Source organism: Haemophilus sp. HMSC71H05 (genome assembly GCF_001838635.1).
GTDB lineage: Bacteria > Pseudomonadota > Gammaproteobacteria > Enterobacterales > Pasteurellaceae > Haemophilus_D > Haemophilus_D parainfluenzae_R.
Genome location: NZ_KV838036.1, coordinates 1 through 57671, shown reverse-complemented (window position 1 = coordinate 57671; position 57671 = coordinate 1). Strand labels below are relative to the sequence as shown.

Below are 57671 nucleotides of genomic sequence, written 5' to 3'. Positions count from 1 at the left end.
TTGCAATTAAATGTAAACGCGCCTTAAAAGAAACGGGCTACAAACGCTTAGTGATTGCTGGTGGGGTGAGTGCAAACAAAAAATTACGTGAAACCCTTGGCACCATGATGAAAAATCTCGGTGGAGAAGTATTTTATCCGCAACCTCAATTTTGTACTGATAATGGCGCCATGATTGCCTATACGGGCTTTTTACGCTTAAAACAAGGTCAGCATAGCGATCTCGCGATTGATGTAAAACCACGTTGGGCGATGGCCGAACTCCCTGCAATTTAAGGAAAAAATATGGAAAATATAATTAAAGTGAGAGCCATGCGTGCAGCTGGTATTGCTTGTTTTTTAGTGCTTGCGATTATTGGTGCATGGATTTTTACCACGCCAAGCAGTGATATTGTTGATGCTCTTGCTGAAGCAGGAAAAATGGTGGGCGGCGGTGCCACTTACGGGACATTTATGCTCGCAGCCTGTCCACCTGTTGCAGGATTCATTGCCTATTATTTCTGGAAATGGGTGATTAAATAATGGCAAAACTCTATTTTTACTACTCTACGATGAATGCGGGTAAATCAACCACATTGTTACAGTCTTCCTATAACTATCGTGAACGCAATATGAACACCATGGTTTATACGGCAGCGATTGATGATCGTTTTGGCGCAGGCAAAGTCACGTCACGTATTGGTATTCACGAAGACGCGAATTTATTTACATCGACGAGTGACCTTTTTGCCGAAGTGAGTCAACGTTTACAACAAGAAAACATTCATTGTGTTTTGGTTGACGAAGCCCAGTTTTTAACGAAACAACAAGTGTATCAGCTAAGCGATGTCGTAGATAAACTGAAGATTCCAGTGCTTTGTTATGGCTTACGCACCGACTTCCAAGCAGAGCTATTTGAAGGCAGTAAGTATTTACTTGCTTGGGCAGATCAACTAGAAGAATTAAAAACAATCTGTTATTGTGGGCGTAAAGCCAATTTCGTTTTGCGTTTAAATGAACAAGGTGAAGTCATTAAGGAAGGGGAACAAATCCAAATTGGTGGAAATGACTCTTATCTTTCGGTTTGCCGCTATCATTACAAAGAAAAGTGCGGTCAGCTTTAACCTCATTTTTCAATTTTATACTCGGAGGACAATTTTATGCTAAAGAACAAAACATTCGGCAGTGCCTTAATCATTGCAGGCACGACCATCGGAGCCGGGATGCTCGCGATGCCATTAACCTCTGCCGGAATTGGTTTTGGTTATACCGTTTTATTACTAGTCGGCTTATGGGCGCTTTTGGTTTACAGCGGTTTACTTTTTGTTGAAGTGTATCAAACAGCCGATCGCCTGAATGATGGCGTAGCGACTCTCGCTGAAAAATACTTCGGCATCACAGGGCGTGTCTTAGCCACTTTTAGCTTGCTCATTTTACTTTACGCCCTTTCTGCGGCCTACATCACCGGGGGCGGCTCACTATTATCAGGCTTACCAACGGCTTTTGGCTTTGAAAGTCTTTCCTCCGAACTTTCAATCATTTTATTTACTGTCGTACTCGGTGCCTTTGTGGTTGTGGGTACAAAAGGCGTTGATGGCGCCACTCGTATTCTGTTTATCGGCAAATTAATCGCCTTTGCTTTTGTTTTATTTATGATGTTACCAAAAGTGTCTGTCGATAACCTGATGGCCTTGCCTTTAGATTATGCTTTCGTGATCTCTGCGGCACCTATCTTCTTTACCTCTTTTGGCTTCCACATCATCATGGGTAGCGTGAATAGCTATTTAGATGGTAGTGTCACTCAATTCCGTAAAGCCATTTTAATCGGTACAGCCATTCCTCTTGTGGCTTATTTGGTATGGCAATTAGCGACTCACGGTGTATTAAGTCAAAATGAATTTGTGCAATTGCTCCAAGCAGATCCAACACTTAACGGTTTAGTCAATGCCACACGTCAAATCACCAACTCCCACATCATGGGCGAAATCGTGCGTGTGTTCTCTGCACTTGCATTAATCACCTCTTTCCTCGGTGTGATGCTAGGCGTGTTTGAAGGTTTAGGCGATTTATTTAAACGTTACAAATTGCCACACAACCGTTTAACGCTTACCATTGCAGCCTTTACGCCACCACTTGCATTTGCCTTGTATTATCCTGAAGGCTTTATCGCTGCATTAAGCTATGCGGGTTTACTCTGTGCGTTCTACTGCTTGATTTTACCTATTGGACTAGCATGGAAAACACGTCAAGCAAATCCAAATCTGCCTTATCGTGTAATCGGTGGTAATGTGACTTTAGTGATTGCATTAGTTATTGGTGTAGCGATTATGATCGTGCCATTCTTAATTCAAGCAGGCTATTTACCTGCAGTAGCAGGCTAAAGTGCGGTAGATTTCCAAGGCATTTTTCTCATAAAAGTAGGGCTTAAACGCCCTATTTTTTTATTTTCAAAAAATTTTCATTTTTTTACCTCTCTTAATCTTTCCTTAAGATTCTCTTGTTTAAATACACTCATCGAAAGGCAAACAATCCAATCGATAAATAAATCTGAAAAATGTTAATCACTTAAGAAAAGATTAAGATTTGAATGATTTAATACATCTGAAAGCAAAGCTTTCAACTTACTTTATGATTATCTTATTTAGGAGAACAAACTATGAAAAAATTACTTACTGTTGCAGCTATCGCATTATCTTCTGTTGCCGTATATAACACCGCAATAGCACAAGGATTTAATGATGGTCACAAGCACAACACCCAACAAGGTTTTGTCGATGAAAGTGTTATTGTAAAAACCGTTGATGATGCATTAAATGCCAATGATGACACTCCAGTTCGTTTAGACGGACAAATTGTAAAACAAATTGGTAAAAAGGATTTCTTATTTAAAGACGCAAGTGGAAAAGAAATTCAAATTGAAGTCAGCAAAAAAGCATGGAATGGTGAAACGATAGCACCTCAAGATAACATTCAAATTATCGGTAAAGTCGATAAAGAATGGAATAAAACAGAAGTGGATGTAAAACAAATCATCAAAAAATAAGTAACAAAATGACCGCACTTTTCTTAAGTGCGGTTAAAAATCCCAAAGGAGAAGAAAATGGAAAACGTACAAACAATGTCAGATCTTATGCAGCAAATTCAACAACGAATTTATTCAATAAAAGCCTCTGCCATGCAGCAACAAACAGAAATGAAACAGTCATTAAATGAATGTATTGAGCAAAGTGAAGCCATTCAAAATCAATTAGTTCAAAGCCAACAGCAATTAACATCACAATTGGAATACGGCACGGCAGTATTAATTGAACTGGAACAAGGGTTACAGCTAGATTTCAGTACAGAAATCGCCGAATTTGAACAGTTGTGTCAAAATGAAACCGCCGATACGACAGAATTAACGCAACGATTGGAACAGCATGTACAGGAAAAAATCACGTTCCAATTAAACGAATTAAAAGCCAAAACAGGTATAGCCTTACAAGAGATTGGTCAGGTGACACTCCATATTAAGCAGTTATTTGGGGCAGAAAAAAGTGCTAAAGTGAAAGGGTTGGCAAAATTAAAACAACGTTTATATAAACGTTTTGGTAAACAGATTATTGCTTCAAAAGAATGCTTGGCAAAACAACTGGAACGCGGAGCCAGTAAATTAAGAGCTTAAAATGTCCGCTATCGTTTATTAAGAAGAAAAGTTAAACCGCACTTAATCTTGAGATGAGATGAAGTGCGGTCATTTTTTTAGTTTTTTTTTCGATTGAGACGGTTAAATCTGAGCCAAAAATTCTTCTTCCGTTAAAACGGTAACACCTAATTCTTGTGCTTTTGTGAGCTTAGAACCCGCCGCATCACCGGCAATCACAAAATCTGTTTTTGCTGAAACCGAGCCGCTCACTTTCGCGCCCATGTCTTGTAATAAGGCTTTAGCTTCATTACGTCCCATTTGAGTTAAGGTTCCGGTTAATACAACCGTTTTGCCTTTAAAGCGGTTTTCTGTCACTTCTTTGGTTTCCACGGTTTCCCAATGTACGCCTTGAGCGATTAAATCATTCACCACCGCGACATTATGTGGTTCATGCCAAAATGCTAAAATACGATTAGCTACCACTTCGCCCACATCAGGCACTTGCTGTAAGGCTTCTAAATCTGCATTTTGCAAGGCTTCCAGGGTTTTAAAATGATTCGCTAAATTCAATGCCGTTGCTTCACCCACTTCACGAATTCCTAAAGCAAAAATAAAGCGTGCTAACGTCGTATTTTTTGCTTTTTCAAGGCTCGCTAAGGCATTTTCAGCTGATTTTGTACCCATTCTTTCCAAGCGAGTCAGCGTGGTTAAATCTAACTTAAATAAATCAGCTGGCGTATGAATTAATTCACGATCCACCAACTGTTCGATTAATTTACCCCCTACCCCATCAATATCCATAGCTTTACGAGAAACGAAATGTTTAAGCGCTTCTTTACGCTGTGCTGCACAGAACAAACCGCCTGTACAACGTGCTACCGCTTCGCCTTCAATACGAACAATTGCTGAATCACATACAGGACAAGTCTCAGGGAAAACAATCGGTCTCGCATCTGCTGGGCGACGGTCGTGTAATACGCCAATAATTTGTGGGATCACATCTCCCGCACGACGAATCACTACCGTATCGCCAATGGCAATATCCAAGCGTTCAATTTCATCGCCGTTATGTAATGTGGCATTACTCACCGTGACACCTGCCACGAATACAGGTTCTAATTTGGCAACAGGTGTAATCGCCCCCGTTCTGCCTACTTGGAATTCCACGTCATTTAAGCGAGTTAATTCTTCTTGTGCAGGGAATTTATAAGCAATCGCCCAACGTGGTGCTTTTGAGATAAAACCTAATTTCTCTTGTAACGCAATATCATTAATTTTCAGCACGGTGCCATCAATATCGTAGCCAAGAGCACTGCGTTTATTTTGAATATCACGATAAAAATCCAACACCTCATTGGTGCCATTACATAAACGGATTTCTGGATTCACTGGAATGCCAATAGACTTCAACCATTGCAAACGATCATAATGCGTATTCGGCAAATCTACCCCTTCCGCAATACCAATACCATAAGCATTCAATACCAATGGGCGCTTACTCGTAATTTTGGGATCAAGTTGGCGCAACGATCCCGCTGCTGCATTACGTGGGTTAGCAAAGGTTTTCTCGCCTTTCTCTAACGCCTGCTGATTTAAACGCTCAAAGCCTGCGTGTGGCATAAATACTTCACCACGCACTTCTAAACGAGCGGGAGGATTGTCCATTAAAAGCTGCAAGGGAATATTTCGAATCGTACGAATATTGACAGTAATATCTTCCCCTGTCGTCCCATCACCACGGGTCGCGGCTTGAGTCAGCACACCATTCACATACAAAATACTCACGGCTAAACCATCTAATTTGGGTTCACAACAGAAAGTAAGCGGGTCAGGCAAACGAATAAGACGATCTTCAATACGTTTTACGAATGCATAAAATTCCTCGTCTGAAAAGGCATTATCCAAAGAGAGCATAGGAATTTCATGACGAATTTGAGCAAAACCTGAAAGCGGTTTGGCGCCCACACGTTGAGTAGGTGAATCTGCCGTAATGAGTTCCGGATGAGCGGCTTCTAAGGCTTTAAGTTGGTGAAATAAACGGTCATATTCTGCATCAGGAATAGTTGGATTATCCAACACGTGATATTCATATTCATAACGACGAAGATCCTGACGTAATGTATCAATTTGTTGCTGAAGGCTCATAATGTTCTCTAACGGTTTACTCATTGAATTAAAATGGGCGAACCATCGGCTCGCCCAAAGTGCGGTTATTTTTTCGTGCGTTTTATGCGATGCGAGATAAATAATCCTGCTCAGCTACATCATCAAAAATCTCTTGCTGATCAGTCAACACTACGCCACCTAAATCTTCTGCGATGGTTTTCGCTGCGCGAATCATCATACGTAAGTTAGCCAAATTATTACCTGGAGAAGGCAACTGCATAAAGAGCACCACGCCCATGGTTGAAAACTCAGCCATATTGTAATAATCAAACGTACCGGGCTGTTCAATATTGGCTACGCTAAATAACACCGGGCTTGCCACACTTAAATCAAAATGTCGGTGATACATTTGACGCTCACCAAAAATGAATCCCAAGTTTTCTAAAGATTGAGATAACTGCGGACCATAGAATTCACGATTTTGATTTGAAATGACATAAAGTTGAACAAAGCCAGTGGTTTGTTTTGGTTTTTCCACCTCTACCGGTTCGTGATAGTTAAAATGCACGTTCTCATGAGCAGGTTCTTGAGTTGGATTTAATGACATCTCGGCCAACTGCTCACGCAATTCAGGCGAAGAAGAATTCACACCGTCAAAATCATTGCTTTGTGCTTCTAATTCTTCAATTGTCATTTCAGCTACACGCGGTTTTGGTTGTACATTTGTTTCAGGATAAACCACGGGTTCAGGTTGTGGCGCAGGAGCAGGTTGCGCCGTTTTCATCTCATAAACTGGCTGATTTGGTAAGGAGATTTTAATATCATCGACGCTTTTTTCTATTTGACGCGCATCCACTTGAGCACGTTGCTCATCAAAATTAAATTGCTGTTGGCTTGCTGCCTGTGGTGCCACTTTAGGTTGAACACTTTGTTGTACAGGCTGTGCCGCTTGAGCACGATGTGTTAAACGAATATCCGCATTAGGATCAGCAGCTTGCGAAAAAGGATTGACCTCACCGTTTTTAGAAGTGCGGTTAAATGTATTCGCGCTTTTAAAATATTTTGATTTCTCACGGCGATTTGACCATAATCCGTGTACCACTAAGGCAATTAAAGCAATTACCCCTAAAATAATCAAAATGGTATTTAAGTCCATTCTTGTTGCTCCTTAACGCAATGATTTTTTGCTAATCCTACCACATTTCCACAGGTGAAAAAATAGGAAAGCAAACAAGATATTAAAAGGGATGAGATGGAATTTTTCTCAAAAAATATTGTCTTTCTGTGACATTTTGTATTTTTTACTTTTTAATTTAAAGGAACAATGATGATCGATCAAAATGAAATAAAATCTGCTTTCAATCATTTCGTGATGGGTTGGCATTTCATTACGCAAAAAGGCCTCCGCCGTTTTGTGATTATGCCGATTTTACTTAACGTCGTCCTACTCACTGGCTTATTTTGGCTATTTGTTTCACAAATTTCCACGATGATCGATTGGGTGATGAGCTTTATTCCAGATTGGCTAAGCTTTTTAAGTGTGATTTTGCTCGTGCTTTCTATTGGCTCAATTCTCTTATTTTTCTATTTTGCCTTTACAACACTTTCAGGCTTTATTGCCGCACCGTTTAATGGATTGTTAGCAGAAAAAGTCGAAAAAATGCTGACTGGCGAAGCTGTTAATGATGATGGTTTTGCTGAAATCATGAAAGATGTGCCGCGTATGCTAAATCGTGAATGGCAAAAACTATGGTACAGCTTACCGAAATTTGTGGGCTTGTTCTTATTGAGTTTTATCCCCGTTATCGGACAAACCATTATTCCAGTACTAACCTTCCTATTTACTTGTTGGATGATGGCGATTCAGTACTGTGACTACCCGTTTGATAACCATAAAATTTCTTTTGGCATTATGAAAAATGCGTTAGGCGAAAGACGTTCTCAAAGCCTGACATTCGGAGCATTAATTACCCTTTGTACCGCATTGCCAATCGTGAATTTAGTGATTATTCCTGTGGCGGTCTGTGGTGCAACGGTAATGTGGGTCGAAAATTATCGCTCACAATTAAAATTTGATATGAATTTTGACCGCACTTCCGGTTCAACACAAATTGTGACACGTTCTAGTAGTACTGAAATTAAGCCTTCAGGAAATAACATCGTGAATAAATAGCATTTAGTTATAAAATATAGCTATTAACTATTTTTTTTATATAAAAGCCGGTGTTATAACTACTGCATCAACTCATTCCAAAATATAAAAGGACAGTAAAATGACAATTTATGCAGATAACTCATACTCAATCGGTAATACTCCATTAGTTCGTTTAAAACACTTCGGACACAATGGTAACGTTGTCGTAAAAATTGAAGGTCGCAACCCAAGCTTTAGCGTGAAATGCCGTATTGGTGCCAATATGATTTGGCAAGCAGAAAAAGACGGCATTTTAACAGCGGGTAAAGAAATTGTAGATGCAACCAGCGGTAACACCGGTATTGCTTTAGCTTATGTAGCAGCAGCGCGCGGTTACAAAATCACCTTAACCATGCCTGAAACCATGAGTCTTGAACGTAAACGTTTATTACGTGGTTTAGGCGTGAATCTTGTGCTTACTGAAGGCTCAAAAGGGATGAAAGGTGCGATTGCTAAAGCAGAAGAAATTGTGGCGTCTAACCCAAATCATTATGTGATGCTAAAACAATTTGAAAACCCGGCTAACCCGGACATTCACCGTCAAACTACCGGTGAAGAAATTTGGAAAGATACTGAAGGTAAAGTCGATGTTGTGGTTGCTGGTGTGGGTACCGGCGGTACAATTACCGGTATTTCTCGTGCGATCAAATTAGATCACGGTAAAAAAATTACCTCTGTAGCGGTTGAACCAACAGAATCACCTGTTATTAGCCAAACCCTTGCTGGTCAAGAAGTGAAACCAGGTCCACACAAAATTCAAGGTATCGGTGCGGGCTTCATTCCGAAAAACTTAGATTTATCATTAATTGATCGCGTGGAAACTGTAGATAGCGATACAGCAATTGCTACCGCTCGTCGCTTAATGGCTGAAGAAGGTATTCTTGCGGGTATTTCTTCAGGTGCGGCTGTGGCAGCAGCTGACCGCTTAGCAAAACTACCAGAATTCCAAGATAAATTAATCGTTGCAATCCTACCTTCTGCATCAGAACGTTATTTAAGTACAGCGTTATTCGAAGGTATTGAAGCTTAATCTATTGATTGAATTCATTTTATCTAAGGTCTGTTTTTACAGACCTTTTTTGTTTATTAATTAAACAAATTTTATTTGATATAACTAAAGGAAATAATTCATAAATAAATAATACTTTTCTTTTCTTTTTCGCTTCTTATAATTCATTTCACTTTCGTTATTTATCTAAAAAAGGAATACTTATGAAAAAATCATTTTTTAGCACCGCACTTTTAGCGGCAGGATTAGCCCTTTCTACTTTTGCTAACGCCGGGGAAATTGCTGATCGCGTTGAACAAACTAAAACCTTATTAGTCGGTACTGAGGGTACTTACGCACCATTTACTTTCCATGACAAAGATGGCAAGTTAACCGGTTTTGATGTGGAAATTATCGAAAAAGTTGCGCAAAAATTAGGTTGGAAAGTTGAATTTAAAGAAACCGCTTGGGATGGCATGTATGCAGGTTTGAACGCAAAACGCTTTGATGTTATTGCGAACCAAACCAATCCAAGCCCTGAACGTTTAAAAAAATATGATTACAGTGCACCTTATAACTACTCTGCTGGCGTAATCGTGACGAAAGCCGATAACGATAGCATTAAATCATTCCCTGATTTAAAAGGTAAAAAATCTGCACAATCTGCAACTAGTAACTGGAGCAAAGATGCACGTGATAATGGTGCGATTATCGTGACTGTAGATAGCTTGGCGCAAAACCTTGAGGCGGTAAAACAAGGTCGTGTTGATGCAACAGTAAACGATAAGCTTGCAGTATTAGATTACTTTAAAAAACAACCTAACTCAGGCTTAAAAATTGCTGTAGAAAGTGATAAAAAAATCCCAACTGGTTTTGCTTTCTTGAAAGGTGAAGAACCGCTTATTGCAAAAGTGAATCAAGCACTTGAAGAACTACGCAAAGACGGAACTTTAAAACAAATTTCAATCAAATGGTTTGGCGATGACATTACTCAATAATTGGTTAGCCAGCCTTCCATTTATGACCGCAGAACGAGCTGATTATGTAATCAGCTCGTTTTGGCCTATGATGGAAGGGGCAATTTTATATACGATCCCCCTTGCGGTCATTTCCTTCTTTTGCGGTTTATTCATTGCAGTTATCGTGGCTGTGATTTGCACATTGCCACATCCCAATTTAATGACCAAAATTCTGCAGGGCATTTGTCGCACTTATATTTCAATTATTCGCGGCACGCCAATGTTGGTGCAGATCTTCATTATCTTCTACGGTTTACCTGAAGTTGGTATCAAGCTAGAACCTTTTCCAACCGCAATTATTGCGTTCTCCATTAACATTGGTGCTTATGCAGCAGAAACGGTGAGGGCCTCCATTCTTGCGATTCCTAAAGGTCAATGGGAAGCCTCTTATGCGATAGGCATGAATTACACACAAGCTTTCGTGCGTACCATTATGCCGCAAGCTTTACGTATTTCCGTCCCTTCGCTATCAAATACCTTCATTAGCACAGTGAAAGATACATCCCTTGCTTCACTCGTTTGGATTGCAGAATTATTCCGTGTGGCACAAAACATCACAGCCGAAAACTACGAATTTATTTTAATTTATAGTGAAGCGGCTCTCATTTATTGGGTATTCTGTTTTGTGCTGTCGATAGGGCAAACCCGCTTAGAAAAACGCCTTTCTCGCCATTTATAAGGACTGGTTATGTTAAAAGTCACGAATATTCAGAAAAGTTTTAATGTCCACCATGTATTAAAAGGAATTGATTTTGAAATTAATAAAGGTGAAGTGGTTGCCATTCTGGGCCCATCAGGTTCAGGCAAAACGACCTTTTTACGCTGTTTAAATTTGCTCGAACGCCCAGAAAAAGGAGTATTAGCATTTACCGATGGAAGCTTAACCATTGATTTCAGCAAGAAGATCAGCAAATCCGATGAACTAAAATTACGTCGTCGTTCCTCAATGGTGTTCCAACAATACAATCTATTTCCTCACCGCACGGCACTTGAAAATGTGATGGAAGGGATGGTGGTTGTGCAAAAACAACCGAAAGAGATTGCACGTGAAAAAGCCTTAGCATTATTGGAAAAAGTTGGTTTAAAAGCAAAAGCGGATTTATATCCCTCTCAACTTTCTGGTGGTCAACAGCAACGTATAGGAATTGCCCGAGCTTTAGCGGTTAAACCCGATATTATCTTGTTAGATGAGCCCACTTCTGCTCTCGATCCAGAGCTCGTCGGTGAAGTGTTACAGGCGCTCAAAATGCTCGCACAAGAAGGCTGGACAATGATTATCGTCACACATGAATTGAATTTTGCCAAAGATGTGGCAGATCGCGTGATTCTCATGGAAAATGGTCAAGTTGTTGAACAAAATACCGCGGCTGAATTCTTCAGTCATCCACAGCAAGAACGCACCAAACAATTCTTATTGCAAGCTAAAATGCCAATGGAATTCGAAGATTATTGTATTTAATCCATCCTAAATATAAAAAGAGCGGTCAAAACAACATCATGAATTTTGACCGCTCTTTCTATTTGAATAAATTACATAATGGCATTATAGAATACTGCCGCTAAAGCCGCCCCGATAAATGGCCCTACAACCGGCACCCAACTGTATCCCCAGTCAGCTCTAGTTTTTAATGTACCACCAAGGAAAAGACCTAAGGTTAAACGCGGACCAAGATCTCGAGCAGGGTTGATCGCATAACCGGTTGTTCCACCTAAGCTCAAACCAATTGCCCAAACTAAAATCGCTACTGGTAATGCCCCGATAGAGCCTAAACCAATTGGCGTGCTTTCTGCCGTGCCTGGTAAAGTGATGTTTGCCCCTGCAAGATAGAAAATTACGAAGACAAGTACGAAGGTGCCAACGATTTCGTTCACTAAGTTGATTGGATAGTTACGAATTGCTGGTTCAGTACAGAAACAAGCGCGTTTTAAGCCCTCTTCTTCGGTGGCTGCAAAGTGATCTTTATACATAATGTAAACCAACAACGCACCTACCATGCCACCCACTACTTGTGCCGCAATATAGCCAGGTACCAATTCCCAAGCAAACGCACCTTTCATTGCCACGCCAAGTGTTACCGCAGGATTTAAGTGTGCCCCACTGTAAGGACCTGTTACAACGACGGCCACATACACCGCAAATGCCCACGCGGTAGTAATCACAATCCAACCAGAACTTTGCCCTTTCGTTTTATTTAAACATACGTTGGCCACGACACCGTTACCTAACAGGATTAAGAGTGCTGTGCCAAAAAATTCTGCAAAATAGGCATTCATAAGAGAATCTCCAAATAATGATTAACTTAATGATTTCATTGAAGAAATCTTGCTTTGCAATTCCGTTCGTTGTTTGATCAAATATTGAGATACTCAAAGTGAGTGGCTTCATTATCTAGTTTTAACCAATTAATTCAATAGATGAAACCGATCTATTTTCTAAAAATGAGAGAGGGATCACATTATTTTGTGCGTTAACGCAATCGGTTGCATATCTTCAGAGAAAAATCTGTGATGATAATCACAAAACCCAACATTGCTTGTTCCAATTAGATTCGAATTCAATTAAGTTAGGTTCGCAATTTGTTCGTTTAAGCTCAAAATTTCTTCATTCATTTAATGAGAGTGCCGAGCACTCTAAGGAATAGAACCATGACAGACAAAAAATACATCATCGCTTTGGACCAAGGTACCACAAGCTCTCGTGCAGTATTATTAGATCACAATGCGAATGTTGTCGAAATCGCCCAACGTGAATTTACACAAATTTATCCACGTGCAGGCTGGGTGGAACATAATCCAATGGAAATTTGGGCAACACAAAGTTCAACATTAAACGAAGTGGTTGCAAAAGCAGGCATTACCTCAGATGAAATTGCGGCAATTGGTATTACCAACCAACGTGAAACCACCATTGTGTGGGAAAAAGCAACCGGCACACCGGTTTATAACGCAATTGTGTGGCAATGTCGTCGTACCGCAGATATTACTGACAAACTTAAAGCGGATGGTCATGAAGAATATATCCGCAACACCACAGGGTTAGTAGTGGACCCATACTTCTCCGGCACAAAAGTGAAATGGATTTTAGACAATGTAGAAGGTGCTCGTGAAAAAGCGGAACGCGGTGAGCTTCTATTTGGTACCGTGGATACCTGGCTTGTATGGAAATTAACTCAAGGCCGTGTTCACGTAACTGACTATACCAACGCATCCCGTACCATGTTATTTAACATCCATACGAAAAAATGGGATGACAAAATGTTGGAATTATTAAATATTCCACGTTCTATGTTGCCTGAAGTCCGTAATTCTTCCGAAGTGTATGGTAAAACCAATATCGGGGGTAAAGGCGGTGTGCGGATTCCAGTTGCAGGTATCGCGGGTGACCAACAAGCTGCACTTTACGGCCATCTATGCACACGCGCAGGCCAAGCGAAAAATACCTATGGTACAGGCTGCTTTATGTTGCTTCACACCGGTGATAAAGCCATTACCTCTAAAAATGGCCTATTAACCACCATCGCGTGTAACGCCAAAGGTGAACCTGAATACGCACTTGAAGGTTCGGTATTTATCGCAGGCGCGTCAATCCAATGGTTACGTGATGAACTCAAAATCGTTCATGACAGCTATGACTCCGAATACTTCGCACAAAAAGTCCCTGACAGTAACGGTGTGTATGTTGTTCCAGCCTTCACCGGTTTAGGTGCACCTTATTGGGATCCGTATGCACGAGGTGCAATTTTCGGTCTTTCTCGTGGTTCTAACCGTAACCATATTGTACGCGCGACCCTTGAATCTATCGCTTACCAAACCCGTGATGTGTTAGAAGCAATGCAATCTGACTCCGGTCAACGCTTACAATATTTACGTGTTGATGGTGGCGCAACCAACAATAACTTCTTAATGCAATTCCAAGCGGATATTTTAGATGTGAACGTAGAACGTCCAGTGGTGAAAGAAGTGACTGCACTTGGTGCCGCTTACCTTGCTGGTCTTGCAGTTGGTTTCTGGAAAGATTTAGACGAACTTCACGACAAAGCACGTGTTGAACGTACCTTCACCCCAGACAACGATGAAGAAAAACGTGAACGTCGTTATAAAGGTTGGAAAAAAGCCGTTAAACGCTCATTAAAATGGGCGAAAGAAGACGCGGAATAGTCCTTCCTAGCCAATAATAAAGTGCGGTCAAAATCACTTGTGTTTTTGACCGCACTTTTATATTTTTAGGAAATATATTATCAATAAATGCTCATACAATACGTCAGGGCTTATCTTGTAGCTTTTTCTAATTCTTCATCCGAAATACTCTTGTCATATTTAAACTCCAATGCTAGATTGTCAGGAAGTAACATTCCTGAATATCCACCAAGAGAATCCTAATGAAGTGGCACTATAGTTACAAATTAGCATCCTGTTCTAAAAATAAAATTAAGAATTTACTAATTAGAAAAAGAAAAAAATACCTGTTTTAGAATTTAATGCAGTCTTAACCAACCTATGTAATTCACGAAAAAAAACATGGATATGTATGTACCTTGATATTATATTTAATAACCTATTTAATCGGTTATGATCGCAAATGCTTTCATCTTCATAATCATCAATATTTTTGTCTAACTCTCTATTAATCACATCAAAAAAATTAGTGCTCCATATTTCTCTATACACATCATCATCTAACTCTAATTCCTCAAGATCTCCAGGTATACATTGGTTATAATTAAGTCGATGCATAGCCTCTCGAGTAAGTGGAACCGAAATTAACTTCATAATTTACTCCTTAATTTTAAAATGAGTACCTAATTATATTCGCTTTGTGTTCTACCCATTTTCTTTCCATTTTTATATCTTCCTAGCTAATAGGAACAGTCGAATTATGTACTGAAGATGAAACCAAGTGCATCCGACCTGTATGGTTGTGCCAAGTAACATCAGGTATCTTGTATTTTCCCCACAATTTCATCCTATAACATAATAAATTATAAAGTTAAGAGGCTTTTAAATTACTTCATCAATCAACTATACTGCTGCCGATACTTTTCTAAATTATCTTGAAAATGCTGAATATAATATTCGATGTCTTTTTCTCGGTAGCCGAGAATTCGACCAATTTCACGTTCCACTTTTGGATCAAAACCATTCACAGTGCTTGCAGGAAGTAACACTTCCATTTGTTCAGCGAGTGCAAGAGATTGAGGTAAATAGACAATAAAATCAGTTAAGCAGACATCATTAATATGACGTTGCACTGTTTTTGAATGAAGCATTCCTAGTTCAAGATAAGGGAGAAAGGCGTCAGGAATACCGAGCTCCTGATTGAATAATGCCACTTGCTTTTCGCCCCTTAACATTAATTCCAGCTCCTTGCCTTCATGCGGCCCAAGAATACCTTTTTCCATAAGAATATTCCTTTCGTTGAAATAAAAAAGGGGATTGGATGATTGACCAGATCCCCTTCATTGTACGCCTATTTGGCCACAATGTTCATCTAAATGACGAAATTATTTTTTCCAATTTTTCAACGCATCGGCAAAAGCATTCCCCATTGCACTATTTCCTCTAGGATTACGATCTTGACGAGGTGCATTACTTCTTGGTTTTGCGCTTAAAGTGCGGTCAGATTTGCCGTCATTTTTGACCGCACTTTCATCTAATCGCATCGTTAACGCAATACGTTTACGAGGCACATCCACTTCTAAGACTTTCACTTTCACGATATCGCCCGTTTTCACCACTTGATGTGGATCTTCTACGAATTTATCGCTTAGTGATGAAATGTGTACTAAACCGTCTTGGTGAACGCCGATATCCACAAATGCACCGAAGTTGGTCACATTGGTGACGGTACCTTCTAAAATCATACCTGGTTTTAAATCAGTGATTTCTTCCACGCCTTCTGCGAATACGGCTGTTTTAAATTCACCACGCGGATCGCGCCCTGGTTTTTCCAACTCTTTGAAAATATCTTGAACGGTTGGTAAACCAAATTGCTCATCAATGAATTGTTTTGCATCAAGCTGACGTACCACACCCGCATTGCCCATTAAATCTTGGATAGATTGCGCGGTAGCTTGCAAGATTTTTTCCACTACAGGGTAAGCTTCTGGGTGAACCCCTGAAGCATCAAGTGGATTTTTCCCGCCTGCAATACGCATAAAGCCCGCACATTGCTCAAAGGCTTTTGGCCCTAAACGCGGCACTTTTTTCAATTCGCTACGGCTTTCAAAACGACCATTTTCATCACGGTATTCCACAATGTTTTGCGCTAAGGTTTTCGTCATCCCCGCCACGCGAGCAAGCAATGGCGCCGATGCCGTATTCAAATCCACACCCACCGCATTTACACAGTCTTCCACCACCGCATCGAGTTTACGCGCAAGTTGGGTTTGGTTTACATCGTGTTGATATTGCCCTACACCAATGGCTTTCGGTTCGATTTTCACTAATTCTGCCAATGGATCTTGTAAACGACGCGCAATTGATACCGCGCCACGCAAAGATACATCTAAATTCGGGAATTCATTTGCGGCAAATTCAGAAGCGGAATAAACGGACGCGCCAGCTTCACTAACCACAACGGTTTGCGGTTTATTTTCTTTAATTTCTTTAATCACTTCTTTCGCAAAACGTTCTGTTTCACGAGAAGCGGTACCGTTACCAATAGCAATTAACTCTACGTTATGTTTGCGGATTAAGCTGAAAATCGCCACTTGCGCTTCAGCTTCACGGCCCGTGTGTGGATAAATGGTGGTAGTGTCTAATAATTTACCTGTGTTATCCACCACCGCGACTTTAACACCCGTACGTAAGCCCGGGTCCAAGCCCATGGTGCTTTTCGCGCCAGCCGGTGCCGCCATCAAAAGTGCGGTCAGATTTCGAGCGAAAACATCAATGGCCTCTTCTTCCGCTTTTTCACGTAAACTTGCCATTAATTCCGTTTCTAAATGCAACGAAACTTTGATTTTCCATGTCCACGCAATCACTTGCTCACGCCATTTATCCGCAGGCTGACCAGTAAAACGCACATCTAAATAATCACGAATAATCTCTTCACAATAGCTTTGGCGACTTCCCTCTTCCGCATCAGGATCAGCATTTAAGCTTAATTGTAAAATGCCCTCATTACGTCCGCGGAACATCGCTAATGCACGGTGAGAAGGCACATTTTTCAATAATTCTTGATGGTCGAAATAATCTTGGAATTTTGCGCCTTCCGTTTCCTTGCCTTCGATCACTTTGGATACGATAACGGCATTTTTTGCTAAATAATCACGGACTTTCGCTAATAAGCCCGCATCTTCAGCAAAACGCTCCATTAAAATATAGCGTGCGCCATCAAGCGCGACTTTGGTGTCTGTTACGCCTTTATCAGCATTTACAAATTCAGCGGCTGCCGTTTCAGGGTCATTTTTTGGCTCATTCCAAAGTAAATCAGCCAATGGCTCAAGACCGGCTTCAATCGCAATTTGCCCTTTGGTGCGACGTTTTGGTTTGTATGGCAAATACAAATCTTCTAATTCGGTTTTGCTTTGTGTAGCATGGATTTTGTCACGCAATTCATCAGTCAATTTCCCTTGCTCTTCAATAGATTTCAAAATGGTTTGACGACGATCTTCTAATTCACGTAAATAAATTAAACGGGTTTCAAAATGACGAAGTTGAGTGTCATCCAAGCCACCTGTGGCTTCTTTACGATAACGGGCGATAAATGGAATGGTGTTGCCATCATCTAATAATTGAATGGCGGCGAGGATTTGTTGGGGTTGAACGGTTAATTCTGCCGCAATAATTTGGCTAATTTGTTGATTTAACATTGTCATACTTCTTTGTTATTAAAGGATTCGAGAAAAACGGGAATAGAATACTGGTTTTAGACAACAGGCTCAAATATAATTCAAAAAAATTTCTTTTATTTTTATTATGGCAAAATCAAATTACATTACCCGTCAAGGCTGGCTTGCGCTTGACCAAGAACTTAAATTTTTGTGGAAAGAAGAACGTCCAAAAGTTACCCAAGCGGTTTCAGATGCTGCCGCACTTGGTGACCGCAGTGAAAATGCGGAATATATTTACGGCAAACGTCGCTTACGTGAAATTGATCGCCGTGTACGTTTTCTTTCCAAACGCTTAGAAGTGCTACAAATCGTGGATTACCATCCGAAACAAGAAGGCAAAGTATTTTTCGGTGCATGGGTTGAGCTAGAAGATGAAGACGGTGAAGTGAAGCAATACCGTATTGTCGGCTGCGATGAATTCGATCCCGCTAAAAACTGGATCTCCATTGATTCTCCCGTCGCACGTGCCTTAATCGGAAAAGGCGTTGATGATGAAATTCATGTGGAAACACCCTCGGGCAAAGTGGTGCTCTATGTGAACCGAATTTGGTATGAGAAATAGCGAAGTAGAAAAACAAAAGAGCGGTCAAAATTGACCGCTCTTTTTTTATTCTATCAATCAGATAAATTATGCTTTATCACCAATTAATACAGACTCTAACGCAATTTCAATCATATCATTGAAGGTTAATTGACGTTCTTCTGCTGTAGTTTGTTCGTGTGTACGAATATGGTCTGAAACGGTACAGATACAAAGTGCTTTTGCACCATATTCTGCTGCTACGCCATAGATACCCGCTGCTTCCATTTCTACGCCTAAGATACCGTATTTTTCCATCACATCAAACATTTCGAAATCTGGCGTGTAGAATAGGTCTGCAGAGAAAAGATTCCCTACGCGAACTTGCTTACCTTTTTCTTTCGCTGCTTGAACCGCTGCTTGTGCCATATCAAAATCAGCAATTGCAGCAAAATCGTTATCTTTGAAACGGATACGGTTTACTTTTGAATCGGTACATGCACCAAGGCCAATGATAACATCACGTACTTTAACGTCCATACGTACGGCACCACAAGAACCAACACGGATGATTTTTTTCACGCCGTATTCAGTAATTAATTCTTTCGCATAAATTGAGCAAGATGGGATACCCATACCGTGACCCATAACAGAGATACGACGACCTTTATAAGTACCGGTGTAACCCAACATATTGCGAACGTTAGTCACTTCTTTCGCATCTTCTAAGAATGTTTCAGCAATATATTTTGCACGAAGCGGATCGCCTGGCATTAATACAACATCTGCAAATGCGCCTTCAGGAGCGTTAATATGTGGAGTCATTGTTTTTTCCTCTTGTTGATAAATAAAAAGTCATTTAAGCAAACGTTTTCGCTTGCTTTAAAGTACAACACCACGAATGATTCGTGGTGTTGAGAGATAAAGTGCGGTCAAAATTTACCACATTTTAATTACATTGCTACGCCGCTTAGCTCGATGAATAAACCTGCGATAGTCGCACTCATTAAGTTAGCTAATGTACCCGCTACAACTGCTTTTAAACCTAAGCGAGCCACATCACCACGACGATTTGGTGCCATACCACCGATACCACCGATTAAGATTGCGATAGAGCTGAAGTTAGCGAAACCACATAATGCGAAAGTAATGATGGCTTTAGTTTTTTCACTTAATACAACTGCTGTATCTGGTTGTAAGTATTTCGCGAACTCTAAGTAACCCACGAATTCGTTAACAGCTAATTTCATACCAATCATTTGACCCGCGATTGCAGATTCATCCCAAGATACACCAATTAAGTAGGCTAATGGTTTGAAGATCCAACCAAAGATTGATTGTAATGTTAAATCACCGTAACCGAACCAGCCGCCTACACCACCTAAAATACCATTAACTAAAGCAATTAAACCCACGAACGCGATTAACATCGCACCTACGTTTAACGCTAATTGCATACCTGCACTCGCACCACCTGCCATTGCTTCAAGCACGTTGGTTGGTTTTTCGCTATCATCCGTTTCAGGTTGTTTATCGTTAAATTGTTCAGTTTGTGGGAATAAAATTTTCGCAAATAATAAACCTGCTGGTGCAGCCATGAAAGATGCTGCGATTAAGTAAGTCAATGGTACGCCCATTCCTGCATAACCTGCCATTACTGAACCCGCGATAGAAGCTGTACCACCCGCCATAATAGCGAACAATTCAGATTGGGTCATATTTTTAATGTAAGGGCGAACCACTAAAGGTGCTTCAGTTTGACCAACGAAGATATTCGCGGCTGCAGACATTGATTCTGCTTTAGATGTACCTAACGCAGCTTGCAATGCACCACCAATCACTTTGATGACCACTTGCATGATGCCTAAATAGTAAAGCACCGAAATTAAACCAGAGAAAAAGACGATGATTGGTAACACTTTCACCGCAAAGATAAAGCCGGCATTTGAAGGATCTGCTAAGCCACCAAAGACGAAGTTAATCCCTTCATTACCATAAGCGATAACATTTGATACACCATTTGCTGTCGCTTGCAATGCATCACGACCAAACGGCACATACAAAATAAGGGCTGCAAATCCGATTTGGATCGCCAAAGCCCCTAATACAGTACGTAAATTAATCGCCTTACGATTATTTGAAAATAATACGGCAATGATCAGTAATACGACAATGCCTAAAACGCTACCTAAAATACCCATTTTTTTCCCCTAGGTTGGTTAGATAAGTAAGTGAATAAAATTGTCCTATTCTACTTGTTTTTCGGTAAAAAGTCGGAATATTTTTGCTACTTTTCGGTATGTTTGCTTATAAAATGGTCACAATTTTGGTCAGACCACAAGATTTCGCATAGTTTTCAAGCGCTTGAGTCTGCTCAACGGTTGGGACATAAGGGGTGAGTCCTTCGGCATCTCGTGCGCCTTTTGTATGCATTCGAATAATTTTCAACAAAACATTCGGATAATCTTTCAATAAAGACGCTACCTTTTCCACCAACTTTTCTGCATCAAAAAAATTCGCCACATAAACTAACCGCACTTCTTCCACTTTATTTAATGGTAATAATTGCGCCAAGTTCTTTAAATTGCGATCTAAGTTTTCTTGCTTGATATGTTGGTGAGTGGGAATGATGTTTTTCGGGACAATGCCTTGTCGATTTTGTCTATCAAAGCACAAACTTTGTAAGCCAAGCCCTTCTCCTTTCAGGTCAAAGAGAAATTTGTCTGTAACATCAATTAAAGGACGAATTGCGTCAAATTCAAAGAAACCACTGCTATCTAAATAGCAAGTTAGCCCTTCCTCACGTAGTTTTTGAAACAATGGAACGAGCTTTTTATGATGAATGGTGGGTTCACCGCCAGAAACGGTTACACCACGAATGAAAGGTACCGCATCCATCACTTGCTCATACAAATACTGCAGACTGACTTGATGAGCGCCTTCTGCATAACGAGGAATGGTTTCTGGATTATGGCAATAAAGGCAGTTTAACTTACAACCTTGTAAGAAAATACTAGTACGATTCCCCTGCCCTTCTACATTAGAAAAAGGAATAATACGATGCAGGGGAACATAAATATCAGAAAGTGCGGTCACAAAAAACGCTATTTTCTAAAGTAAGTTATCACTTACACAAGCTTCATTTGGAAAATCACTAATTCCGCTTGGCAGCAGAATGTGAAAACCGCTTTAAGTACATACCCTTCTTCAACCTGTTGAATTTCAGATTGAATTTGGCAAGGTTCACTCTCTACATCACGTGCTTTTAATGTGAAATATTCCAATGCGCCTTCTGCATCTTGACGAGTCGCGTAAAACTGTTCGATAGGTAAACTACAATCACTGTTATCAAACAATGATTTCATATCGAAAGTATTACAGCCTACACATTCAATTGGTTTTTCAGTTTGAATGGCCATCTTTTTCTCCTTATCTAAAAAAGCCGTGATATAACACGGCTTATTAAGTTTAAAATTATTTTGCAGCAACAAAGCCGACGGCATCGTACACTTTGGCAAGGGTTTCTTTTGCTCTTGCTCGGGCTTTTTCTGCACCTTGACGTAAAATCTCGTCTAAAAGTGCTTCATCGTTACGATATTGATAGAAACGTTCTTGTAAACCCGCAAGTAAGTTTGACACTTCGTCAGCCACCGCTGTTTTTAAGTGACCGTACATTTTACCTTCAAATTCTTTTTCAAGGTCTGCCACAGATTTATCCGTCACTGCAGAAAGGATATCTAATAAGTTAGACACACCCGCTTTGTTTTTCACATCATAACGTACAACAGGTGGCTCATCAGAGTCTGTTACCGCACGTTTGATTTTTTTCGCCACTGATTTAGGATCTTCAAGCAAGGTCACCACGTTATTACGGTTATCATCAGATTTAGACATTTTTTTATCAGGATCTTGCAAAGACATAATACGCGCACCGGCTTTGCCTAAGAAGATTTCAGGAATCGTGAAAATATCACCATAAAGGGCATTAAAACGAGCCGCAATATCACGGGTGATTTCTAAATGTTGTTTTTGGTCATCCCCTACTGGCACACTTTTCGCTTGGTAAAGTAAGATATCTGCTGCCATTAAAACCGGATAGTCAAATAAACCCACGTTAATATTTTCTGCATAACGTGCTGATTTATCTTTAAATTGAGTCATACGGCTCATCTCACCAAAATAGGTGTAGCAGTTTAATACCCAGCTTAGTTGAGTATGTTCTGGTACATGAGATTGCACGAAGATCGTGCTTTTATTCGGATCAATGCCACAAGCCAAGTAAAGGGCGAGCACATCAAGGGTCGCTTTGCGAAGTGCTACAGGATCTTGACGTACAGTGATGGCGTGTAAATCAACCACACAGAAAATACACTCATAATCTTCTTGCATTTTCACCCAGTTGCGAAGTGCACCTAAATAATTCCCGATAGTTAATTCGCCGGAAGGCTGCACGCCACTGAATACAATTGGTTTTGTCATTGGTTATCCTTTTATTCTATAAACTGAATTGGCGCTATGATAACAAAAGATAGGGCGTTTTTTAATGATTGAGTTCAAAACAATGTGTAAAAATGCTATATTACGCCAAAAATTTCTGTAGCTCACAATTTATAATCCCAATGAAAAATTATAATGATATGGCTCTGGCACTTGCCGGTGTTTGTCAATCAGTCTTATTAATCAGTCAATTAGCACAAAAAGGCGAAGTTGATAACCAAGATGCATTCCAAACGACCATTCATTCTCTTCTCATTACTCAACCTGAAGATACACTAGCCGTATTTGGCAGTGATGTTCAACATCTTAAAGTGGGATTAAACACACTTATCGAGCAACTCACCCAATTAAATGACAAAAATTTATTAAATTATTGGGGTAGCTTATTAGCGTTAGAGAACAAATTAAACAAACAACCTGAAATCAAACAAGAACTTGGCCGCCGTATTGCGCGTTTACCGGAGCAACTTGCTTATCACGACAATCAATTTGATGATGAGATGTTTTCTATCATGGCAAACATTTATGTCGATACGATTAGTCCTTTAGGTAAACGCATTCATATTATTGGTTCGGCATATCATTTACAGCAACAAAGCGTGCAAGACAAAATCCGTGCGTGTTTACTTGCTGGCATTCGTTCTGCCGTTTTGTGGCGTCAAGTCGGCGGTAGCAAATGGCAACTGTTATTTCATCGTAAAAAATTAGTGCAAGCGGCACGACAACTCTACTTAACTTTAAATTAATCCTTGGAGAACTCTTATGCAACTTTCCGCATTAACCGCTCTTTCCCCGATTGACGGTCGTTATCAAGATAAAGCCACCGCATTGCGTGGTATTTTCAGTGAATTTGGCTTACTCAAATTCCGTGTCACCGTGGAAGTACGTTGGTTACAAAAATTGGCGGCGACCGCTGAAATCCAAGAAGTTTCTTCTTTGTCTAAAGAAGCAAACGATTACCTTAATAAAATTGTGGAAGAATTCAGTCTTCAAGATGCTGAACGTATCAAAGAAATTGAACGCACTACAAATCATGACGTAAAAGCGGTTGAGTATTTCTTAAAAGAAAAAAGTGAAGCTTTACCAGAATTAGCCAAAGTCTCTGAATTTATCCACTTTGCTTGTACATCAGAAGACATTAACAACCTTTCTCACGCCTTAATGTTAAAAACAGCACGTGAAGAAGTAATCTTACCAGAATGGCAAAAACTAATTGATGAAATCACCCGTTTAGCGAACGAATACAAAACCATCCCATTACTTTCTCGTACACACGGCCAACCTGCCTCACCAAGTACTGTGGGTAAAGAAATGGCGAACGTGGTTTACCGCTTAAAACGCCAATTCAAACAACTCCAACAAAATGAAATCTTGGGTAAAATCAATGGTGCTGTGGGTAACTACAATGCGCATTTATCAGCTTATCCAAATATTAACTGGCACAAATTTAGCGAAGAATTTGTCACCTCATTAGGTTTAAATTGGAATCCGTATACCACTCAAATCGAACCTCACGATTACATTGCTGAATACTTTGATGCTGTGGTACGTTTTAATACCATCATCATCGACTTCGACCGTGACTTATGGGGCTACATTGCGTTAAATCACTTTAAACAACGCACTATCGCGGGTGAAATTGGTTCATCGACCATGCCACATAAAGTGAATCCTATCGACTTCGAAAACTCAGAAGGTAACTTAGGTTTATCCAATGCGGTGATGACTCACCTTGGTCAAAAATTACCAATTTCTCGCTGGCAGCGTGACTTAACGGACTCTACCGTATTACGTAACTTAGGTGTGGGTTTAGGTTATTGTTTAATTGCCTATGCCGCAACGCGTAAAGGTATCAGCAAATTAGAAGTGAACGAACAACATCTCCGTGATGAACTCAACCAAAACTGGGAAGTTTTAGCTGAACCAATTCAAACCGTGATGCGTCGTTATGGCATTGAAAAACCATACGAAAAATTAAAAGAGCTCACTCGTGGTAAACGCGTTGATGAAAAAGCAATGCGTGAATTCATCGAAAAACTGGATATTCCAGCCGATGAAAAAGCCCGTTTACAACAACTCACCCCTGCAACCTACATCGGTGCGGCTATTGAGTTAGTGGAAAAACTTTAAGAAACAAAAGGGCGTTTTACCACGCCCTAAAAATCAAAGTGCGGTCAAAAACATCTTAGATTTTGACCGCACTTTTTTATTTCTTCTCTTAGCTATTGCATCATTCACGCTTAATAAATAGCAATCGCGCGTGATCATACACCCAATTAAAAATAAAGGTATAAACGGTCACCATCACCGTTAAGCTAAAATCCATCATAAAAGCAGTAATCCAATCCACTTTTAAAAAGTAAGCAATGATCGGCACAGTGAAAATAAGCAAACCGCCTTCAAATGAAATGGCATGTAAAGTACGAAATATGACGCCTCGCTTTTCTCGCGGTCCCGTAAACACTTTATCAAGAAAATAATTAAAGACGAGGTTCCATAGCATGGCGGTTAAGGAAACCAGTACCATGGACCCAAAGAGAATAGAAACACTTTCTTCTGTAAAGAAATACAAAGAGAAAACAGAAAGCAACACAACCGTGGTTTCAAACAAGATTGCGTGAAAAAGTCGCTCAAGAAAACTCATTTGTCATCCTTTACAAAGCAAAAGTGCGGCCAAATTCACCGCACTTTTCATCAATATCTGATTAATTGGTTTTTAATTTATTCCAATATTTTTCGTAAATGTCCACTGCTTCGCCTACATCGCCTTGCATAATGCCTTTTTCAATATGTTCAGCAGATGGGAATAAGGTCGGGTTATTCGCCATTTCAGGTGAAAGTAACGCTTTCACGCCTTCATTTGGCATTGAGAAGCCCATTTTTTCAACGACTAATTTCGCATTTTCAGGGCGAAGTAAGAAGTCGATAAATTTATAAGCGCCCTCTGTATTTTTCGCCCCTTTTGGAATCGCGTAGTTATCCATCCAGAAAATCGCGCCTTCTTTTGGATATACAAATTGGATACTTGGATTTTCTTTGTGTGCTAAATAAGCCGAACCATTCCATAACATACCAATAGAGGCTTCACCCTGAACAAACGGCACTTCTGGCGAGTCAGAGTTAAAGGTCACCACATTTGGTAACAATTTCACTAAGCGCTCGTAAGCCGCTTTAATGTCTTCTTCATTTGTGGTGTTTGGTGATTTTCCATCTAATATTAATGCAATGTGGAACACTTCACGCGCATCACTGGTTAATAATACCTTGCCTTTAAATTCTGGATTCCATAAATCAGCCCAACTCGTAATTTTGCTTGGGTCAATATCATCCGCATTCACGCCGATACCGGTTAAGCCATAAACGTAAGGCAGAGAATATTTGTTATTTGGGTCAAATTCCTTGTTTAATAAATTTGCTGGAATTTGTTTAAAATTACTTAATTTGCTGTGATCAAGCTCTTGTAACATATTTTCTTTCGCCATTTTATTGACGTAATAGCTTGATGGGAAAACTAAATCATAACCACTGCCTGTACTAGAGGTCAGCTTCAATTTAGCATACATTTCTTCATTACTTTCAAATGTCGAATAAATCACTTCAATGCCGGTTTCTTTGGTAAATTCCGCAACCAAATTAGATGGCACATAGTCAGTCCAGTTATAAACATAAAGTTTTTCAGCAGCAAATGCCGCAGAGGTTGCGACGAATGCGACGGCAGACAGACAAAGTGATTTAATGTATTGAACAGCATTTTTTTTCAATTTATTGACCTCCTCAGGACAATCAAAATAAACCTTAAGTAATCGTTTACCTATGTAAACTTGGGGAGTATAGCACCTTTTTTGCAAAAGGTTTGACATATTTTCCCATCAGGGTAAGATTTCTCTCATCTCTATTTTATGTTAATCAGTCATCAACTATGCTCGAATTTGCTCATCAAGAACACGTCAAATCTTATTATCTCGATAGTCGGAATCAAACCTTTGAACTGCCACCGCTCACTCAGCAAGAAGAAGCAGATGTTTGTGTCATCGGTGCGGGCTTCTTTGGCTTATCTGCTGCCCTTGAATTAGCGGAAAAAGGCAAAAAAGTGATTGTTCTAGAAGGTGCGAGAGTCGGATTTGGCGCATCTGGTAGAAGTGGCGGTCAAGCCATCAACGGTTTTGAAGAAGGCATTGATGAATATATTGCTCAAGTAGGCTTTGATAAAGCGAAAAAACTTTGGGATATGTCGCTAGAAGCCATTGATATTATTGATGAACGCATTGCGAAATATGGTATTCAATGTGATTGGAAAAAAGGCTATGCCACATTGGCTTTAAATGAACGTCGTATGGACGATCTCATTGAAATGGAAAAAGCTAGCCATGCGACTTTTGGCTATGACAAGATGCAACTTTGGGATAAAGCCAAACTTAAACAACATTTAGGCAGTGATATTTATGTGGGCGGGTTATACGATAGCAATTCAGGTCACTTACACCCATTAAATTATTGCTTAGGCTTAGCAAAAGCCTGCTTAGATTTAGGCGTGCAGATTTACGAGCAATCCCCAGTTGTGGATTTAGTCGAAAAATCAGGCTGTATTGAAGTCAAAACCGATAAAAGTGCGGTCATTTCTCAAGACGTTATTTTAGCCACCAATGCCTATATCGATGCACTACCAAAATCCATCCATCGCGGCATTAATCGTAAAATTTTGCCAGTAGAAAGCTTTATTATTGCGACCGAACCCTTAGATCAAGCTACAGCGGATTCCGTGATCAACAATGGCATGTCGGTTTGTGATAACAATATCTTGCTCGATTACTATCGTTTGAGTGCGGATAACCGTTTGTTATTTGGTAGTGACTCGAGTTCTGAAAAAGATATGGTACAGATTATGCGCCACAATATGCTGCATGTATTCCCACAATTAGAAAATGTCAAAATTGATTATGGTTGGGCAGGACCGATTGATATGACAATGAACGCTACCCCACATTTCGGGCGTATCTCACCGCACATTTATTTTGCTCAAGGCTATTCTGGTCATGGTGTCGCTCTCACTGGACTTGCTGGACGCATTATTGCAGAAGCAATTTTAGGTAATGACGAACGTTTGAGAATTTTTGAAGGATTGAAAGTGCCTTCGTTTTACGGTGGAAAATCCCTCAAAAACTTAGCCACCAAGATCGGCACACTCTATTACAAATTCCTCGATCGTTATCGTTAATCAAAAAAAAAGCAAAGGCGTGTATCAAACACGCCTCTATTTTTTCGATGACATTTAAGGTTTAATGTCTCGTAAAATAGGATTTTGCATGGAAATCAAGGTTTCCGTTGATTGAATTTCATCAATTAACTGGATCTTAGTCGCCAACACGGAATGTAATTCAGCAATGGTGTGTGTCATTACTTTGATAAAAATAGAATAATTTCCCGTGGTGTAATAGGCTTCCACCACTTCATCGAAGGTGTCGAGCTTTTTAATCACTTTTTCGTAATCTTTTGCGCTTTTCAAAATAATGCCAATAAAGCAGCACACATCATAACCCAGTTTACGCTCATCAATAATCGCTTTTGTGCCTTCAATCAGACCAGACTGACGCATTTTCTCTACGCGAACATGAATCGTACCTGGGCTCACGCCAAAGTTTTTTGCCATCTCTGCATAAGGTGTACGCGCATCTTTAGTCAGCACACGGAGAATTTGGCGATCAAGTGTATCGATATTGTTCATAAAACACTCCTTATTAGATCTTTTTCAAAATATCTTCTTTATTTTTGATAATATTCAACATTTAAAACAATGTAAAGAAATTACTTGAAATAATTTGTCATTTCATTGAATAATGCGCAACAAATCTTACCAGTTATTATAATAAAGAAGGATAAATATGAAAAAGACGTTTATTTTACAACAACAAGAAATTAGCTTTGTGAAGAACACCTTTACTCAAAACTTGATTGAACAACTTGGCATTATCGAAGTACAAGGTCCAATCCTTAGTGAAGTTGGTAACGGTATGCAAGATAACTTATCAGGCATTGAGAAAGCTGTTCAAGTAAACGTGAAATGTATTCCAAATGCGGTTTATGAAGTGGTTCACTCATTGGCTAAATGGAAACGTCATACTCTCGCACGTTTCCACTTCAAAGAAGGTGAAGGTTTATTTGTTCACATGAAAGCATTACGTCCAGACGAAGATTCATTGGATCAAACTCACTCTGTTTATGTGGATCAATGGGACTGGGAAAAAGTGATTCCTGAAGGTCATCGTAACTATGCCTATTTAAAAGAAACGGTACGTTCTATTTATCGCGCAATCCGTTTAACTGAATTAGCCGTAGAAGCGCGCTTTGATATCCCATCAAGCTTGCCAAAAGAAATTACTTTCGTACATAGTGAAGATTTAGTTAAACGATACCCAGATCTTTCAAGCAAAGAGCGCGAAAACGCCATTTGTAAAGAATATGGTGCCGTGTTCTTAGTCGGTATTGGTGGCAAATTATCAGACGGCAAACCACATGATGGCCGTGCACCAGACTACGATGACTGGACAACTGAATCAGAAAACGGCTACAAAGGTTTAAACGGCGATATTTTGGTGTGGAACGCTGAGTTAGGTAAAGCGTTTGAGCTTTCTTCAATGGGTATTCGTGTAGATGAATCTGCATTACGTTTACAAGTTGGTTTAACCGGTGATGAAGATCGCTTAAAAATGGATTGGCACCAAGATTTATTAAACGGAAAATTACCTCTCACCATCGGTGGTGGTATCGGTCAATCACGTATGGCAATGCTTTTACTTCACAAAAAACACATTGGTGAAGTGCAATCAAGCGTATGGCCAAAAGAAATGTTAGAACAATATCAACATATTCTTTAATCGAAAGAGAAAATAAAAAAGTGCGGTGAAATTTCACCGCACTTTTGTTTTTGGAAAGATTAATTAATCTTGCAATGGCCCGCTATTAAACATTGGCAATCCCATGGTTTTTAAGCTGTCACGATAAATACCCAGCAAGTCTTTCTCCGTAATTTTTTGTAACTGATCTAACGGTTTATCTAACGCAGCGACAGTTTCAATTACAAGGCCTTGTGGACCAGATTCTTGCGTCGCAATTTCAAATAATGCCTGTCCACGACGAACATGACTACCTGAGCTAATCAACACCGCATGTTTGATTTTGTGTTTTGCTAAAGAGTAACGAGAGAAAAGCGCATTTTCGACTGTTGAACGTGCATAGTTATCAGAATAAATACGGCTTGCATCAACGCCTTTCTCAATTAACCATTGCTTCATCAAATCCCCTTCCGTTTTATTGTTTTGCGGTACACCGCCTGTCACAATAATTAACACATCTGGATTTTGATTCGCAATTTCTAAGGTTTTTTCTAAACGTTGTACCAAAATATCATGCATGCTGCCATCTGGGTTTAAAGCGTAGCCCAATGTAATAATTGCAGATTGTGCAGGTAACTTGGTTTCCAGTTTATCTGTAATTGGTTGCTTAGCTGCTTTATCAATCACCGCAAAAACTTTCTCTAATTTGCTTGCACTTTCTGGGGAAAGTTGTTTTAAGCGTTCTAAATGTTTAGTGGTTTCCGCTTGATTGCCTTTAAAACGATTCCATGCGGCCAAGTAAGTATGAGCTTTCACATCATCTGGGGCCACATCAAGCACTTTTTGGTAAAGCTCAATAGCTTTATCTGTATTGCCGTTATAAATATTGGCATTCGCTGCGCCAAACAAAAAATCCACACGATAAGGCTCAAGCTTATACGCTTCTAATAAAAGATCCGCAATACGCTCCATATTGGAAGGAAGTTTCGCGGTAAAACCTGCATTTGAAACACGAGCGGGCGAGTTTTGGATTTTCACCGCTTGTTCAAGCAACTCATCCACAACCTGTCTTTGAGTAAGAAGTTGTTGATAATTTAATTGAGGCTCAAGCACTTTCACTTCTGCCGTGCTGGCGAAGCTGTTTACTGCAATAGATGAAAGCACAGCAAGTAAAGAAACCTTGAAGATTTTTTGCATAATTAATTCTCCATATTGGATTGAATAACAAAAAGAGCGGTCACTTTTTTATCAGTTTCCGCTCTTTTCACTAAGCTTGGTTCATCGACATACACAATAACGTCAATGGATGGATACAAGTCACGTTAGATGACATATCGATCTGCCATTTACAAGTTTGGCATTCAGAGATCACATAATCAAATCCGCCTGCATTGATGTTATCGAATAAGTTTTTACCGATAGATTGGGAAACCTCGTAGTTTTCTTCTTTGAAACCGTATGTCCCTGCGATACCACAACATTGTGATGGGAGCATCACCACTTCTAAACCTGGGATTTGTTTTAACACTTCCAAGGTGTAGGGTGCCCAACCTGCTTTATCCACGTGACATGCGGTGTGATAAGCCACTCGCAATTTCAATGGTTTAAGCGGTAAGGTTTTACCTTCTTTAAAGAGTTGATATAAGAATGGTGTCACCATGTGGATATGCGGACGAACTTTCGCATTATCGATACCTAAAATATGATGATATTCATCACGTAAATTTAAGGCACAACTTGATGCTTCACTGATCACATCCAAGCCATTTTCATCCACCATTTTGCCAATGTAATCGGTGTTAAATTGCGCAATTTTTTTCGCACGTTCAGGGAATTGGTTCACGCTCAATGGCAAGCCACAGCATTTTTCTTTTTCTAATAACACCACGCCAATATCCATGGCATTAAACACTTGGATAAATTCTTTACCCAACTGTGGATTATTGTAGTTCACATAACAACCGTGATAATACGCCACTTTACGCTCGAATTTTTGTTGGCTTTCCAACATTTTCTTCATATACCAGCTACGGAACGTACCAAAGGAATATTTTGGTAACGTACGATGACGGCTGATTTTTAATGCTTTTTCCAACACAAATTTTGTCGCTTTCAAGCCTGTAATCGTATTCACAATCGGAGCAAGCGGTGTATTAAGTGAACCCATAATATCGGTGTTACTTAAAATCGCATCACGTAATTTTTGCACTGCTGGTTTATGTTGTTGAGCAAGGTATTTGTTTCTTGCGCGAACGATAATGTCACCAATTTTTACATCAGACGGACACGCAATTTCACAACGTTTACAGTTAGTACAGTATTTCAATGCTTCATCATAAAGCTCGGCTGATTTTAAGCGTAAACGCTCACCATCTGGACCTGATTGTTTTGGACCCGGGTAGTTTGGATTTTGACGCGAAACCGGACACACTGCTGTACACGCTGTACATTTAATGCAGCTCTCAAAGCTTTCATCAAAGGCATGATGATGTTGTGGTGCATTAAGGGATTGTTTTGCATTATCAATTAATTGTTGAATGTTCATAACGCCTCCTTAATGTGTGTTGTGAAGAATTTCATCAGCAACAGCAAGTGCTGTTACCACGGCCACGCCAGAACCACAACCAAGCTCTAACGCATTGAAACCACCAATCACATTACCCACCGCATATAAATTCGTTAAAAATTGACCGTTCTTTTGTACTTGGCATTGCGCATTAATCGCTACGCCCGCAGATTGGTACGGTTGTGGATTTGAGAAACGGTGATCAGTCCAAGTAAAGCGATCCGTATCGTTAAAACCTTCCACACCGATGATGTCAGAATGGAATACGGGCTCGTAGATTTTATCGAATTCAGAGACTAGACCTTTACTGAAGAAGCTGCCTGACGCTAAGACGAAATGCTCAGCCGTGATTTCTTCCTCTTCGTGCAAACGCGTTTGAATTGCACGAACTTTGTTGCCATGAAAATGAGCTTTTAATGCGCTATCACCATTCATCATGAGTCCGCCTAATTTCTCAAAACGATGGCGTAATTGAATACGTTGACGCATACCTAATAAAGACGGTGGTAAAGTTGGCAATTCAAATAATGGCAAGCCAGTTGCTTTGCGAAGTGACTCCATAAACTCTTGATTTTCTAAACCGAAACAAGCTGGTAAGAAAATCGCTTCGGTACCTTTCGCTGCTTCTTTCATTTCAGCCACAAGATCATCAAATTTCAGTTTATATTCTAAAACTTGTGCAATGTTCACACTGCGGAACTCACGAGAGTTTGCACGTAACTGATCTAATTCTGGAATATTTAAAAAACCTGTTTTTACTTCACAATGTGCAAACTGTGGATTCAGCGTGAGGTTATCTGCCAATAATTCTGGTTGGAAATCGTGATAGCCTTCAATGCCTAAAACCGCAATTTTTTTATAAGGGAATGGGGTTTCGCCTTGCACGGTTGGCACGCTATTTGGTGAAAGCCATGCACCGCGTAAACTGCCTAAACCTGTTACGCGAAGATGATTTTCTGCGGTTGAACCAACTAAATCTAAATTTAACGACTCCGCTAATTTTTCGAAATCTTGCGCTTTCGCTAACACGCGTTCAGCACCCATGATGCTATAAGGGTGTTGTGGTAATTGAGCGGAAAGTGCGGTCAAATTTTCAGGAATATTTTTAACAAACGCACCATTTGGTAAACGGCTTAATAAATCTAATGAGCCGGATGCAAAATCAATCGCTGCTTGGCCGTTATTGATAATGACACAACGTTTGCCTTGTTCTTGTAGAGCGATGCCGCAAGTTAAACCTGCAAGGCCGCCACCAATAATCACTACATCAAAATTCATTGTTATCCGTCCCTTGCTGTTTGTCAGTTTCAAGCGGTTGAACATCGTTTAAGCCCAACACACTGCCATACATCCATGAAGTAAATTCTGCTTCACGAATCGCTTCACCCCATGCAATAGGCTCAATACCGCGCCAACGCTCTTCCATGAAAGCGGTTAATTGAGTGGTAGATTGGCGAGGTGTTGCCACTTCAAAACGGTTCATTAAGCCCGCCGCACGACATGCGCAAAGCTCAGCTTGGCAAGTACCCATACCTACACGAGTACGACGACGTAAATCCACTAAGTTATTGACGTTTAATTCATCAACGGCATAACGGACTTCACCCGCTGTCACGGCTTCACATTCGCACACCATTGAGCGATCGAGACGTTCTTTATCTAATAAACGAGTTGCTCGAGAACCATGACGATACACGGCTGAATAACGAATCGTACTTGGAAGTGAAATAACTTTTTGATTGGTTTCTGCGCGGCTTTCGGTTGAACCCGGCAATGGACGCTCAGCAGTCGTACAACGTGCTGTTTTGTTGAGTTTTTTACAAACAAGATCCGTTGCCCATTCAGCCATTAAGCGATAAGTCATTAATTTACCGCCAGTGATCGTGATAAAGCCGTCTAAACCATCACGCTCTGCGTGGTCAAGTAACACGATACCGCGACTTACATTACGACCTGATGGATCGTCATCTGACGCCACTAAAGGACGCACACCGGCATAAGCACGTAATACACGAGTATGACGCAAGCTTGGTGCAAGTTTTTCCCCCTCACGGAATAAGATATCCACTTCTTCCGGGGTGACTTCCATGTTATCAATTTGATCGTAAGGAATACGGCTAGAGGTTGTACCGATAACACAAATGGTATCCCCTGGCACAAGAATGTCCGCATCCGCCGGTTTACGGCAACGGTTAATCACCATTTTATTGATACGGTGACCCATGACAAGTAATGCACCTTTTGCTGGGAACATTTTAATTTTGAGATCCGCATATTCTGCGATACCTTGCCCCCAAATACCACCTGCATTGACGACTAATGGCGCAAAGAATTTACGGTTTACGCGATTTTTGTGATCGTAAACATCCACACCGATTACTTTGCCACCTTCGCGAATTAAGCTTTTCACTTCGCAATAAGTGAACATTTTCGCGCCATTTTCGGTGGCATCCATCACGTTAGAAGCCGTTAAACGGAAAGGATCAATTGAACCATCTGGTACAACAACGGCCCCCACTAAATCAGGGTTTACTGATGGTTCCATAATTTGGGCTAGTTTAGGATCAATGGCGACAGCTTCAATACCGGATTTAGTACAACTTTCGATGAAGGTTTTTTGATAATCAAGGGAATCTTCAGGTAAGGTAATAAATAAACCTTCTGTTTCATCCACACAGTGACGAGCGATATTGCGCAGAATTTTATTTTCTTTAATACATTCTTCTGCTGATTCTTGATCGTTTACGGCATAGCGCGCACCACTATGTAACAAACCATGATTACGGCCTGTTGCGCCTGTCGCAATATCACGACGCTCTAATAAAATACAGTTAATTCCACGCAATGCACAGTCACGAGCAATCCCTGCACCAGTCGCACCGCCACCAATGATAATCACATCCGTCGAGATAGGTGAAAAATCACCCACATCACGATACATATTAGGCGATAATCCCATTGTTACCCCCAAAGCCAAAATATTAATAAAAAGAAACGTAAAAACTATTACAAATTCCATGGCTATTGTATGGGAGAGCGGTTAAATTCACAACATTCTGAGCGAAAAAGAAAGCTATTTTGTGAGATAGATCACACAATTTTCGAATTCGCTCATTTGTTAAAAAATATTTTGTGAAATGCATCACATTTTTGAATTATTTCTCTTTTTAATTTCTATTTTTATTTTATCATGCACGCTATCCCCATCATGGGGGTGGACTCATAATTAAAATGATTTTGGAGAGAAATTATGTTTGGACCATTTAAACCCGCTCCGCACATTGCGGAACTTCCAGCGGAGAAAATTGATTCCACGTATAAACGCTTACGTTGGCAAGTGTTTGCAGGGATCTTCTTTGGTTATGCCGCTTACTATTTTGTACGTGCAAACTTTGACTTGGCACAACCTGGTTTAATTCAAGCCGGCTTGTACTCAAAAGCGGAATTAGGTGTTATCGGCTCAGCTGCCGGTCTTGCCTATGGTTTATCTAAGTTCGTAATGGCAGGTATGTCTGACCGTTCGAACCCTCGTGTATTCTTACCATTTGGTTTATTGCTTTCTGGTCTTTGTATGACCATGATGGGTTTATTCCCATGGGCAACTTCAGGCATTGCCATCATGTGGGTAATGATCTTCTTAAATGGTTGGTTCCAAGGTATGGGTTGGCCTCCATGTGGTCGTACAATGGTACACTGGTGGTCTAAATCAGAACGCGGTACTATCGTATCTATCTGGAATACCGCGCACAACATCGGTGGTATGATGCCGGGTGCAATGGTGCTATTAGCAAGTGCCGTCTTCTTCAGCACTCATGGTGTCGAAGCACAAGCAAAAGATATTTGGCAACAATCCCTCTACTATCCGGGTATTGCTGCAATGATCTGTGCAATTCCAGTTTACTTCGTGATGCGTGATACTCCACAATCTTGTGGTTTACCATCAATTGAAAAATGGCGTAATGACTACCCAGATGACTATAACGAAAAAACTTACGAAAACGATTTAAGCACAAAAGAAATCTTCGTCACTTATGTATTGAAAAACAAACTGTTATGGTACATCGCGATTGCTAACGTATTCGTATACTTAATCCGCTACGGCGTATTAAAATGGTCTCCGGTTTACTTAAGTGAAGTAAAACACTTCAACATCAAAGGTACCGCATGGGCTTACACAATCTATGAATTAGCAGCGGTTCCAGGTACATTATTATGTGGTTGGGTATCAGATAAAGTCTTCAAAGGTAAACGTGGTTTAACCGGTTTCATCTTCATGATCTTAACTACAGCAGCAGTTGTAGCATACTGGATGAACCCAGCTACACCAGAAGCAGAGCTTGCAAACTACTCTGCTTGGTATGAAAACCCATATCAATTAACTGACTTCATCTTAATGACCTTAATCGGCTTCTTAATCTACGGTCCTGTAATGTTAATCGGCTTACACGCTCTTGAGCTTGCACCGAAAAAAGCAGCAGGTACAGCAGCAGGTTTCACCGGTTTATTCGGTTACTTAGGTGGTACTGTTTCAGCATCAGCTGTTATCGGTTGGGCAGCACAACACTACGGCTGGGACGGCGGTTTCTACGTCATGATCGGTGGTGGTGTCTTAGCAGTGTTATTACTCTTCATCGTAATGGTTGAAGAAGGTAAACATAAAGCTAAATTAGGCGATACCTACGGTAAATAATCTATAAATTAAAGGCGACAGGCGAAGGCTTGCCGCCTTTTTTATTACAAAAAACAACTGAATCTTTAACCGCACTTTAAAAGGAGATAATGTGATGAAATTGAATAAATTAACCATTATGTTAGGCGCGGCAGTTATGGCAAATGCAGCATTCGCAAATCAAACTTGTGAAGCGCCCTATCGTTCAGCCCTCCCCGCTTATACTTATAAATTAGACAAAGTGCTTGAAGTCAATGGACGTCAAGGCATTACCACTGATGGCAAATATTTATATGTATCGGGCAGTAAAACACTCGCCAAATACGATATGGATGGAAAACTGATTAAAGAAAATAAAGATCCTTTTGTCGGCTATCAAAAAGAAGCTAATCACATTGGCGACATTGATATCTACAACAATGAACTTTATGTTTCCTCCGAATGGTTCGATGCCGGCGTAGGTAAAAATATTCAAATTGCGATTCACGATCCTGAAACCCTCGCATTAAAAAGATCAGTTGATTTTAATCCTGAGTCAGGTCAAGTCGAAGTTTCCGGCATCACCGTAGATACCGTTCACAATTCAGTTTGGATGGCATCTTGGGTTGGTGAGGAAAGTGGTCGTTATTTATATGAATATGATCTTTCAACAGGTAAATATAAACGTAAAGTGCATTTACAACCTGTTCCACAATGGATTCAAGGGGTTTATGCCTATAACGGTGATCTCTATGTCACATCTGATGATGGTACGGCAGATGAAAAAGAACCCGATCATATTTATCGTGTAGAAATTTCAGATAAAAATAATGAAGCTCGCGTTGTTTTAGAAAAAACATTGAATGACATTCGAGATGTCGGCGAAGTCGAAGGCTTGAATGTGAATCCGAAAACGAAACAACTGCTTGTCCATGCAAACCGAGGCAAACAAATTGTGTTAGGGATGCCAAAAGGATTTTATCCAGGATATGACCGTGAAATTAGTGAAATCTATTTTTACGACATGAAACCAAGATGTAATAAGTAAATCAAGGAGAACACACCATGAAACTCAAAACTTTAGCGCTTTCTTTATTAGCTGCAGGCGTACTTGCAGGATGTAGCGCACACTCTTCTGTGGACACTATGAAATCAGACAAAATTATCATTGCTCACCGTGGTGCAAGTGGTTACTTACCAGAGCATACACTTGAGTCTAAAGCGCTTGCATTCGCACAACATGCAGACTACTTAGAACAAGACTTAGCGATGACAAAAGACGGCCGTTTGGTGGTTATCCATGACCACTTCTTAGATGGTTTAACTGACGTGGCGCAAAAATTCCCAAATCGTCATCGTAAAGATGGTCGTTACTATGTAATTGACTTCACCTTAAAAGAAATTCAAAGTTTAAATATGACTGAAAACTTTGAAACTAAAGATGGTAAACAAGTTGCAGTATATCCAGGTCGTTTCCCACTTTGGAAATCACACTTCAAAATCCATACTTTTGAAGATGAGTTAGAATTCATCCAAGGTTTAGAAAAATCTACCGGTAAAAAAGTGGGTATCTACCCTGAAATCAAAGCACCTTGGTTCCACCACCAAAATGGCAAAGACATTGCAGTTGAAACCCTTAAAGTGTTGAAAAAATACGGTTACGACAAGAAATCAGACATGGTTTACTTACAAACCTTCGACTTCAATGAGTTAAAACGTATCAAAAACGAATTGCTCCCAAAAATGGGCATGGATTTAAAACTTGTTCAATTAGTAGCATACACCGATTGGCATGAAACTGAAGAAAAAGATGCGAAAGGCAAATGGGTGAACTACGATTACGATTGGATGTTCAAACCAGGTGCAATGGCTGAAGTGGTGAAATATGCTGATGGTGTTGGTCCAGGCTGGTACATGTTAGTAGATAAAGAAAAATCTAAACCAGGTAATATCGTGTACACCCCATTAGTGAAAGAACTCGCACAATACAAAGTGGAATTACACCCATACACCGTGCGTAAAGATGCATTACCTGAATTCTTCACTGACGTAAATCAAATGTACGATGCGTTATTGAATAAATCTGGTGCAACCGGTGTATTCACTGACTTCCCAGACACTGGCGTTGAGTTTTTGAAAAAACAAAAATAATTCGTAAGTAAAAGTAATAAAAAGAGCGGTCAAAATTCGTTGTGATTTTTGACCGCTCTTTTTAAAACAAGAAAGTAAAACTATTAGTTTTGCTAAAACTTTTGGATATAGATGCCAAAACTATACAGCGTTGAATAATCTTTTAAACTTAAACCAATTTCCTTCTTGCTCTTTATTTTTTTGTACTTCATTTTTTAATTCTAATTCAAGGATAATTCCTTTATTGATCTCTTCACAATCTTTAAGTGTATGAAGATTTAATAGATTTTTTTTACAATACGAAACATATTCAAATTTTTCAAAGGATAAAATATCTTTTGGAATATCAGGTGATAACTTTTCTGCCATAGCTTTAACCCAATCTTCAGATAGATTTTTATACCTTACTTCATTGTAAGACTTAGATTCTAAAACTCCATAAACCCTTATTTTACTTATGTCGTCTTTTTTGTATCCATTTATAAAATCTTTAACTTTCTTAATCTCATCGTCTTTAATATTATATGTCATGTCCTCAAAAACATTCTTAAATTCTTTGAAAATGCATTTTCTAGGGGAGGATATTCTAATGGATTTCATATTGTCATTGTTTATAGCCAATCTTATTCTTCTATTTTCCTCATTATCATTCCCAACTATCTCAATCAATGATTCCTGTCCGACAGACCATAATATATTTACATCATGAATTAATTTATTTTTATCAAGTATATTACAAGACGTTTTCAACGTTATACCTTCTTCCTCCGCAATTTTGCTTATAAATAAGAACTCATCATCTGCCAATCTTATGCTCGCATAATCCACTTTTATACTTAATCTTGAGAGAGTCTTATCTAAAAAAACATCAAAAACCCCATCAATAAAAAGTGGAAATAACAATAAAATACTAAAAAATAAAACTCCAACACCAGAGGAGATATCATCAATAAAAATAAAAAATAAATAAATTAAAAAATAATAAAAAATAAGTAAAAATAAAAGTTTATAATTAACACCAAATATTAAAAAACATAAATATAATACAATAGGAAAAAGAACAATTCCAAATACATACAAAGTCCATTCTCTCTTACCCAAGATCTTTTCATGTACAAAACAAAAAACCAAAAAAAAATGAAAATGCAAAAAACACAAATACAACAGCCCAAATCCCAATGAGATAAATATATAACTTAATGAATCCCCTACGCTCAGCTGTGATGGAATATAATTTATATAAAAGAAACAATATATAAATATTAAGACTGCACCAACTGCAACGCCTACACCAGAAAATATACTTAAAAATTTTTTATACTCAATTAACTTATCTAAGAATGTATTTTTGTTTTTCTTACCTAACAAACGATCCAATTGGTATTTATTCTTTGCCATAACGATTCCTTTATAATAAAGGCAATAACCATTCAGTTATTGCCTGTTAATTATAGCTAAACTTGCATTATAGCATTCCTAAAAATCTACATCCAAGTGCTATCTTCAGATCTATCTTCTAGATACTAGGATTTGCTCAGTACAGAATACATCCTCTAGGTTTGGTATCATTGCTGCAATATGACCATCAAGGTTCTAAATGGCTATCGATATATTGATCTACAATCAAGTTCTATGCTTAAAATGCTGTCAAATTTTCAATAGTTTTGAATTCTATCTATTTTTTTGTTATTAGTATGTATCTCTTAATAACAAAAAAGCTTGCCATTCATCTCAGCAAGCCCTTCTAAAATCTAACTATTACGCAAACTGCTTTTTATTCTCTAAATAGCGTTTTGCACATTCTGCTGCAGCAACTAAGCCACCTGCCATCATAATAATATCTTTAATCACGAGTCGGCCAGCACCAGAGAGATATGGGAAGCCATAATTAGGTGTTGGGAAGTCCCCACCTAAATTCGGCACCCAGGTTTCTGGCGTAAATATCAGGAACGACAGCGTGACTATCGACATACCAAACGTGAGTAAGCCTCCAAATAGTCCGAGTGTCGGAGACCAAATGCCTGCTAATACTAAAATACCAATTGTCACAATGATTGCGCCAATAATATAAGAAGCGGTATAGGTGCCGTTGGCTTTATGCCATTCGATATTTTTTGCGACCATTTTGCCTTCAGGGTTTTTATATAAGGTATATTCTTTCACTAAAACACCCTTATCATTTGTCACTTCATTTGCGCCGTTTTTGTAAAGGAAGCTTAAGAAAGGACTATTTGACACAAAGTGTGCAATACCATCTGCCTCATATTGGCAAACTTTTAAACCTCCAATCCAAACCATCACAACACAAATCGCAATGCGGATAAAGTTAATAAATTGACGTTGCAATGGCGCAACGATATTAGCTAGCAATGTAACTAAACTACTCATTAAGAACTCCTCATATAGTTCAATGGATATTACGGACATAATGCCCAAGAATTTTTATATAAAGTATTTATATAAATCATTAACAATATTACTCTCTAATATTGTTGGCATTTTTTATTACTCAGGTTTATGTAATAAAAAAGAGATACCAATTTCTTAGTATCTCTTATTTTTGATTAATTTTCTGTGAGCAATCTCACATTATTTGAAATTCACTCTCGCATTTCTAAAAATTCGCATCCAAGCGCCATCTTCAGACCAATCTTCTGGGTACCATGAGTTGCTCACGGCACGGAATACACGCTCAGGGTGTGGCATCATTGCAGCAATACGACCATCGATGTTAGAAATTGCGGTAATCCCTAATGCCGAACCATTCGGGTTGGCTGGATAGGTTTCCGTCACGTTTAAATGGCTGTCGATATATTGTGCCACAATCAAGTTTTGTGCTTGAAGTGCGGTCAAATTCTCAGGTGTTTTGAATTCCACGCGTCCTTCACCATGAGAAACAGCAATCGGCATATGTGAGCCAGCCATGCCTTTAAACCATAATGAGTTGGTATCGTTGATTTTCACCATCGCGGCACGCGCTTCAAAACGTTCTGATTTATTACGCACGAAACGTGGCCAATTTTCTGCACCAGGAATAATTTCCGCAAGGGTGGAGATAAATTGACAGCCGTTACATACGCCTAATGAAAGGGTGTTTTCATTGGCGAAGAATTGGCTGAATTGATCGCGTAATTGTGGGTTAAATAAAATGGATTTTGCCCAGCCGCCACCTGCGCCTAATACGTCACCGTAAGAGAAGCCACCACAGGCCACCATCGCGTTGAAATCGTTTAAGTTGTAACGGCCCGCCATTAAATCACTCATGTGAACATCAATCGCTGCAAAGCCTGCACGGTCAAAAGCCGCTGCCATTTCAACGTGGCTGTTTACGCCTTGCTCACGTAATACTGCCACTTTTGGTTTCACGCCTTTGCTGATGTAAGGCGCAGCAATATCTTCATTCACATCATAGGTTAAGTGAGCAGATAAACCTTTGTTATCTGTTGCTTTTTTCGCTTCAAATTCTTGGTCAGCACATTCTGGGTTATCGCGTAAGCGTTGCATTTGGTGAGTGAGTTCTGCCCAAATACCGCGTAATTCAGAGCGTTTTTCGCTTAATAGTTTTTTACTGCCTCGTGTGATTTCAAAACGTTCTTCTGAACTTACAGAACCGAGTTCATAAATTAAACCAAGCAAGTCATGGGCTTTTAATACCTCACGCACGGCGCTTAATTCACTTTCTGATACTTGGATTACTGCACCTAATTCTTCATTGAATAACACGGCTAAATCATTGTCGCCTAATGCAGAAATATCCACATCCACGCCACAGTTACCCGCAAATGCCATTTCTGCAAGGGTGGTAATTAAACCACCGTCTGAACGGTCGTGGTAAGCCAATAATTTACGCTCAGCCACCAATGCTTGCATTGCATCAAAGAAGTTTTTCAGTTTGGTAACATTTACGACATCGGCTGGTTTGTCACCTAATTGTTTATACACTTGCGCAAGTGCGGTCGCGCCTAAGCGATTTTTTCTTTCGCCTAAATCAATCAATAATAAACGGCTTGCGCCTTTGTCTGTGCGTAATTGAGGTGTGACAGTTTTGCGTACATCTTCCACGCGGGCAAAAGATGAAATCACTAAAGAAAGCGGTGCAGTGACGGATTTTTTCTCGCCATTTTCTTCCCAAGTGGTTTTCATCGACATGGAGTCTTTACCCACTGGAATGGTAATACCTAATGCTGGGCAAAGTTCTTTACCGACTGCTTTAACCGCTTCATATAAGCCGGCGTCTTCACCACCATGACCCGCTGCAGACATCCAGTTTGCAGAAAGTTTGATGCGTTTAATATCACCAATGTTGGTGCCTGCAATATTGGTAATGGATTCAGCCACCGCTAAACGAGCAGATGCACCAAAGTCTAATAATGCCACCGGTGCACGTTCGCCCATTGCCATGGCTTCACCATGATAGCTGTCTAATGACGCGGTGGTGACAGCCACATCTGACACGGGGATTTGCCATGGGCCGACCATTTGATCACGTGCTACCATACCCGTTACAGAACGGTCGCCAATGGTAATTAAGAAGGTTTTTTCTGCCACCACCGGTAAACGTAACACACGATGGAAGGCTTCTTTTAATTGAATATTTTCTGTTGCAAGCGGTTGATTTTCGACAGTTTTTGACGAAACCTCGCGCGTCATTTTCGGCGTTTTGCCTAATAACACATTCATCGGTAAATCAATTGGGTTATTGTCGAAATGGCTATCGTGCAAGGTTAAATGTTTTTCTTCTGTTGCTTCACCGATGACCGCAAACGGCGCGCGCTCGCGTTCACAAAGTGCGGTAAATAATTCGAGTTTTTCTGGTGTAACGGCTAAGACATAACGTTCTTGCGATTCATTACACCAAATTTCTAATGGCGACATGCCTTTTTCATCGCAAAGGATGGAGCGTAAATCAAATTTACCGCCACGTTCGCCATCGTGCACCAATTCAGGCATCGCGTTGGATAAACCGCCCGCGCCCACATCGTGAATAAAGAGAATTGGGTTTTCTGCGCCTAATTGCCAACAACGGTCAATCACCTCTTGGCAGCGACGTTCCATTTCTGGGTTTTCACGTTGAACAGAGGCAAAATCTAAATCTTCTTTTGATTTCCCGCTGTCCATAGATGAAGCCGCACCACCGCCTAAACCGATGTTCATGGCAGGGCCACCTAATACGATCAATTTCGCACCAACTGGAATTTCACCTTTTTGAACGTGTTCACCACGAATATTACCGATACCACCCGCTAACATAATTGGTTTGTGATAACCGCGTACTTCTTCGCCATTGAAGCTATTAACTTTCTCTTCATAGGTACGGAAATAACCCAATAATGCAGGACGACCAAATTCATTGTTAAATGCTGCGCCACCTAATGGACCTTCAATCATAATATCTAAGGCTGAGGCAATACGGTTTGGCTTGGAGAGTGGATTTTCCCAAGGTTGCTCAAAGTTTGGAATGACAAGGTTTGATACGGAGAAACCGGTTAAACCTGCTTTAGGTTTTGCACCACGCCCCGTTGCACCCTCATCACGAATTTCACCGCCTGAACCTGTTGCCGCACCCGGGAATGGCGAAATTGCCGTTGGGTGGTTGTGGGTTTCCACTTTCATTAAGATATGTGCATCTTCATTGTGATAGCGATATTGCCCATCTTGATCCGCAAAGAAACGGCCGACTTTTGAGCCTTCCATTACCGCAGCATTATCTTTATAGGCTGAAAGCACGAAATCGGGGGTTTTCTCAAAGGTGTTTTTAATCATCTTAAACAGGGATTTATCCTGTTTTTTGCCGTCGATAATCCAATCTGCATTAAAGATTTTATGCCGACAGTGCTCAGAGTTGGCTTGTGCGAACATATAAAGTTCAATATCGTGCGGATTGCGCCCTAATTGAGTGAAGTTTTCCACCAAATAATCAATTTCATCTTCTGCCAGTGCCAAACCTAATTCTACGTTGGCTGTGACCAAGGCTTCACGTCCACCTTTCAAAATATCCACAGTTTTGAACGGTTTCGGATCTTGATGACGGAATAAAATCTCTGCATCTTCAGGACGACGCACCACGGTTTCCATCATTCGGTCGTGTAAAAGTGCGGTCAATTTTTCCGTTGTTTTTTCATCAAGCGGTTGGCTTAACTCAAAATAATACGCCAAACCACGCTCAATACGCTCTACTTCATTTAAACCGCAGTTATGTGCGATATCCGTCGCTTTAGAAGACCAAGAAGAAATCGTGCCAACGCGTGGAATCACGATAAAGGTTTCGCCTTTGGCTTCATGTTCAGCCAGAGTTGGACCGTAATGTAACAATGCTTTTAATTTAGCTTCCTGCTCGCTAACAAGCGGTCGATTTAATTCCACAAAATGCAAATATTCCGCATAAACCGATTTCACTGGTAATTGATTTTGTTGAAATTTTTGCAGTAAACCTTGAATACGGAATTCAGAAAGGGCGGGTGAGCCACGAAAAGTTTGAAACATACGGGTACCTTTGAGTTGTGTTTGAGATGAAAATCGCGGGCTATTATAAAGGAAAATACACCAAAACGAAAACGTTTGCGTCAATCATTTTCAAATGATTTTAAGTGGGAGAAAGCATATAATCATCAAGCAATTTAAAAACAATCCGAAAACTAACCGCACTTTGGGGCGCCACTATGATCATCAATGACATTAATTTCAACGATCTCTATCAACAACATCTGAAAGCCTGCAATCACTATAATCTTCCACCAACAAAGTGGGATAAAAAAGCGCCTAAAATGGCCGAGAATTTAGTGGGTAAACCAAGCCGTTATAACGAGACGTTGCTTAAAGCCATGAATGTGCAACCCAATGAAACGGTGTTAGATATTGGCTGTGGCCCAGGCACGTTTGTGATTCCTTTAGCCCAACAATGCCAAGCTGTGTATGCTCTCGATTACAGCCAAGGGATGTTGGATATGGTGCAGCAATACAAAGAAAAGCACCAACTGAATAATATTACCCTTCTACATAAATCATGGTCCGATAACTGGGATGATGTGCCTCAAGCCGATGTAATACTCGCCTCTCGCTCAACGCTTGTGGATGATTTGGATGACATGATTGAAAAGCTGCAAAGCAAGGCTAAAAAACGCGTCTTTTTAACCTCGGTAACACAACGCCATTTTCTCGATGAAGGCGTATTTGAAGCCATTGGTCGTGATGATGTGGGCTTTCCAACTTATATTTATTTAGTTAATCGCCTTTACCAAAAGGGTATTCATGCCAATGTAAGTTTTATTGAAACTGAATCTGGTCATTTCCAAGGTGAAACTTTTGAGGATTTATTAAATTCCGTGGAATTTTCTCTCGGCAATCTCACCGAAAAAGAAAAACAAGACTTAGCTCAATTCTATCAACAAAAACAAATAGATAATGAACCGATAAAGCACGGACAACGCAAATGGGCGTTGATTTGGTGGGAGGTTTAAGAAAAAAATGCGGTTATTTTTAACCGCACTTTACGTTTTAAGATGGATTAAAGAATCTCTAATAACTTCGCAAAGTCATCAAACACCCAATCTGGGTTTGATTCAGCAATTGGGATATTGTAGTTGTATCCATAAGTTAATCCCACAACCGGGCAACCTGCTGAATGTGCCGCGAGAATGTCATTTCGAGAGTCACCCACAAACAACACTTGGCGAGGTTCTACACCAAATTTACCGCATAAATAATACAATGGGCCTGGATGTGGTTTAATCGCAGGTAATGATTGTCCACCAAGCATTTCACTGAATAAATGATCGATACCAAATGCCACTAATACCGGCTGAACGTGACGAGTTGGTTTGTTCGTTACCACGGCTAAGGTATAACCGCGAGCTTTCAAAGTTTCTAATGTTTCTTTTACATTTGGATATAAACGGCTCACATTACAAAGGTTCTCCGCGTAATACACGTTAAAACGCTCTTTCACTTGCTCCATTTCTGCATCTGAAAAGTCTTTACCTGTTTGTACTTTTGCCCATTCTAAAGCACGAGCAATCAATACAGGTGCCCCATTACCAATCCAAGTTAACACTAACTCTTCTGGCGCTTGGGGTAACCCAAAGTCTGCTAAAGCAGAATTCACAGACAATGCTAAATCTGGCAAGCTATTCACGAGCGTACCATCTAAATCAAAACCGATAACTTTAAATTGAGTCTTCATTCTTACTACCATCTATTTAACTGAAGCTAACTGCACGCGCATTTGATCAATAATTTGTTTATAATCTGGTTTACCAAAAATCGCTGAGCCTGCCACAAACATATCTGCACCAGCTGCGGCGATTTCTGCAATATTATCAACTTTTACTCCACCATCAACTTCTAAACGGATATCTAAACCGCTTTCATCAATCAGATGACGTGCCTGTTGTAATTTTTTCAATGTTGACGGTAAAAAAGATTGTCCGCCAAATCCTGGATTCACGGACATTAACAAAATCACATCCACCTTATCTAATACATAATCTAAATAACTTAATGGCGTGGCAGGATTAAACACTAAACCCGCTTTACAGCCGTGATCACGAATGAGCTGTAAAGAGCGGTCAATATGTTCACTGGCTTCAGGATGAAACGTAATGTAATCCGCACCGGCTTTGGCAAAATCAGGAATAATACGATCGACCGGTTTTACCATCAAATGCACGTCAATGGGTGCTTTAATACCGTAATCACGCAAAGCTTTACACACAGCTGGGCCAAAGGTTAAATTCGGCACATAGTGATTATCCATTACATCAAAATGAATCACATCCGCACCGGCATTCAACACGTTTTGCACATCATCACCAAGACGAGCAAGATCTGCAGAAAGGATAGAAGGGGCGATTAAATAAGGTTTCATTTGTCATCTCCTAAAGGATAAAAGTGCTTGTAGTTTACTACGTTGAGCTCAATTTTACCTTGATTATTTACAAGTTTTAGCTGAAAACAAAGAAAAAATAACCGCACTTGATTCAATTGCCTCAAAGTGCGGTTGGTTTTTATCGTATTTAAAAAGGGCTGATTAGTTTAATCCAATGATTTCCCAACGATTGTGAGATAGACCATCGATTTTGCCTTTTTTCACATTCGTGATGTAATCGATCATCATATTTTGGATCGTGCCTTTTTCACGGCCCATTGCCACTTTAGATTCCCAAAGCACCGGAATTTTTTGACCTTCCCAAATACCACCTTTACCGTTTAATTGAGCGAAACGATATGAGTTCATACCCACTTTTAATTTCATATCATCTGTCACCGGTTTGCCGTCAGCAAGGGTTAAATCAACGATTTTGCTACCTTTTGGATTACGTAAGTCAATTTTGTAATTTACGCCACCGAAAATGTCGTAAGTCACATATTTTGATTTTTTACGCTCTGCATTGTAACGGTATTCAGTATCACCTGGTTGGATGGTATCGAAGTAGTTCGCAGACCATTCCATATATTCTTTCAATTGTTTACCGGTCATTTCATAAACGGTAACATCACCGCCTGCATAACGATAGTTAAAGATGATGTCTTTTTTCTTGATATCGCCTTTATCCATACGTGCTTTTTGATGGTCGAAAGAGAAAGTCACCACATCTGCACCGCTGTAATGTTGTTCAACATCATTAATGAATGAAGATAAACCGGTATCTTTTGAGAATGCAGCAGATACACCGTGTTTGGTCTCTTGTGGTACCATTTCGTTTTCGGTTTGACCAATCACCACATTGTTTAATTCACGTAATTTCTCGTGATAAGGTTTGTAGATTTCCACAATTTTCTTATCTGCTTCAAGTGCTTTAACTGGAACCGTTTTAGATTCTTTCTTCACTAATTTCACTTCTTTTTTATCGTTGATATCAAAAGTTAAATCCACTTCAGATACCACGGTACCGTAACGGTGTGGTTCAGTGATTAGTGTGTTTTTAATGGTTTCACTTGGTACATCTTTGTGCATGTGACCCGCGATAACCACATCAATGCCGTCTACTGCATTGATGACATCACGCATACCAGTATCAGGAATATTGTTTTCATTATCGATACCCATGTGGGTCACCGCAATAATCGCATCCACGCCTTTTGCTTTTAATTTCTCAACTTGTGTACGCGCTTCTTCTGTCGGCGAAGTAAATTTCATGTCTTTTAAGTTGCCCGTGTCTTCTTCAAATTTTGCTGACATTGGGGTACTTAAACCAATAATCCCTAACTTCACGCCATCTTTTTCGATGATGGTTGTCGCATCGATATAACGTTTGTCATTTTTCTTATGATAGAAGTTTGCGGTTAATTTTTTCGCTTTGATATCTTTTAGGATTTCATCTAATGCTTTCATCCCAAAGTTAAACTCGTGGTTACCCAATACGAAAATATCATAATTCATTTCGTTTAATACTTTTGGAATCGGGTGATCTTTATAGTATTTTTTATCTTTTGCGAACACATCGATTTGGTTATCTTGGATCGCATCACCGACTTCCACTAACACCACGTTCTTATTATTTTTACGCACATCTTTCACATAAGTTGCAATTTGTGCATAAGAACCAGATTTGTCCTCTATGTCTGCACCATAACTCCAAGGTACGATACGACCGTGAACATCTGAGGTCCCTAATAATTTAATATTCACTTCTTGTGCCATTGCTGTGCTAACAGCAGAAAGCGCAAATAATGAGCAAAGTAATTTTTTCATAGAATTTCCTTTAAAGTTGCACAAAGTGCGGTTAAAAATGCCGGAGAATTATAGCGGTGAATCGATTGCTTACATAATTTTATTTTGAAGAAAAATAAAATTTGTTAGCTTGATCATATTTCATTTGGAGGATTAATGTCCTGTTTGAGAAAACAAGTTAATCACTAAAACACCACTGATAATCAACGCCATACCAATCAGCCCAGCGGTATCGATTTTCTGACCAAAAGCGAAATACGCCACAATGGCCGTCAAAACAATGCCGACACCCGACCAAATGGCGTAAACCAACCCCACGGAAAGGGTACGGAATACAAGGGAGACAAAATAAAACGAAATGGCATACAAGGTTAATGAGCCAATTGTAGGTAAAAGTTTGGTAAAGCCATCGCTGACTTTTAATAAATTCGTCGCCACAATTTCAAGGCAAATCGAAATAGCGAGTAATGTCCAAGGATTCATATCAATCAAACAGTAAAATAGAAAAACGCTATTCTACCTTAAGCAGCGGATGGATGTAACCGAATTTGACGAGCCATGGCTTGCATATAAGGCGCCGTTTGTTCAAAGAAATAACGGTAAGAGGCACATAAATAATTATGTGGGTTTGATTCATTTTCGAGAGAAACAAAACGATGTTTCGGGCAGCCACCATAACAGAGTTTACGAAACTCACAACGCCGACAAAGTGCGGTCAATTTTTGTGATTTTTCTAAACCGAATTGTTGCTGTTTACTGGAAAGTACAATCTCCGTTAAAGGTTGTTGAGTTAAATTGCCGACCTTGTATTCGGGATACACAAAATGGTCGCAAGCATACACATCGCCATTGGCTTCTGTGACAAGCGATTGTCCGCAAGTGGGTTGATGAACGCAAGTTGTGGAAGGATAACCGAGCCATTGCCCTAGTAAATTATCAAACTGCGACACATAAACTTTTCCCACATCATGAGCATACCATTCATGAAAGACATCCACGAGAAATTGACCGTAGCCTTCTGATGGTACCGAGAAATCGGCTATTGATTGTGTTTGGGCATGACGTTCAACGATAGGAATAAACTGCATATAAGTTGAACCAAGCTGTTTGAGCGCTAAATAGGTTTCTCTTCCTTTTTGCCAGTTTTGATCGTTAATGACGGTTAAGGTGTTAAATTCCACGCCATATTCTTGTAGCAGATTTAACGCTTTTACGACTTTTTCAAAGGTGGGATTGCCGTTACCTGAAATACGATAACGATTATGCACGGCACTTAAACCGTCAATAGAAAGCCCAATGAGAAAATGATGCTGTTTAAAAAATGCGGCCCATTGCTGATTAAGAGCAATACCATTGGTTTGAAAGGCATTTGTGATCTGTTTACCTTGGGCAAATTCCTGCTGATATTCAACGGCTTGTCGATAAAAATCTAAGCCTAAAAGAGTGGGTTCCCCACCTTGCCAAGCAAATTCAATCACATTACCGGCGTGAGATTGGATATAGTTTTTGACGTAATGTTTTAAGGTGTCTTTCGACATAAAAGGCGCATGTTGCCCCAACTGTTCTGATTTTTCCAAATAAAAGCAATATTCACACTGAATGTTACAGTGAAAACTGCTTGGTTTCGCCATTAAGTGAAAATGAACTTGTGGTGGAAAAACAGACATCAACCATCCTTTGTTACAACATTATTTATGACCTGATATTCGGTCTAATGCGCCATTTTGTTTGAGTTCTTTTGCAATACGAATCGCAGTTTCAGTTTCACAGCCGGCATATTCTGCAATTTCGCGATACGTCCAATTATAATCAGGAAAATGTTGTTTGAGAAAATACAAACTATCCATCACGCGATCTAAAGTGCGCAAATAGGCACTTTTTGCCAAACGTTCCTCTGCTTCGCGTAATTCATCTGCCAAAATCTGTAATAAACATTGGCTCATCACCGTATTATGCGTAAAAAACTCGCTCACTACATTAGGCTTGATGCGAGTAATCTCCGCATCAATTAAGACTTTTGCATTACAATGATAATGTTTATCCGCCATCGAAAACAAAGTTCGAAAACCAAAATAATCGCCCTTAGAATATAATCGCACTAAGCTTTCCTTGCCATTTTCAAGGGTATGAAATAAGCCAACCAAGCCTGCTTGCACATAATAAAATTCATGTGCTGACTCACCTTGTTGATACAAGAAGGAGCCTTTCGGTAAGTGATGCAACTCAGTAAACTGACAATGTGACAATTCAGTAGGCTTGATTGAGCAATTTTCCATAATCATCCCTTAAAAATGCGGTCAATTTTTTATTGGTTTTACACTTCGTGAATAATTCGATATACCCAGTTTTCTAGCGGATCATTTAAACGTTTCATTTCTTGGCACATTTCTTCCAACATCTCTTTTTTGACCGCCTCATATTCTGGCTTGTAGAACAAATTATGCATTTCAGCCGGATCATTTTTCACATCATAAAGCTCACAAATATCCGAAGCATTAAATACTAATTTATAGTCTTTACGGTGCCACATGCGTTGTTCAAAGTAAACGAAATGCCCTGCCAACTGTGCCAATATCCCTTTGCGTTGATTATCTTGATGTTGACGAACAATCGGCAAAATACTTTCCCCTTCAAAGGCGGAAGGAATTGGCTGATTAGCCAAATCGTAAACTGTTGAAGTTAAATCATGGAGATAGACAAGGTTATCATCTTGTTGATTAACACGATTTGAATTCGGGTCTTTAATAATCATCGGAATGTTGTAAGTGGTATCGAACATGAACTCCCCTTTCTCAATCATTCGATGAGCGCCCATCGCATCACCATGATCAGCGGTTGCCACAATAAAAGTGCGGTCATAAATACCGTTGTTTTCTAAGAAGGTAAATAGCTCACCAATTGCATCATCAATCAAGGTGATATAACCCCAGAATTTTGTGATAACCTCTTTCCAATGATCTTCACTCGCTTCCCACATTCCCCACATTTTAGAGATGGTACGATAGTGTCCAGGTTTGCCTTCTAGTGGCTTGAAGAAGCTTTCATCTAGCACCACATCTTCTTTTCGATACATAGAATAATAAGGTTCTGGCACAATACAAGGCGTATGCGGTCCCCAGAAATTAATCCATGTAAAGAACGGTTTATTTTCAGCAAGTGATTCACTAATATAGCTTTTCGCTTCATCAATGATGAAATACGGGATGGTTTGTTCTTTTGTGCCTGAAAGCAAACCGCAAAGCTCTTGCACACGTAAATGAGGGTTATCACCGAAATAAGCACGACTCACTTCTGGAATCTCATAGCCTTTTTCATCTAACCATTCTTTATAACGATTGGAATGTGTCGGCGGTTGGTTGAACACTAAATTTTTATACACACCACTGCCCGGATAACCATAGCCATCAAAGTTATGACCTTTAATGCCATAATCTTCCGGCACGGATTTTGTACCCACGTGCCATTTACCCACAACATAGGTGTTGTAGCCGTCTAGTTTACCGATATTCGGTGCAGCTTCGCTCACTTCACCTGTACCGCCTTTTTCACCATTACGAATAATGCCATGGGTAGATGGCATTAAACCGGTAAAGAGTGAAGTCCGTGCGGGACCACAAACGGAAGCGGGCGTAAAGGCATTATTAAAACGTACGCCATCTTTAGCTAGACGGTCAATATTCGGGGTTTTAACGATCTGATGACCATAAGCCCCCAACATATCTTTACGCACTTGGTCGAGTAAAATATAGATAATGTTCATACACAATCCTTATCTATTTTAAGGGCGTACGTGATGTACGCCCGACTGCTTAATGTTGGTTAGAAAGATGTAATTGATGTTCTGTTTTTTCATTTTTTGGTCTAAAGACAATCAACACGATGAGTTGTAATACCGCATACACTTCCAACACTAACATTGGATTACCATCTGGTGAAGCAATACCAATTGGTGATAAGAATGCATAAAGCGCAATTAAACCAAGAATTAATGAAACAGATGTTACTTTAATGTATTTCCAATTGGTTAAGTCTACATCGCCTTTATTGATGGTATTTTCCACATAAGGTTCACGTTTTAAGAATTGACCTAGAATCAACATGAAAACAACATCAAATACGAATAATCCGCCCATTACATACACGAAATTGATTTTCACATTGAACACCCAAACAATACTGAAATAAAGTACTACGTGTACAAGTAAAGCAATACGTGCAGCCAAGCCAGAAACAGTTTTATTAAATAAACCCACAGCAAATAACGCCACGATTGGAATATTCACAAAACCAGCAAAGCGTTTAGTGATTAAGAAAATACCATCTGTACCGAACATCAAAAGTGGACCAATAATCATGGTCACAATCGCCATAATGGTTGAGACTTTTTTCGCATAGACGATCAACTCTTGATCGGTACGTTGTTTTTTACTAATAGATGGTAGTAAGTCTTTACAATAAATGGTCGCTGCAGAGTTTAAGAATGAGTTAAAGGTACTTAAAATTGCACCGAAAAGTGCGGCAATAAAGAAGCCTTGTAATGCAGTCGGCATCACTTTATTGACCAATAATGGATAAGAGGTATCAATTGGATTTAAGCCTTCCCCTAAAATATGGAAACTCAATAAACCCGGTAAATTAAGAATAATCGGTAATGTGAGTAGGAAAAGCGCTGCAATTAAAATCCCTTTTTGACCTGATGCTAAATCCTTCGCCCCTAAACAACGTTGTACGATGGCTTGGTTCGTTGTCCAATAGAAGAAGTGAACAACCATAATACCGGTAAAAATTGTCGGCCAAGGAGTAGAATCTGTTGAGCTACCAATGGCATTCCATTTTTCAACGTGGGTGGTAGTGATGATATTCAACCCTTCTGAAATACTGCCATTACCTAAATAAAGCAATGCAAATACAGGCACAAGCAATGCACCAATCACTAAGATTACGGCATTGATGGTATCGGAAACGGCCACCGCTTTTAACCCACCAAAAATTGCATAAATCGCCCCCACTACACCGATAGCAATAACGGTATAGACAATTGCTTGAGCGTAGCTTAATCCAAAGATCGTTTCTAGATTGAAAATTTTGTTAAAGGCAATTGCCCCTGTATAAAGTGCGGTCGGAATAACAATTAAAAGATAGAAGACCAAGAATAACCCTGACATAATCAAACGCGTTTGACGGTCAAAGCGATTTTCAAAGAATTCAGGAATGGTGGTATAACCGTTACGCAAATATTTCGGCAACATATAAAGCGCCAAGAAACAAAGCGGAATCACCGTTGGCACAGTCCACGCAATAATAGAAAAGTTGTTTTGATAAGAAACGGCATTCACGCCAATCAATTGCTCAGTAGAAAGTGAAGTTAAAACCATTGAGCAACCAATCACAATACCGCTTAATCCTCGTCCCGCTAAGAAATAACCTTTCGAGGTGGTTAAATCATCGTTTTTAGTCCGTAGCCATGAAATATAGGCTACCAAAGCTGTTACGATGAGGAAACTCGAAACTGTTAATAGCATATGCTCCTCCTTGTAGAAGCCATTATTAAATTCTATTTATAGACTACTGCTAGGTGTATAAAGAGCATATGATAATTGTCATACTGATTGTGTGAGAAGGATCACAAAATTAAAATAAAGTCTGTTTTTATAGATAATTATGAGCAAGATCATAAATTATTTATTTATCCAAAAGAATAATAATGCCGTACTCCCACAAAAAAGGAGTTTGAAATGAGTTTACAGTTAATTTTTATTTTAATTTTATGTGGTGTGATGACAAATATAATGTCCGCTATTTTTGGCATTGGTGGCGGCGTATTGATGGTACCTATTCTCTACACTTTATTCCCACAGTTTCCTTTACAAATGATTGCCGCAACATCATTGACGATTGTTATGGGATCGTCCTTTATTAACTTAATTTATTTTTACAAACAAAAAGTATCGATTAATTACAAAGCGATGCTCATTTGGTCTGTGGGTATGATTATTGGTGTGCAGCTAGGATTCGAATCCAGTTTTTATGTACCCGATATTGCCATCATCAGTGTGTTTGTTATCACACTTTCCCTATTAGCAATTCGTACTATCTTTAGTAAAGAAACCGCAATAATTCAGCAATCTACAGTGGATGAAACGATTAAAGGGATAGGGCTTTCAACGGTTGGTGGATTTATTGCTGGCATGACCGGCATTGGAGGTGGCTCAATTATGGCGCCTTTAATTGGACAATTAAAATCCGTTAAAGCCCATCAAATTGCCCCTTATACCAACGCGATGATGTTTATTGGTGGGCTAGGTAGCCTTTATGGCTATCTTTCAAAAAGTTCGACTTATCACTTTGGTTGGCAAATCGGTTATGTCAATTTTTCGATAGTGATTATTGTTGTGCTAAGTGCTTTTGTAACCGGATTTTTCTCAATGAAAATCCGAGGTAAATTATCACCGCACTTAGTCAAAAAACTATTAGGTATTATTTTATTAGTAATCAGCGCTTATATGTTACTTATCCATTCCATAAAATAAAAATGGCAGAGGAAAACACCCTCTGCCATTTCGGTTATTTTTCTTCTTTTTTCACTTCATCCCACAGAATATCCATTTCGATTAAAGAAAGATCTTTAAGTGATATGCCTCGTTCTAAGGCCTTTCCTTCAACTTTGCGAAAACGTTGTTCAAATTTATTATTCGCCTTACGTAAAGCCTCTTCTGCGTTACATTTAAGGTGACGAGACAAATTGACTGTCGCAAAAAATAAATCCCCAATTTCCTCTTCTATTCTTTCTTGATTACGAGGTGTTTGGTTGACTTCATCTCTCACTTCCTTTAATTCTTCTTCAACTTTAGCGAATACAGGCTCGAGTTCATTCCAATCAAATCCAATCTTTGAACACTGTTTTTGAATTTTCTGAGCTCTTAACAATGCAGGAAAAGCATTTGGAACATTATCTAAAATAGACTGTTGTTTTTGAGCTGATTTTTCTTGTGCTTTGATGCTGTTCCAACGAGCTAAAGCTTCTTCTTCATTTCCAGCTGTTGCATCACCAAATACATGAGGATGGCGACGTACAATCTTTTCAGAAACATCATTAAGAACATCATCAAATGTGAAATAACCATCCTCTGAAGCAAGCTGACTGAAGAATACTACCTGTAATAAAAGATCACCAAGCTCTTCTCTTAAATTAGCAATATCTTTCTTTTGGATGGCATCAATGACTTCATAAGTTTCTTCAGTTAAACAAGGAATCATGGAGTCATAATTTTGTTTAAGATCCCAAGGACAACCGCCATTAGGATTACGTAATTGTGCAATTAATTGAATAAAATCTTGAATAGAATAATGCATAAGAATATCTCTGAAATGCTAAAAATACGATCAGTATAAAACGAATAGCAAAATAGACAATATTCTTATAAAAATTAAAGATAAATTGATATGGAATAATGGCAGGGGCGGAGAGGCTCGAACTCCCAACACCCGGTTTTGGAGACCGGTGCTCTACCAATTGAACTACGCCCCTATTGGTATTAAGAATTGGCGGAATGGACGGGACTCGAACCCGCGACCCCCTGCGTGACAGGCAGGTATTCTAACCAGCTGAACTACCACTCCGCTAAATGAGGTATAATTGGCAGTGACCTACTCTCACATGGGGAAGCCCCACACTACCATCGGCGTAACAATGTTTCACTTCTGAGTTCGATATGGATTCAGGTGGGACCATTGCACTGTTGCTGCCAAAATTTTTATTTTGTTAATTTACTCTCAAATAAACTAACAAAATAAAAAGTACCTGGCGGTGTCCTACTCTCACATGGGGAAGCCCCACACTACCATCGGCGCATCGGCGTTTCACTTCTGAGTTCGGTATGGGGTCAGGTGGGACCACCGCTCTATCGCCGCCAGGATTATTCCTTTAATAACTTTTCTCTACTCTGCTCTCACTATCTCTAGTGCTCACAACCAAACAAGCTGATTCACTTCAAAACTTTCTCTTTCGTCTCTGAGTTTCGTCTCGTCTTACCCAACACCCAAAACCCTTGAGCGTTGTATAGTTA

Annotated in this window: 52 protein-coding genes, 2 tRNA genes and 2 rRNA genes (1 of these 56 running past the window's edge); 22 read left to right on the top strand and 34 right to left on the bottom strand. The window is 39.7% G+C overall.

Annotated features, from left to right (window positions below; all coding sequences use genetic code 11):
* The 6 genes from tsaD to HMPREF3279_RS06035 form a co-directional block, all read left to right on the top strand.
* On the top strand, positions 1–275 hold the 3' end of the coding sequence (gene tsaD / locus HMPREF3279_RS06060; RefSeq protein ID WP_049373834.1) for a tRNA (adenosine(37)-N6)-threonylcarbamoyltransferase complex transferase subunit TsaD. It extends 754 nt beyond the left edge of the window; 275 of the gene's 1029 nt are visible here — the last part of the coding sequence; its start codon lies off the left edge, out of view; the stop codon is at positions 273–275.
* A gap of 9 nt (positions 276–284) precedes the next feature.
* Entirely contained in the window at positions 285–521 is a 237-nt protein-coding gene (locus HMPREF3279_RS06055; protein ID WP_049373833.1) for a hypothetical protein, read from the top strand.
* Positions 521–1102, top strand: a complete 582-nt coding sequence (locus tag HMPREF3279_RS06050; RefSeq protein ID WP_070868435.1) for a thymidine kinase — start codon at positions 521–523, stop codon at positions 1100–1102. Before HMPREF3279_RS06055 ends, HMPREF3279_RS06050 begins: the two co-directional genes overlap by 1 nt.
* Positions 1103–1138: 36 nt before the next feature.
* Positions 1139–2359 (top strand): aromatic amino acid transport family protein, encoded by a 1221-nt coding sequence (locus tag HMPREF3279_RS06045; protein WP_070868432.1) that lies wholly within the window; start codon positions 1139–1141, stop codon positions 2357–2359.
* A gap of 275 nt (positions 2360–2634) precedes the next feature.
* Positions 2635–3021 (top strand): YgiW/YdeI family stress tolerance OB fold protein, encoded by a 387-nt coding sequence (locus HMPREF3279_RS06040; RefSeq protein ID WP_005694737.1) that lies wholly within the window; start codon positions 2635–2637, stop codon positions 3019–3021.
* Between the two features lie 57 nt (positions 3022–3078).
* Positions 3079–3642 carry a hypothetical protein gene (locus tag HMPREF3279_RS06035; RefSeq protein ID WP_070868429.1) on the top strand — a complete coding sequence of 188 codons (564 nt, stop codon included), beginning with the start codon at positions 3079–3081 and terminating at the stop codon, positions 3640–3642.
* Between the two features lie 102 nt (positions 3643–3744).
* Here the strand turns inward: HMPREF3279_RS06035 and ligA are convergent, their stop codons facing one another.
* Together ligA and zipA are read right to left on the bottom strand one after the other, a co-directional pair.
* Positions 3745–5748, bottom strand: coding sequence for an NAD-dependent DNA ligase LigA (gene ligA / locus HMPREF3279_RS06030; protein ID WP_180365030.1), 2004 nt, complete (start codon positions 5746–5748; stop codon positions 3745–3747).
* 82 nt (positions 5749–5830) lie between these two features.
* Positions 5831–6865, bottom strand: a complete 1035-nt coding sequence (gene zipA / locus HMPREF3279_RS06025) for a cell division protein ZipA (RefSeq protein ID WP_070868426.1) — start codon at positions 6863–6865, stop codon at positions 5831–5833.
* A 171-nt stretch (positions 6866–7036) separates the two neighbouring features.
* Here zipA and cysZ point away from each other — a divergent pair, with 171 nt between their 5' ends.
* From cysZ to HMPREF3279_RS06000, 5 genes are all read left to right on the top strand, one after another.
* Positions 7037–7882 carry a sulfate transporter CysZ gene (gene cysZ / locus HMPREF3279_RS06020; RefSeq protein ID WP_070868424.1) on the top strand — a complete coding sequence of 282 codons (846 nt, stop codon included), beginning with the start codon at positions 7037–7039 and terminating at the stop codon, positions 7880–7882.
* A 100-nt stretch (positions 7883–7982) separates the two neighbouring features.
* The gene (gene cysK / locus HMPREF3279_RS06015) at positions 7983–8933 is read left to right on the top strand and encodes a cysteine synthase A (RefSeq protein ID WP_005694743.1); all 951 of its coding nucleotides are present in this window, start codon (positions 7983–7985) and stop codon (positions 8931–8933) included.
* Positions 8934–9115: 182 nt separating this feature from the next.
* Entirely contained in the window at positions 9116–9889 is a 774-nt protein-coding gene (locus HMPREF3279_RS06010) for an amino acid ABC transporter substrate-binding protein (RefSeq protein ID WP_049362446.1), read from the top strand.
* Positions 9873–10589 (top strand): amino acid ABC transporter permease, encoded by a 717-nt coding sequence (locus HMPREF3279_RS06005; RefSeq protein ID WP_070868422.1) that lies wholly within the window; start codon positions 9873–9875, stop codon positions 10587–10589. Before HMPREF3279_RS06010 ends, HMPREF3279_RS06005 begins: the two co-directional genes overlap by 17 nt.
* Positions 10590–10598: 9 nt before the next feature.
* Complete coding sequence (locus HMPREF3279_RS06000; RefSeq protein ID WP_070868420.1) at positions 10599–11369, top strand: amino acid ABC transporter ATP-binding protein; 771 nt, start codon at positions 10599–10601, stop codon at positions 11367–11369.
* Positions 11370–11440: 71 nt separating this feature from the next.
* On the opposite strand, the gene HMPREF3279_RS05995 is transcribed toward HMPREF3279_RS06000, so the two are convergent.
* On the bottom strand, positions 11441–12184 hold the full coding sequence (locus HMPREF3279_RS05995) for an MIP/aquaporin family protein (RefSeq protein WP_070868418.1): 744 nt from the start codon (positions 12182–12184) through the stop codon (positions 11441–11443).
* A 372-nt stretch (positions 12185–12556) separates the two neighbouring features.
* Between HMPREF3279_RS05995 and glpK the strand changes: the two genes are divergently transcribed.
* Positions 12557–14068 (top strand): glycerol kinase GlpK, encoded by a 1512-nt coding sequence (glpK, locus tag HMPREF3279_RS05990; protein WP_070868416.1) that lies wholly within the window; start codon positions 12557–12559, stop codon positions 14066–14068.
* A 285-nt stretch (positions 14069–14353) separates the two neighbouring features.
* Here the strand turns inward: glpK and HMPREF3279_RS05985 are convergent, their stop codons facing one another.
* From HMPREF3279_RS05985 to HMPREF3279_RS05975, 3 genes are all read right to left on the bottom strand, one after another.
* Positions 14354–14680, bottom strand: a complete 327-nt coding sequence (locus HMPREF3279_RS05985; protein ID WP_070868414.1) for a hypothetical protein — start codon at positions 14678–14680, stop codon at positions 14354–14356.
* A 245-nt stretch (positions 14681–14925) separates the two neighbouring features.
* Complete coding sequence (locus HMPREF3279_RS05980) at positions 14926–15309, bottom strand: hypothetical protein (protein ID WP_070868411.1); 384 nt, start codon at positions 15307–15309, stop codon at positions 14926–14928.
* 102 nt (positions 15310–15411) lie between these two features.
* Positions 15412–17724 (bottom strand): Tex family protein, encoded by a 2313-nt coding sequence (locus HMPREF3279_RS05975; RefSeq protein WP_070868409.1) that lies wholly within the window; start codon positions 17722–17724, stop codon positions 15412–15414.
* A 106-nt stretch (positions 17725–17830) separates the two neighbouring features.
* Here HMPREF3279_RS05975 and greB point away from each other — a divergent pair, with 106 nt between their 5' ends.
* Positions 17831–18307 carry a transcription elongation factor GreB gene (gene greB, locus HMPREF3279_RS05970; RefSeq protein WP_070868406.1) on the top strand — a complete coding sequence of 159 codons (477 nt, stop codon included), beginning with the start codon at positions 17831–17833 and terminating at the stop codon, positions 18305–18307.
* Positions 18308–18373: 66 nt separating this feature from the next.
* On the opposite strand, the gene deoD is transcribed toward greB, so the two are convergent.
* The 5 genes from deoD to trpS all read right to left on the bottom strand — a co-directional run bounded on the left by deoD (position 18374) and on the right by trpS (position 22744).
* Complete coding sequence (gene deoD, locus HMPREF3279_RS05965) at positions 18374–19090, bottom strand: purine-nucleoside phosphorylase (RefSeq protein WP_005697435.1); 717 nt, start codon at positions 19088–19090, stop codon at positions 18374–18376.
* Positions 19091–19218: 128 nt separating this feature from the next.
* Entirely contained in the window at positions 19219–20466 is a 1248-nt protein-coding gene (locus tag HMPREF3279_RS05960; RefSeq protein ID WP_049369746.1) for a NupC/NupG family nucleoside CNT transporter, read from the bottom strand.
* A 106-nt stretch (positions 20467–20572) separates the two neighbouring features.
* On the bottom strand, positions 20573–21361 hold the full coding sequence (locus HMPREF3279_RS05955; RefSeq protein ID WP_070868403.1) for a 4Fe-4S cluster-binding domain-containing protein: 789 nt from the start codon (positions 21359–21361) through the stop codon (positions 20573–20575).
* 32 nt (positions 21362–21393) lie between these two features.
* A complete protein-coding gene (locus HMPREF3279_RS05950; protein WP_005697358.1) occupies positions 21394–21684 on the bottom strand; it encodes a YfcZ/YiiS family protein in 291 nt (96 codons plus the stop codon).
* Positions 21685–21739: 55 nt separating this feature from the next.
* Entirely contained in the window at positions 21740–22744 is a 1005-nt protein-coding gene (gene trpS / locus HMPREF3279_RS05945) for a tryptophan--tRNA ligase (RefSeq protein ID WP_070868401.1), read from the bottom strand.
* Between the two features lie 140 nt (positions 22745–22884).
* On the opposite strand from trpS, the gene hflD reads away from it, so the two are divergent.
* Together hflD and purB are read left to right on the top strand one after the other, a co-directional pair.
* A complete protein-coding gene (gene hflD, locus HMPREF3279_RS05940; protein WP_070868477.1) occupies positions 22885–23508 on the top strand; it encodes a high frequency lysogenization protein HflD in 624 nt (207 codons plus the stop codon).
* Positions 23509–23524: 16 nt separating this feature from the next.
* On the top strand, positions 23525–24892 hold the full coding sequence (purB, locus tag HMPREF3279_RS05935; protein ID WP_070868399.1) for an adenylosuccinate lyase: 1368 nt from the start codon (positions 23525–23527) through the stop codon (positions 24890–24892).
* Between the two features lie 100 nt (positions 24893–24992).
* Here the strand turns inward: purB and HMPREF3279_RS05930 are convergent, their stop codons facing one another.
* Positions 24993–25406 carry a PACE efflux transporter gene (locus HMPREF3279_RS05930; RefSeq protein ID WP_070868397.1) on the bottom strand — a complete coding sequence of 138 codons (414 nt, stop codon included), beginning with the start codon at positions 25404–25406 and terminating at the stop codon, positions 24993–24995.
* 61 nt (positions 25407–25467) lie between these two features.
* Positions 25468–26523 (bottom strand): extracellular solute-binding protein, encoded by a 1056-nt coding sequence (locus HMPREF3279_RS05925; protein WP_070868395.1) that lies wholly within the window; start codon positions 26521–26523, stop codon positions 25468–25470.
* A gap of 158 nt (positions 26524–26681) precedes the next feature.
* Here HMPREF3279_RS05925 and HMPREF3279_RS05920 point away from each other — a divergent pair, with 158 nt between their 5' ends.
* Positions 26682–27977 carry an NAD(P)/FAD-dependent oxidoreductase gene (locus HMPREF3279_RS05920; protein WP_070868393.1) on the top strand — a complete coding sequence of 432 codons (1296 nt, stop codon included), beginning with the start codon at positions 26682–26684 and terminating at the stop codon, positions 27975–27977.
* A gap of 54 nt (positions 27978–28031) precedes the next feature.
* On the opposite strand, the gene asnC is transcribed toward HMPREF3279_RS05920, so the two are convergent.
* Positions 28032–28484 (bottom strand): transcriptional regulator AsnC, encoded by a 453-nt coding sequence (asnC, locus tag HMPREF3279_RS05915; protein WP_005697406.1) that lies wholly within the window; start codon positions 28482–28484, stop codon positions 28032–28034.
* Between the two features lie 157 nt (positions 28485–28641).
* Here asnC and asnA point away from each other — a divergent pair, with 157 nt between their 5' ends.
* Positions 28642–29634, top strand: coding sequence for an aspartate--ammonia ligase (asnA, locus tag HMPREF3279_RS05910; RefSeq protein WP_070868391.1), 993 nt, complete (start codon positions 28642–28644; stop codon positions 29632–29634).
* A 63-nt stretch (positions 29635–29697) separates the two neighbouring features.
* Here the strand turns inward: asnA and HMPREF3279_RS05905 are convergent, their stop codons facing one another.
* From HMPREF3279_RS05905 to glpA, 4 genes are all read right to left on the bottom strand, one after another.
* A complete protein-coding gene (locus HMPREF3279_RS05905; RefSeq protein ID WP_070868389.1) occupies positions 29698–30789 on the bottom strand; it encodes an ElyC/SanA/YdcF family protein in 1092 nt (363 codons plus the stop codon).
* A gap of 70 nt (positions 30790–30859) precedes the next feature.
* A complete protein-coding gene (gene glpC / locus HMPREF3279_RS05900) occupies positions 30860–32137 on the bottom strand; it encodes an anaerobic glycerol-3-phosphate dehydrogenase subunit GlpC (protein ID WP_049385118.1) in 1278 nt (425 codons plus the stop codon).
* Positions 32138–32146: 9 nt separating this feature from the next.
* Positions 32147–33436 (bottom strand): glycerol-3-phosphate dehydrogenase subunit GlpB, encoded by a 1290-nt coding sequence (glpB, locus tag HMPREF3279_RS05895; RefSeq protein ID WP_070868387.1) that lies wholly within the window; start codon positions 33434–33436, stop codon positions 32147–32149.
* The gene (gene glpA / locus HMPREF3279_RS05890) at positions 33426–35117 is read right to left on the bottom strand and encodes an anaerobic glycerol-3-phosphate dehydrogenase subunit A (protein WP_070868385.1); all 1692 of its coding nucleotides are present in this window, start codon (positions 35115–35117) and stop codon (positions 33426–33428) included. Before glpA ends, glpB begins: the two co-directional genes overlap by 11 nt.
* A gap of 291 nt (positions 35118–35408) precedes the next feature.
* On the opposite strand from glpA, the gene glpT reads away from it, so the two are divergent.
* From glpT to glpQ, 3 genes are all read left to right on the top strand, one after another.
* Positions 35409–36848, top strand: a complete 1440-nt coding sequence (gene glpT, locus HMPREF3279_RS05885) for a glycerol-3-phosphate transporter (RefSeq protein WP_049365713.1) — start codon at positions 35409–35411, stop codon at positions 36846–36848.
* 94 nt (positions 36849–36942) lie between these two features.
* Positions 36943–37854 (top strand): hypothetical protein, encoded by a 912-nt coding sequence (locus HMPREF3279_RS05880; RefSeq protein ID WP_049367604.1) that lies wholly within the window; start codon positions 36943–36945, stop codon positions 37852–37854.
* Between the two features lie 17 nt (positions 37855–37871).
* Positions 37872–38957, top strand: a complete 1086-nt coding sequence (glpQ, locus tag HMPREF3279_RS05875) for a glycerophosphodiester phosphodiesterase (protein ID WP_049371947.1) — start codon at positions 37872–37874, stop codon at positions 38955–38957.
* A gap of 120 nt (positions 38958–39077) precedes the next feature.
* Here the strand turns inward: glpQ and HMPREF3279_RS05870 are convergent, their stop codons facing one another.
* The 3 genes from HMPREF3279_RS05870 to purL form a co-directional block, all read right to left on the bottom strand.
* A complete protein-coding gene (locus HMPREF3279_RS05870) occupies positions 39078–40334 on the bottom strand; it encodes a hypothetical protein (protein ID WP_049367606.1) in 1257 nt (418 codons plus the stop codon).
* A 360-nt stretch (positions 40335–40694) separates the two neighbouring features.
* Positions 40695–41324, bottom strand: coding sequence for a YkgB family protein (locus tag HMPREF3279_RS05865; RefSeq protein WP_005646193.1), 630 nt, complete (start codon positions 41322–41324; stop codon positions 40695–40697).
* 201 nt (positions 41325–41525) lie between these two features.
* The gene (gene purL / locus HMPREF3279_RS05860; RefSeq protein WP_070868383.1) at positions 41526–45419 is read right to left on the bottom strand and encodes a phosphoribosylformylglycinamidine synthase; all 3894 of its coding nucleotides are present in this window, start codon (positions 45417–45419) and stop codon (positions 41526–41528) included.
* Between the two features lie 176 nt (positions 45420–45595).
* On the opposite strand from purL, the gene HMPREF3279_RS05855 reads away from it, so the two are divergent.
* Entirely contained in the window at positions 45596–46393 is a 798-nt protein-coding gene (locus HMPREF3279_RS05855) for a class I SAM-dependent methyltransferase (RefSeq protein WP_070868381.1), read from the top strand.
* 47 nt (positions 46394–46440) lie between these two features.
* Here HMPREF3279_RS05855 and HMPREF3279_RS05850 read toward each other — a convergent pair whose 3' ends face one another.
* The 8 genes from HMPREF3279_RS05850 to HMPREF3279_RS05815 all read right to left on the bottom strand — a co-directional run bounded on the left by HMPREF3279_RS05850 (position 46441) and on the right by HMPREF3279_RS05815 (position 55127).
* A complete protein-coding gene (locus HMPREF3279_RS05850) occupies positions 46441–47115 on the bottom strand; it encodes a phosphoglycolate phosphatase (RefSeq protein WP_070868379.1) in 675 nt (224 codons plus the stop codon).
* Between the two features lie 12 nt (positions 47116–47127).
* Positions 47128–47799, bottom strand: coding sequence for a ribulose-phosphate 3-epimerase (gene rpe, locus HMPREF3279_RS05845; protein WP_070868377.1), 672 nt, complete (start codon positions 47797–47799; stop codon positions 47128–47130).
* 162 nt (positions 47800–47961) lie between these two features.
* On the bottom strand, positions 47962–49626 hold the full coding sequence (locus HMPREF3279_RS05840) for a bifunctional metallophosphatase/5'-nucleotidase (RefSeq protein WP_070868375.1): 1665 nt from the start codon (positions 49624–49626) through the stop codon (positions 47962–47964).
* A gap of 132 nt (positions 49627–49758) precedes the next feature.
* Complete coding sequence (locus HMPREF3279_RS05835; protein ID WP_014064309.1) at positions 49759–50088, bottom strand: DMT family transporter; 330 nt, start codon at positions 50086–50088, stop codon at positions 49759–49761.
* A 38-nt stretch (positions 50089–50126) separates the two neighbouring features.
* Positions 50127–51272 (bottom strand): anaerobic sulfatase maturase, encoded by a 1146-nt coding sequence (locus tag HMPREF3279_RS05830; RefSeq protein WP_070868373.1) that lies wholly within the window; start codon positions 51270–51272, stop codon positions 50127–50129.
* Between the two features lie 21 nt (positions 51273–51293).
* Positions 51294–51881, bottom strand: a complete 588-nt coding sequence (locus HMPREF3279_RS05825) for a Crp/Fnr family transcriptional regulator (protein WP_005697379.1) — start codon at positions 51879–51881, stop codon at positions 51294–51296.
* A 38-nt stretch (positions 51882–51919) separates the two neighbouring features.
* A complete protein-coding gene (locus tag HMPREF3279_RS05820; RefSeq protein WP_070868371.1) occupies positions 51920–53365 on the bottom strand; it encodes a sulfatase family protein in 1446 nt (481 codons plus the stop codon).
* Between the two features lie 49 nt (positions 53366–53414).
* The gene (locus HMPREF3279_RS05815; protein ID WP_032822348.1) at positions 53415–55127 is read right to left on the bottom strand and encodes a solute:sodium symporter family transporter; all 1713 of its coding nucleotides are present in this window, start codon (positions 55125–55127) and stop codon (positions 53415–53417) included.
* Positions 55128–55340: 213 nt separating this feature from the next.
* On the opposite strand from HMPREF3279_RS05815, the gene HMPREF3279_RS05810 reads away from it, so the two are divergent.
* Entirely contained in the window at positions 55341–56135 is a 795-nt protein-coding gene (locus tag HMPREF3279_RS05810; RefSeq protein ID WP_070868368.1) for a sulfite exporter TauE/SafE family protein, read from the top strand.
* Between the two features lie 34 nt (positions 56136–56169).
* Here the strand turns inward: HMPREF3279_RS05810 and mazG are convergent, their stop codons facing one another.
* The 5 genes from mazG to rrf (HMPREF3279_RS05785) form a co-directional block, all read right to left on the bottom strand.
* Positions 56170–56958, bottom strand: a complete 789-nt coding sequence (mazG, locus tag HMPREF3279_RS05805) for a nucleoside triphosphate pyrophosphohydrolase (RefSeq protein WP_070868366.1) — start codon at positions 56956–56958, stop codon at positions 56170–56172.
* A 99-nt stretch (positions 56959–57057) separates the two neighbouring features.
* Positions 57058–57133, bottom strand: a tRNA-Trp gene (locus tag HMPREF3279_RS05800).
* A 15-nt stretch (positions 57134–57148) separates the two neighbouring features.
* A tRNA-Asp gene (locus HMPREF3279_RS05795) sits at positions 57149–57225 on the bottom strand.
* A 14-nt stretch (positions 57226–57239) separates the two neighbouring features.
* A 5S ribosomal RNA gene (rrf, locus tag HMPREF3279_RS05790) occupies positions 57240–57355 on the bottom strand.
* 49 nt (positions 57356–57404) lie between these two features.
* Positions 57405–57520 (bottom strand): 5S ribosomal RNA (rrf, locus tag HMPREF3279_RS05785).
* Between the last annotated feature and the right edge of the window lie 151 nt (positions 57521–57671).

What these genes read in the sequence shown, in the direction of transcription:
- HMPREF3279_RS05835 (WP_014064309.1), bottom strand. Translation starts at nt 50,088, where the DNA reads ATGAATCCTTGGACATTACTCGCTATTTCGATTTGCCTTGAAATTGTG.
- glpA (WP_070868385.1), bottom strand. Translation starts at nt 35,117, where the DNA reads ATGGGATTATCGCCTAATATGTATCGTGATGTGGGTGATTTTTCACCT.
- greB (WP_070868406.1), top strand. Translation starts at nt 17,831, where the DNA reads ATGGCAAAATCAAATTACATTACCCGTCAAGGCTGGCTTGCGCTTGAC.
- rpe (WP_070868377.1), bottom strand. Translation starts at nt 47,799, where the DNA reads ATGAAACCTTATTTAATCGCCCCTTCTATCCTTTCTGCAGATCTTGCT.
- HMPREF3279_RS05810 (WP_070868368.1), top strand. Translation starts at nt 55,341, where the DNA reads ATGAGTTTACAGTTAATTTTTATTTTAATTTTATGTGGTGTGATGACA.
- HMPREF3279_RS05995 (WP_070868418.1), bottom strand. Translation starts at nt 12,184, where the DNA reads ATGAATGCCTATTTTGCAGAATTTTTTGGCACAGCACTCTTAATCCTG.
- HMPREF3279_RS05820 (WP_070868371.1), bottom strand. Translation starts at nt 53,365, where the DNA reads ATGAACATTATCTATATTTTACTCGACCAAGTGCGTAAAGATATGTTG.
- purB (WP_070868399.1), top strand. Translation starts at nt 23,525, where the DNA reads ATGCAACTTTCCGCATTAACCGCTCTTTCCCCGATTGACGGTCGTTAT.
- HMPREF3279_RS06035 (WP_070868429.1), top strand. Translation starts at nt 3,079, where the DNA reads ATGGAAAACGTACAAACAATGTCAGATCTTATGCAGCAAATTCAACAA.
- hflD (WP_070868477.1), top strand. Translation starts at nt 22,885, where the DNA reads ATGAAAAATTATAATGATATGGCTCTGGCACTTGCCGGTGTTTGTCAA.
- cysZ (WP_070868424.1), top strand. Translation starts at nt 7,037, where the DNA reads ATGATCGATCAAAATGAAATAAAATCTGCTTTCAATCATTTCGTGATG.
- trpS (WP_070868401.1), bottom strand. Translation starts at nt 22,744, where the DNA reads ATGACAAAACCAATTGTATTCAGTGGCGTGCAGCCTTCCGGCGAATTA.
- HMPREF3279_RS05975 (WP_070868409.1), bottom strand. Translation starts at nt 17,724, where the DNA reads ATGTTAAATCAACAAATTAGCCAAATTATTGCGGCAGAATTAACCGTT.
- HMPREF3279_RS05840 (WP_070868375.1), bottom strand. Translation starts at nt 49,626, where the DNA reads ATGAAAAAATTACTTTGCTCATTATTTGCGCTTTCTGCTGTTAGCACA.
- asnC (WP_005697406.1), bottom strand. Translation starts at nt 28,484, where the DNA reads ATGAACAATATCGATACACTTGATCGCCAAATTCTCCGTGTGCTGACT.
- asnA (WP_070868391.1), top strand. Translation starts at nt 28,642, where the DNA reads ATGAAAAAGACGTTTATTTTACAACAACAAGAAATTAGCTTTGTGAAG.
- HMPREF3279_RS05950 (WP_005697358.1), bottom strand. Translation starts at nt 21,684, where the DNA reads ATGGCCATTCAAACTGAAAAACCAATTGAATGTGTAGGCTGTAATACT.
- cysK (WP_005694743.1), top strand. Translation starts at nt 7,983, where the DNA reads ATGACAATTTATGCAGATAACTCATACTCAATCGGTAATACTCCATTA.
- HMPREF3279_RS06000 (WP_070868420.1), top strand. Translation starts at nt 10,599, where the DNA reads ATGTTAAAAGTCACGAATATTCAGAAAAGTTTTAATGTCCACCATGTA.
- HMPREF3279_RS05930 (WP_070868397.1), bottom strand. Translation starts at nt 25,406, where the DNA reads ATGAGTTTTCTTGAGCGACTTTTTCACGCAATCTTGTTTGAAACCACG.
- HMPREF3279_RS05825 (WP_005697379.1), bottom strand. Translation starts at nt 51,881, where the DNA reads ATGGAAAATTGCTCAATCAAGCCTACTGAATTGTCACATTGTCAGTTT.
- HMPREF3279_RS06005 (WP_070868422.1), top strand. Translation starts at nt 9,873, where the DNA reads ATGACATTACTCAATAATTGGTTAGCCAGCCTTCCATTTATGACCGCA.
- HMPREF3279_RS06050 (WP_070868435.1), top strand. Translation starts at nt 521, where the DNA reads ATGGCAAAACTCTATTTTTACTACTCTACGATGAATGCGGGTAAATCA.
- mazG (WP_070868366.1), bottom strand. Translation starts at nt 56,958, where the DNA reads ATGCATTATTCTATTCAAGATTTTATTCAATTAATTGCACAATTACGT.
- HMPREF3279_RS05985 (WP_070868414.1), bottom strand. Translation starts at nt 14,680, where the DNA reads ATGAAGTTAATTTCGGTTCCACTTACTCGAGAGGCTATGCATCGACTT.
- HMPREF3279_RS05920 (WP_070868393.1), top strand. Translation starts at nt 26,682, where the DNA reads ATGCTCGAATTTGCTCATCAAGAACACGTCAAATCTTATTATCTCGAT.
- HMPREF3279_RS05880 (WP_049367604.1), top strand. Translation starts at nt 36,943, where the DNA reads ATGAAATTGAATAAATTAACCATTATGTTAGGCGCGGCAGTTATGGCA.
- HMPREF3279_RS06045 (WP_070868432.1), top strand. Translation starts at nt 1,139, where the DNA reads ATGCTAAAGAACAAAACATTCGGCAGTGCCTTAATCATTGCAGGCACG.
- ligA (WP_180365030.1), bottom strand. Translation starts at nt 5,748, where the DNA reads ATGAGCCTTCAGCAACAAATTGATACATTACGTCAGGATCTTCGTCGT.
- HMPREF3279_RS06010 (WP_049362446.1), top strand. Translation starts at nt 9,116, where the DNA reads ATGAAAAAATCATTTTTTAGCACCGCACTTTTAGCGGCAGGATTAGCC.
- glpT (WP_049365713.1), top strand. Translation starts at nt 35,409, where the DNA reads ATGTTTGGACCATTTAAACCCGCTCCGCACATTGCGGAACTTCCAGCG.
- HMPREF3279_RS05905 (WP_070868389.1), bottom strand. Translation starts at nt 30,789, where the DNA reads ATGCAAAAAATCTTCAAGGTTTCTTTACTTGCTGTGCTTTCATCTATT.
- HMPREF3279_RS05980 (WP_070868411.1), bottom strand. Translation starts at nt 15,309, where the DNA reads ATGGAAAAAGGTATTCTTGGGCCGCATGAAGGCAAGGAGCTGGAATTA.
- HMPREF3279_RS05850 (WP_070868379.1), bottom strand. Translation starts at nt 47,115, where the DNA reads ATGAAGACTCAATTTAAAGTTATCGGTTTTGATTTAGATGGTACGCTC.
- HMPREF3279_RS05855 (WP_070868381.1), top strand. Translation starts at nt 45,596, where the DNA reads ATGATCATCAATGACATTAATTTCAACGATCTCTATCAACAACATCTG.
- glpK (WP_070868416.1), top strand. Translation starts at nt 12,557, where the DNA reads ATGACAGACAAAAAATACATCATCGCTTTGGACCAAGGTACCACAAGC.
- purL (WP_070868383.1), bottom strand. Translation starts at nt 45,419, where the DNA reads ATGTTTCAAACTTTTCGTGGCTCACCCGCCCTTTCTGAATTCCGTATT.
- HMPREF3279_RS06040 (WP_005694737.1), top strand. Translation starts at nt 2,635, where the DNA reads ATGAAAAAATTACTTACTGTTGCAGCTATCGCATTATCTTCTGTTGCC.
- HMPREF3279_RS05870 (WP_049367606.1), bottom strand. Translation starts at nt 40,334, where the DNA reads ATGGCAAAGAATAAATACCAATTGGATCGTTTGTTAGGTAAGAAAAAC.
- deoD (WP_005697435.1), bottom strand. Translation starts at nt 19,090, where the DNA reads ATGACTCCACATATTAACGCTCCTGAAGGCGCATTTGCAGATGTTGTA.
- HMPREF3279_RS05865 (WP_005646193.1), bottom strand. Translation starts at nt 41,324, where the DNA reads ATGAGTAGTTTAGTTACATTGCTAGCTAATATCGTTGCGCCATTGCAA.
- glpB (WP_070868387.1), bottom strand. Translation starts at nt 33,436, where the DNA reads ATGAATTTTGATGTAGTGATTATTGGTGGCGGCCTTGCAGGTTTAACT.
- HMPREF3279_RS05815 (WP_032822348.1), bottom strand. Translation starts at nt 55,127, where the DNA reads ATGCTATTAACAGTTTCGAGTTTCCTCATCGTAACAGCTTTGGTAGCC.
- zipA (WP_070868426.1), bottom strand. Translation starts at nt 6,865, where the DNA reads ATGGACTTAAATACCATTTTGATTATTTTAGGGGTAATTGCTTTAATT.
- glpC (WP_049385118.1), bottom strand. Translation starts at nt 32,137, where the DNA reads ATGAACATTCAACAATTAATTGATAATGCAAAACAATCCCTTAATGCA.
- HMPREF3279_RS05960 (WP_049369746.1), bottom strand. Translation starts at nt 20,466, where the DNA reads ATGGGTATTTTAGGTAGCGTTTTAGGCATTGTCGTATTACTGATCATT.
- HMPREF3279_RS06055 (WP_049373833.1), top strand. Translation starts at nt 285, where the DNA reads ATGGAAAATATAATTAAAGTGAGAGCCATGCGTGCAGCTGGTATTGCT.
- HMPREF3279_RS05830 (WP_070868373.1), bottom strand. Translation starts at nt 51,272, where the DNA reads ATGTCTGTTTTTCCACCACAAGTTCATTTTCACTTAATGGCGAAACCA.
- glpQ (WP_049371947.1), top strand. Translation starts at nt 37,872, where the DNA reads ATGAAACTCAAAACTTTAGCGCTTTCTTTATTAGCTGCAGGCGTACTT.